51 protein-coding genes (2 of these 51 only partly in view) are annotated in these 57,256 nt (G+C 70.1%); 24 read left to right on the top strand and 27 right to left on the bottom strand.

From position 1 onward, the window contains the following. The 4 genes in view from OHA21_RS12100 to OHA21_RS12085 are tightly spaced (each overlapping or abutting the next) and all read left to right on the top strand, a layout consistent with a single transcriptional unit that may run on beyond the window. On the top strand, nt 1-243 hold the 3' end of the coding sequence (locus OHA21_RS12100; protein WP_328473289.1) for a hypothetical protein. Its footprint begins 1,128 nt before the window's first position; only the last 243 of its 1,371 coding nucleotides appear in the window; its start codon lies beyond the left edge, outside the window; the stop codon is at nt 241-243. Further along, a complete protein-coding gene (locus OHA21_RS12095) occupies nt 216-2,051 on the top strand; it encodes a hypothetical protein (protein WP_328473287.1) in 1,836 nt (611 codons plus the stop codon). The genes OHA21_RS12100 and OHA21_RS12095 overlap by 28 nt, the downstream gene beginning before the upstream one ends. After that, entirely contained in the window at nt 2,041-2,259 is a 219-nt protein-coding gene (locus tag OHA21_RS12090) for a hypothetical protein (protein ID WP_328473285.1), read from the top strand. The genes OHA21_RS12095 and OHA21_RS12090 overlap by 11 nt, the downstream gene beginning before the upstream one ends. Further along, a complete protein-coding gene (locus tag OHA21_RS12085) occupies nt 2,256-3,458 on the top strand; it encodes a tetratricopeptide repeat protein (protein ID WP_328473283.1) in 1,203 nt (400 codons plus the stop codon). Before OHA21_RS12090 ends, OHA21_RS12085 begins: the two co-directional genes overlap by 4 nt. 65 nt (nt 3,459-3,523) lie before the next feature. Here the strand turns inward: OHA21_RS12085 and OHA21_RS12080 are convergent, their stop codons facing one another. Then, nucleotides 3,524-5,101 carry a hypothetical protein gene (locus OHA21_RS12080; protein ID WP_328473281.1) on the bottom strand — a complete coding sequence of 526 codons (1,578 nt, stop codon included), beginning with the start codon at nt 5,099-5,101 and terminating at the stop codon, nt 3,524-3,526. Between the two features lie 180 nt (nt 5,102-5,281). Here OHA21_RS12080 and OHA21_RS12075 point away from each other — a divergent pair, with 180 nt between their 5' ends. The 3 genes from OHA21_RS12075 (at nt 5,282) to OHA21_RS12065 (ending at nt 9,700) form a co-directional block, all read left to right on the top strand. After that, a complete protein-coding gene (locus OHA21_RS12075) occupies nt 5,282-6,931 on the top strand; it encodes a carbohydrate-binding protein (RefSeq protein WP_328473279.1) in 1,650 nt (549 codons plus the stop codon). A gap of 21 nt (nt 6,932-6,952) precedes the next feature. Next, nucleotides 6,953-8,629, top strand: coding sequence for a carbohydrate-binding protein (locus OHA21_RS12070; RefSeq protein WP_328473277.1), 1,677 nt, complete (start codon nt 6,953-6,955; stop codon nt 8,627-8,629). A 504-nt stretch (nt 8,630-9,133) separates the two neighbouring features. Beyond that, the gene (locus tag OHA21_RS12065; protein ID WP_328473275.1) at nt 9,134-9,700 is read left to right on the top strand and encodes a suppressor of fused domain protein; all 567 of its coding nucleotides are present in this window, start codon (nt 9,134-9,136) and stop codon (nt 9,698-9,700) included. 24 nt (nt 9,701-9,724) lie between these two features. Here the strand turns inward: OHA21_RS12065 and OHA21_RS12060 are convergent, their stop codons facing one another. The 5 genes from OHA21_RS12060 to OHA21_RS12040 are packed head-to-tail and all read right to left on the bottom strand — an operon-like array spanning nt 9,725 to nt 15,141. Beyond that, nucleotides 9,725-10,504 carry a hypothetical protein gene (locus OHA21_RS12060; RefSeq protein WP_328473273.1) on the bottom strand — a complete coding sequence of 260 codons (780 nt, stop codon included), beginning with the start codon at nt 10,502-10,504 and terminating at the stop codon, nt 9,725-9,727. Between the two features lie 17 nt (nt 10,505-10,521). Next, nucleotides 10,522-12,081, bottom strand: a complete 1,560-nt coding sequence (locus OHA21_RS12055) for a glycoside hydrolase family 43 protein (protein WP_328473271.1) — start codon at nt 12,079-12,081, stop codon at nt 10,522-10,524. A gap of 8 nt (nt 12,082-12,089) precedes the next feature. Further along, nucleotides 12,090-12,974 carry a carbohydrate ABC transporter permease gene (locus OHA21_RS12050; protein ID WP_328473269.1) on the bottom strand — a complete coding sequence of 295 codons (885 nt, stop codon included), beginning with the start codon at nt 12,972-12,974 and terminating at the stop codon, nt 12,090-12,092. Next, nucleotides 12,974-13,846 carry a carbohydrate ABC transporter permease gene (locus tag OHA21_RS12045; protein WP_328473267.1) on the bottom strand — a complete coding sequence of 291 codons (873 nt, stop codon included), beginning with the start codon at nt 13,844-13,846 and terminating at the stop codon, nt 12,974-12,976. Before OHA21_RS12045 ends, OHA21_RS12050 begins: the two co-directional genes overlap by 1 nt. After that, complete coding sequence (locus tag OHA21_RS12040) at nt 13,843-15,141, bottom strand: extracellular solute-binding protein (RefSeq protein WP_328473265.1); 1,299 nt, start codon at nt 15,139-15,141, stop codon at nt 13,843-13,845. The genes OHA21_RS12045 and OHA21_RS12040 overlap by 4 nt, the downstream gene beginning before the upstream one ends. Nucleotides 15,142-15,252: 111 nt before the next feature. On the opposite strand from OHA21_RS12040, the gene OHA21_RS12035 reads away from it, so the two are divergent. Continuing rightward, complete coding sequence (locus OHA21_RS12035) at nt 15,253-16,269, top strand: LacI family DNA-binding transcriptional regulator (protein WP_328473263.1); 1,017 nt, start codon at nt 15,253-15,255, stop codon at nt 16,267-16,269. Nucleotides 16,270-16,335: 66 nt separating this feature from the next. On the opposite strand, the gene OHA21_RS12030 is transcribed toward OHA21_RS12035, so the two are convergent. The 5 genes from OHA21_RS12030 to OHA21_RS12010 all read right to left on the bottom strand — a co-directional run bounded on the left by OHA21_RS12030 (nt 16,336) and on the right by OHA21_RS12010 (nt 24,991). Beyond that, nucleotides 16,336-20,457 carry a LamG-like jellyroll fold domain-containing protein gene (locus OHA21_RS12030; RefSeq protein ID WP_328473261.1) on the bottom strand — a complete coding sequence of 1,374 codons (4,122 nt, stop codon included), beginning with the start codon at nt 20,455-20,457 and terminating at the stop codon, nt 16,336-16,338. A gap of 300 nt (nt 20,458-20,757) precedes the next feature. Further along, nucleotides 20,758-21,855 carry a sugar kinase gene (locus tag OHA21_RS12025; RefSeq protein WP_328473259.1) on the bottom strand — a complete coding sequence of 366 codons (1,098 nt, stop codon included), beginning with the start codon at nt 21,853-21,855 and terminating at the stop codon, nt 20,758-20,760. Further along, a complete protein-coding gene (gene eda / locus OHA21_RS12020; RefSeq protein ID WP_328473257.1) occupies nt 21,852-22,472 on the bottom strand; it encodes a bifunctional 4-hydroxy-2-oxoglutarate aldolase/2-dehydro-3-deoxy-phosphogluconate aldolase in 621 nt (206 codons plus the stop codon). Before eda ends, OHA21_RS12025 begins: the two co-directional genes overlap by 4 nt. After that, nucleotides 22,469-23,965 carry an aldehyde dehydrogenase family protein gene (locus tag OHA21_RS12015; protein ID WP_328473255.1) on the bottom strand — a complete coding sequence of 499 codons (1,497 nt, stop codon included), beginning with the start codon at nt 23,963-23,965 and terminating at the stop codon, nt 22,469-22,471. Before OHA21_RS12015 ends, eda begins: the two co-directional genes overlap by 4 nt. A 27-nt stretch (nt 23,966-23,992) precedes the next feature. Beyond that, nucleotides 23,993-24,991, bottom strand: a complete 999-nt coding sequence (locus OHA21_RS12010) for an ABC transporter permease (protein ID WP_328473252.1) — start codon at nt 24,989-24,991, stop codon at nt 23,993-23,995. Between the two features lie 109 nt (nt 24,992-25,100). Between OHA21_RS12010 and OHA21_RS12005 the strand changes: the two genes are divergently transcribed. Then, a complete protein-coding gene (locus OHA21_RS12005) occupies nt 25,101-26,258 on the top strand; it encodes an RNA-guided endonuclease InsQ/TnpB family protein (protein WP_328473250.1) in 1,158 nt (385 codons plus the stop codon). Between the two features lie 35 nt (nt 26,259-26,293). Here the strand turns inward: OHA21_RS12005 and OHA21_RS12000 are convergent, their stop codons facing one another. From OHA21_RS12000 to kduI, 5 genes are all read right to left on the bottom strand, one after another. Then, nucleotides 26,294-27,811 (bottom strand): sugar ABC transporter ATP-binding protein, encoded by a 1,518-nt coding sequence (locus OHA21_RS12000; protein ID WP_328473248.1) that lies wholly within the window; start codon nt 27,809-27,811, stop codon nt 26,294-26,296. Further along, complete coding sequence (locus OHA21_RS11995) at nt 27,808-28,803, bottom strand: ABC transporter permease (protein WP_328478381.1); 996 nt, start codon at nt 28,801-28,803, stop codon at nt 27,808-27,810. Before OHA21_RS11995 ends, OHA21_RS12000 begins: the two co-directional genes overlap by 4 nt. Nucleotides 28,804-28,805: 2 nt before the next feature. Beyond that, nucleotides 28,806-29,891, bottom strand: coding sequence for a sugar ABC transporter substrate-binding protein (locus OHA21_RS11990; RefSeq protein WP_328473246.1), 1,086 nt, complete (start codon nt 29,889-29,891; stop codon nt 28,806-28,808). 148 nt (nt 29,892-30,039) lie between these two features. Then, entirely contained in the window at nt 30,040-30,795 is a 756-nt protein-coding gene (gene kduD / locus OHA21_RS11985; protein ID WP_328473244.1) for a 2-dehydro-3-deoxy-D-gluconate 5-dehydrogenase KduD, read from the bottom strand. Beyond that, nucleotides 30,792-31,610, bottom strand: coding sequence for a 5-dehydro-4-deoxy-D-glucuronate isomerase (gene kduI / locus OHA21_RS11980; protein WP_328473242.1), 819 nt, complete (start codon nt 31,608-31,610; stop codon nt 30,792-30,794). The genes kduD and kduI overlap by 4 nt, the downstream gene beginning before the upstream one ends. Before the next feature lie 150 nt (nt 31,611-31,760). On the opposite strand from kduI, the gene OHA21_RS11975 reads away from it, so the two are divergent. Then, nucleotides 31,761-32,549 carry an IclR family transcriptional regulator gene (locus OHA21_RS11975; RefSeq protein ID WP_328473240.1) on the top strand — a complete coding sequence of 263 codons (789 nt, stop codon included), beginning with the start codon at nt 31,761-31,763 and terminating at the stop codon, nt 32,547-32,549. An 11-nt stretch (nt 32,550-32,560) separates the two neighbouring features. Here the strand turns inward: OHA21_RS11975 and OHA21_RS11970 are convergent, their stop codons facing one another. Next, nucleotides 32,561-33,346 carry an alpha/beta fold hydrolase gene (locus OHA21_RS11970; RefSeq protein WP_328473238.1) on the bottom strand — a complete coding sequence of 262 codons (786 nt, stop codon included), beginning with the start codon at nt 33,344-33,346 and terminating at the stop codon, nt 32,561-32,563. A 55-nt stretch (nt 33,347-33,401) separates the two neighbouring features. Here OHA21_RS11970 and OHA21_RS11965 point away from each other — a divergent pair, with 55 nt between their 5' ends. Further along, nucleotides 33,402-34,052: a TetR/AcrR family transcriptional regulator gene (locus OHA21_RS11965; RefSeq protein ID WP_328473236.1), complete on the top strand. Its 651-nt coding sequence runs from the start codon at nt 33,402-33,404 to the stop codon at nt 34,050-34,052. A gap of 187 nt (nt 34,053-34,239) precedes the next feature. Continuing rightward, nucleotides 34,240-34,605, top strand: a complete 366-nt coding sequence (locus OHA21_RS11960) for a hypothetical protein (protein WP_328473234.1) — start codon at nt 34,240-34,242, stop codon at nt 34,603-34,605. An 86-nt stretch (nt 34,606-34,691) separates the two neighbouring features. On the opposite strand, the gene OHA21_RS11955 is transcribed toward OHA21_RS11960, so the two are convergent. After that, a complete protein-coding gene (locus tag OHA21_RS11955; protein WP_328473232.1) occupies nt 34,692-34,916 on the bottom strand; it encodes a tautomerase family protein in 225 nt (74 codons plus the stop codon). 138 nt (nt 34,917-35,054) lie between these two features. Beyond that, complete coding sequence (locus tag OHA21_RS11950) at nt 35,055-38,237, bottom strand: galactose oxidase-like domain-containing protein (RefSeq protein WP_328473230.1); 3,183 nt, start codon at nt 38,235-38,237, stop codon at nt 35,055-35,057. Nucleotides 38,238-38,422: 185 nt separating this feature from the next. On the opposite strand from OHA21_RS11950, the gene OHA21_RS11945 reads away from it, so the two are divergent. Further along, a complete protein-coding gene (locus OHA21_RS11945) occupies nt 38,423-38,977 on the top strand; it encodes an STAS domain-containing protein (protein WP_328473228.1) in 555 nt (184 codons plus the stop codon). Here the strand turns inward: OHA21_RS11945 and OHA21_RS11940 are convergent. Beyond that, on the bottom strand, nt 38,964-39,500 hold the full coding sequence (locus OHA21_RS11940; protein WP_328473226.1) for a hypothetical protein: 537 nt from the start codon (nt 39,498-39,500) through the stop codon (nt 38,964-38,966). The genes OHA21_RS11945 and OHA21_RS11940 overlap by 14 nt on opposite strands. Nucleotides 39,501-39,624: 124 nt before the next feature. On the opposite strand from OHA21_RS11940, the gene OHA21_RS11935 reads away from it, so the two are divergent. The 5 genes from OHA21_RS11935 (at nt 39,625) to OHA21_RS11915 (ending at nt 43,147) form a co-directional block, all read left to right on the top strand. Beyond that, nucleotides 39,625-40,032: a nuclear transport factor 2 family protein gene (locus OHA21_RS11935; RefSeq protein ID WP_328473224.1), complete on the top strand. Its 408-nt coding sequence runs from the start codon at nt 39,625-39,627 to the stop codon at nt 40,030-40,032. 84 nt (nt 40,033-40,116) lie between these two features. Next, nucleotides 40,117-40,857: an SDR family oxidoreductase gene (locus tag OHA21_RS11930; protein WP_328473222.1), complete on the top strand. Its 741-nt coding sequence runs from the start codon at nt 40,117-40,119 to the stop codon at nt 40,855-40,857. Between the two features lie 12 nt (nt 40,858-40,869). Next, complete coding sequence (locus OHA21_RS11925) at nt 40,870-41,772, top strand: SDR family oxidoreductase (RefSeq protein WP_328473220.1); 903 nt, start codon at nt 40,870-40,872, stop codon at nt 41,770-41,772. Nucleotides 41,773-41,805: 33 nt separating this feature from the next. Next, on the top strand, nt 41,806-42,474 hold the full coding sequence (locus OHA21_RS11920) for a TetR-like C-terminal domain-containing protein (RefSeq protein WP_328473219.1): 669 nt from the start codon (nt 41,806-41,808) through the stop codon (nt 42,472-42,474). Between the two features lie 19 nt (nt 42,475-42,493). Further along, complete coding sequence (locus OHA21_RS11915; protein WP_328473217.1) at nt 42,494-43,147, top strand: fasciclin domain-containing protein; 654 nt, start codon at nt 42,494-42,496, stop codon at nt 43,145-43,147. Between the two features lie 66 nt (nt 43,148-43,213). Here the strand turns inward: OHA21_RS11915 and OHA21_RS11910 are convergent, their stop codons facing one another. The 3 genes from OHA21_RS11910 to OHA21_RS11900 all read right to left on the bottom strand — a co-directional run bounded on the left by OHA21_RS11910 (nt 43,214) and on the right by OHA21_RS11900 (nt 45,426). Next, on the bottom strand, nt 43,214-43,783 hold the full coding sequence (locus tag OHA21_RS11910; protein ID WP_328473215.1) for a hypothetical protein: 570 nt from the start codon (nt 43,781-43,783) through the stop codon (nt 43,214-43,216). 13 nt (nt 43,784-43,796) lie between these two features. Then, nucleotides 43,797-44,945 (bottom strand): zinc-dependent alcohol dehydrogenase, encoded by a 1,149-nt coding sequence (locus OHA21_RS11905; RefSeq protein WP_328473213.1) that lies wholly within the window; start codon nt 44,943-44,945, stop codon nt 43,797-43,799. A 91-nt stretch (nt 44,946-45,036) separates the two neighbouring features. Then, nucleotides 45,037-45,426 carry a Fur family transcriptional regulator gene (locus tag OHA21_RS11900; protein ID WP_328478379.1) on the bottom strand — a complete coding sequence of 130 codons (390 nt, stop codon included), beginning with the start codon at nt 45,424-45,426 and terminating at the stop codon, nt 45,037-45,039. A 191-nt stretch (nt 45,427-45,617) separates the two neighbouring features. On the opposite strand from OHA21_RS11900, the gene OHA21_RS11895 reads away from it, so the two are divergent. The 3 genes from OHA21_RS11895 (at nt 45,618) to OHA21_RS11885 (ending at nt 50,209) form a co-directional block, all read left to right on the top strand. Beyond that, nucleotides 45,618-45,953, top strand: coding sequence for a hypothetical protein (locus OHA21_RS11895; protein ID WP_328473211.1), 336 nt, complete (start codon nt 45,618-45,620; stop codon nt 45,951-45,953). 74 nt (nt 45,954-46,027) lie between these two features. Next, nucleotides 46,028-48,784 carry an ATP-binding protein gene (locus OHA21_RS11890; protein WP_328473209.1) on the top strand — a complete coding sequence of 919 codons (2,757 nt, stop codon included), beginning with the start codon at nt 46,028-46,030 and terminating at the stop codon, nt 48,782-48,784. Between the two features lie 240 nt (nt 48,785-49,024). Then, complete coding sequence (locus OHA21_RS11885; RefSeq protein ID WP_328473207.1) at nt 49,025-50,209, top strand: Cmx/CmrA family chloramphenicol efflux MFS transporter; 1,185 nt, start codon at nt 49,025-49,027, stop codon at nt 50,207-50,209. Nucleotides 50,210-50,261: 52 nt separating this feature from the next. Here the strand turns inward: OHA21_RS11885 and OHA21_RS11880 are convergent, their stop codons facing one another. Continuing rightward, complete coding sequence (locus OHA21_RS11880) at nt 50,262-51,050, bottom strand: isocitrate lyase/PEP mutase family protein (RefSeq protein WP_328473204.1); 789 nt, start codon at nt 51,048-51,050, stop codon at nt 50,262-50,264. A 183-nt stretch (nt 51,051-51,233) separates the two neighbouring features. Between OHA21_RS11880 and OHA21_RS11875 the strand changes: the two genes are divergently transcribed. Beyond that, entirely contained in the window at nt 51,234-51,908 is a 675-nt protein-coding gene (locus OHA21_RS11875) for a sigma-70 family RNA polymerase sigma factor (RefSeq protein WP_328473202.1), read from the top strand. A gap of 194 nt (nt 51,909-52,102) precedes the next feature. Continuing rightward, on the top strand, nt 52,103-54,118 hold the full coding sequence (locus OHA21_RS11870) for a SpoIIE family protein phosphatase (protein ID WP_328473200.1): 2,016 nt from the start codon (nt 52,103-52,105) through the stop codon (nt 54,116-54,118). Between the two features lie 96 nt (nt 54,119-54,214). Here OHA21_RS11870 and OHA21_RS11865 read toward each other — a convergent pair whose 3' ends face one another. Together OHA21_RS11865 and OHA21_RS11860 are read right to left on the bottom strand one after the other, a co-directional pair. Then, nucleotides 54,215-54,520, bottom strand: a complete 306-nt coding sequence (locus OHA21_RS11865) for a DUF4287 domain-containing protein (RefSeq protein ID WP_328473198.1) — start codon at nt 54,518-54,520, stop codon at nt 54,215-54,217. A gap of 135 nt (nt 54,521-54,655) precedes the next feature. Continuing rightward, nucleotides 54,656-55,018 carry a YciI family protein gene (locus OHA21_RS11860; RefSeq protein WP_328473196.1) on the bottom strand — a complete coding sequence of 121 codons (363 nt, stop codon included), beginning with the start codon at nt 55,016-55,018 and terminating at the stop codon, nt 54,656-54,658. An 84-nt stretch (nt 55,019-55,102) separates the two neighbouring features. Here OHA21_RS11860 and OHA21_RS11855 point away from each other — a divergent pair, with 84 nt between their 5' ends. Further along, nucleotides 55,103-56,089, top strand: coding sequence for an ArsR/SmtB family transcription factor (locus OHA21_RS11855; RefSeq protein WP_328473194.1), 987 nt, complete (start codon nt 55,103-55,105; stop codon nt 56,087-56,089). A 145-nt stretch (nt 56,090-56,234) separates the two neighbouring features. Here the strand turns inward: OHA21_RS11855 and OHA21_RS11850 are convergent, their stop codons facing one another. Beyond that, a protein-coding gene (locus tag OHA21_RS11850; RefSeq protein WP_328473192.1) for an enolase C-terminal domain-like protein crosses the window boundary here: on the bottom strand, nt 56,235-57,256 show its 3' portion. The gene runs 145 nt beyond the window's last position; the window shows 1,022 of its 1,167 coding nt (coding positions 146-1,167); its start codon lies beyond the right edge, outside the window — the gene reads right to left on this strand; it ends in the stop codon at nt 56,235-56,237.

Raw genomic sequence — 57,256 nt, 5'->3', positions numbered from 1 at the left:
CACAACAGAGAATTCGGCGCCGCTCTGCGCGCCCTGTACGAGGCCGGCGAACGCGACGCGAGCAATCCGGCGATCCTGCTGGAGTCGTGTCGCTGCTGGCGCGGCATCAGCCGGCCGGAGAGCGATGCCAACTGCGCAGCCATCAAGGCTCTGGCACATCGCCGAATTCCCACGCTGGTGGACGCCGGGAACCTCTCCGCGGAGGAGGCGAGAAGGTGGCTGCACGACATCGACGACTGCTGAGCTTGTTCCTCGCCGCCGCGACCGTGATGATGTCCGCTGTCCCCGCCGCGGCGGCACCGGGCCCGTCCGGCGCACCGGCCACGCCATTGACGATCCATCTCGATCCAGGTGTCTCCCTGCCGCCCGGGCGCTATGACGTCGTGCTGCGCGGTGCAGGCCGCGAGTTCACTGCGACGGCGTCGGTCGCCCCGGCGGCCCCGGCACCGGCGGCGCCGAACGAGAACGACTCGGCCGGCGTCTCTGGATTCATCGTCGGCGCATTGCTCCTGCTGCTGGCCGGAGTGGCGGTGCCCCTGGTGAACCTCGGTTTGCGACAGCCCCGGCAGCGGGTCAGCGAGTACGAGAACCTCGTCCGGGAACTGGCCGGCGGTTCGTACCGGTCCGCGGTCACTGGGCTGACCCGCATCGAGGGACAGCTGCCCGAACGGTCGCGCGGCCGCGCCCGGTTCTTCATCGCCTACGGCCTCTACCGCATGGCCGATCTGGACGAGGCCGAGCACCGGCTGGCCGCGCTGCACCGCGAACAGCCGGACGACGCGCAGACCGCGTACCTTCTGGCCTACCTGCGCGTGAAACGCCGGGACTTCGACGGCGCCGCCACGATTCTCGGCGCGCTCGCCAGGGCCGGCCGGCTCGACGTCGCGCAGGCGAGGAAACTGTACGGCGTCGTACTGTTCCAGCAGGCGACCCAGGCGGTGTCGGACGGCCGGATCGAGGATGCCGCCAAACTGTTCGACGAGGTGGAACGGCTCGGCGACTTCCGCGGCCGAGTGCCGGCGGACCTCCGCAGCCGGCACACCGTCATCGGCGCCCGCGCGCTGCTGAACCGGGATCTGCCGGCGGCACGCGAGCAGTTCACCGAGCTCGACAAGGCGGCCGACAGCACCGAGCTGCGCATCTCGGCGAAGCTCGGGCTCGCCCTGACGACGTGGCTGGAGGATCAGCCCGGCGCGGCGAGGCAGGTGGTCATGCTGCTGACCGAGTGCCTGCGCCTGCAGAACCCGAAGGATCCGCTGCAGCATTCCTGGCCGCAGGCTCCCGGCGACGAGGTCGCCGCCCAGTTGGCGCAGGCCGCCGCGAGACGTGCCCTGCCCGAAGCCGAACGCGACCGCCTGCAGACCCTGCGCGACCTCCACCTGCTGCGCGCCCTGGCTCTGATGCGCATGTGGTCGGAGGAGACCTCCGATCCCGCCCGGGCGCAGAAGTTCATCGACGCCTGCGCGAGCCGATTCGCCTGCGCGGCCCAGATCGAGCCGTCGTTCGCCGATCCGTACCTCGTCGTCGGGCTGCTGCGCCACCACCTGGCCGGCTCGGACCCGGCCCGGCAGCAGGCGGTCACGGAGCTACGAGCCGCACACATGCTCGGCGTCCGCGAGCCTCAGGTGCTGCGGATCCTGCGGGACGCGGACCGGCAGAAGCGGTCCGGCGACGAGTACGCGGACCTGCTGGACCAGATCGCCACCACGGGCACCGCGGTCCGGGCGACCGCAGGGCAGGCACCGGGAGACCGGTACGGGCGGGTGCGCAACCGCGACGCAGTGGCCGACGCGGCAGCCACACCGGAGACGTCCCCGACCGTGGCCGAACTGCATGATCGTGCCGGCCTGCTGGCGGCACGAGTGGAAGGCCTCGCCGGTGCTCTCGGCACGGACTACGCGGCCGCCGCCGAGCTGTCTGCCCGGCTCGCCGCCGCGAACGCAGAACTGGAACGGCAAGCTAGGCAGGTCGCCGAATGCGAGGCCACCCTGCTCGCCACGATAGGCGGGCAGCTACTTCCCACAGACCAGGAGGTACGCCATGACCCGTGAGCCGGTGCCGGCGCTGCCCGAACCGGACTCGCTGCTGCGGGAGCTTCCCGAGCCGGCCCTGGAGATCGATGAGGACATGAGCGCAGACCTGCGCCGCATCGAGCTCCGGCGCGCCGTCCTGGACATCGCGGAGATCGGCCACGACCGGGAGGTCGAGTTGGTCCGGGCCGCGGTGGAGCAGATACGGCGGTCTGGGGAACGGTCATGACCTCGGGCCGCGGCCCGGGCCTGGCCGATCCCGGCGATCGGGACGACGACGAAGCGGGCCGCCGGAAGCCGGACGAGCACGAACCCTCGATCCTGGAGTTCGACGTCAGCGGCAGGTCTCGCTCCCCGGACGGTACGGATCCGGCGGCCAAAGCCGGCCGGCTGGTCCAGCGGGCGATCAGGATGTGCGAAAGCGGTGACTACCAGGGTGCCATCGGCCTGCTCGACATCGCCATCGGGCTGGACCCCACGGTGGCCGGCCCCTGGCTGTGGAAGGGTTTCTGCCTGATGAGCGCCGGCAACGCGCCGGCCGCGGTTGCCGCACTCGAGCGTGCCCGAAGCCGGGTACGCGGCGCTGAGGCGCTGGCGAAGGTGGAACGCGACCTGGCCACTCTGCAACGTCGGCTCACCGATCAGCCCATCGGCCAGGCACGCCTGCGGCTGCGCGCCGGCGAGGCCGATGCGGCGCTGAAGCTGCTCGACGCCTGTGCCCCGACGTTGTCCGGTGACGAGTCCTTCGAGGCCCGGCGCGTCTACGCCCGCGAGCGCACCCATCACCCGGAGCCGGGCGGACCGACCGAGCTCACACACGCGACGCTGCAGACCGTGCTGGCCTGGCTGTCCAGGGAGGAGATGACCCACGGCCGGAAGGCTCTCGAGTCGGGTGACTACACCGCGGCGGCGGCGCATCTCGGCCGAGCCCGGCAGCGCGATCCGCGCCACACCGAGGCCATCATCGAGGAGGCGAACGCGCTCCTGCACATCGCAGAGTCGATCATGCTGACCGCCTTGCCGGAATGGGAGAAGTGGCTGGCACAGATCCGGCGGACGGCCCGGTTCCTGCGCCGCGCCGACGAACTCGCGGAGCAGGCGGCCACCAACACGGCACTGGCCGATCAGGTGACAGCCGTGCGCCGCAGAATCGCCGCGAGCACGCGGACCAACGACGAGTGGAACGCGCGCGTAACCAAGGTCGTAAAGGTGCACAAGTGCGTCAGCGAGTTCAACCGGCTGGTCAACCATCTGAATCGCAACCGTGGGAATCCGACGGCCATCATGGCTGTCATCACGTCCTTTCCTCCGGTCGAGGTGAAGGCCCACCGGCTGCTCAACGCCTACGGACCGGACGATCCCGACGTCGGGCCCGCCCTCGCCGACCTCGTCAAGAAGGTCAAGAGCCTGCGGCGCAGCATCCGCTGAGTGGCACCCGGAGGACTATGCCGAGCTGGGACCGGGCAGTGCGTGGCACTGCCCGGCGCTCGTTCTCAACGTCGCTGGCCGGGGGTGACGTAGTCGATCCACACCACGTCGCCGCTGTTCAGGCGCAGCGTCACCGTCGCGTCGCGGGGCACCGCCACCGGTAGGGTGACGTCGGCCCAGGCGGTGGCCGCGCCGCGGTTGGGCAGGGTGAGGCTGTGCCGCTCGGCGCCGTTGACCAGCACGGTCAGCCGGACGTTGTCCGTCACGGTGGCGTAGCGCAGGCCGAGCGAGGCGCCCGCGGCGACGTGGTCGAACTCCAGCGACGCGCCGTTGGCGTAGATCAGCGCGGTCCGGTCGTTGGAGGCGGTCGGGTCGGCGATGGCGATGCCGGTGGTGCCGCCCTGCGGCAGGTCGGCGTACTCGCCCTCGGAGCGGCCCGGGCCGGAGAAGTCCGGCGCCTCGAACGGGCGGGCCCGGCGCGGGCCGTGCTCGTACATCGGCTTGGCGATCTCGGCCCGGAAGCGGGCCAGGATCAGCGGGTCGGCCTGGATGCGGCTGTCACCCCAGTAGCCGTTGGCGCAGGCGCCAGGCTGGCAGTTCCACATCGACTGCGCGTTCCAGTTGGTGTTGATGTAGGCGATGCCGCGGATGATGTCGCGGTTGCGGTCGACGAAGCGGAAGTACGGCGCGTACCAGGTGTCCCAGATCTGCTGCGCGGTGACCGGCACCGTGGGGCGCGGACCGCCGGTGACCGGGTCGACGAAGATGCACGCCGCCGTCTTGTTGCCGATGTCGAAGCCCTGCGGGGCGGACTCGGAGACGAAGACCGGCTTGCGGTGCTTGCGGGCGAAGTCGAGCAGCGACTGCTGGACCGCGAGCGGGGTGGCCACGGCGCTGTCGCATGACCACTGGTAGCGGTCGTACTGCTCGCCGTAGAAATGCGAGATGCCGGCCCAGTCGACGTACTCGTCACCGGGGTACCAGCGGTCCCAGTGTCCGGGCGCGGTTGCCGCGTACGGCTCCTTCTCGGCACGTGGCCAGGCCGCGCTCTGCCAGACGGTCGCGATCTTGCGGGCCCGGAGCTGGTCGATGCGGCGGGCGATGTAGCGGTACGCCTGCTTGTACAGCTGCGGGTCGTAGGCGTTCCAGGCGCCGTCGAACTCGTAGCCGATGCGCAGGAACACCTCCCGGCCGGTCCGGTCGAGGTAGGTGATGAATTCGTCGAGCCATTCGCGGTAGCGGGCCACAGTCGCGGCGTCCGCGGTCCCGGCGTACGCCTTCAGCGGGGTCTGCGCCGGGTCGGAGAGGTACAGGCCGACCGCCAGGCCGCCGCCGAACTCGTTGATGGTGGCGGGGAAGTCGTTCTCCCCGGAGCCGTAGTCGGTGGGCTGGAACATGCCGCTCATCGGGGAGCCGACCAGGTTCGTGTAGAGCGTGACACCGGCCGGGACCAGCGACGGTACGGCTTCCTTGAACTCGGCGAGGGTGCTGCTGTCCTGGCCCATGTAGAACAGGACTCGCCCGCCGGACGGCAGGTTGGGCGCGTGCAGGGTTCGGCCGGCCTCGGCCGGGGTGGGTACGGCGGCTGCCGCGACGATGGCAAGGACAACAGCCGCGGCGCGACTGAACGATCTTTTCAGCAAGAGGGGCTCCTCGGTGCCGGGAATGCGGCGACGGTAGGCCCGTAACACGACGGCAATCCAGATGTTTCGAAACTCCGCGCGGCCCGGAACGCCGTAACAGACCGGTGAGCGGGACCGCCGTGTGAACGGCGTGTTTCGAAAACACTTCGAAGTTCATCAACGGCTTCGTACCGTACCGGCATGTTTCCCAGATTCCTCGCCGGCCTGGCCGCCGCCGGTGTCCTGGCCGCGGCGCTGGTGGGCGGGCAACCGCCCGCCGGCGCCGCCACGTTCGCCCCCACGGACGGCCGGTTGATGTTCATGGGCCAGTCCACGGAAGCCGCCTGGGACGACTACACGTCGTTCGCCGCCGCGCCCAGCGGCGGATCCGTCTACTACGAGGTGAAGTCCGGCACCTGGGTCAACGCCGGCCACCGCGACTACGCCACCTTCCTGGCTCAGCAGGGCAAGGCGATCCAGATCGGGGTCTCCTGGAAGGACAATCCGCCCGGCTACACCGGCGGCAGCGAACAGACCAAGGCGGCCCGCTCCCGCGCGGTGACCGCCGAGATCGCCGCCGGGCAGCACGCCGCACAGTTCGACAACCTGATCGCGTTCGTCAACGCCCACCCCGGCGCCAAGTTCTTCCTGCGTCTGGACTACGAGGTGTCCAGCTTCTACCACTGCACGAGCGCGACCTGCGACTCGTACAAGCAGGCGTTCGCCAAGCTGCGGGCCCTGATCGACGGCCGTAAGCAGCAGAACAACGTCACCTATGTCTTCCACCCGGTCCGCGGCGAGTACGAGCAGATGTACCCGGGCGACGCGGTCACCGACTGGATCGGGGTGTCGATCTTCGCGCACGAGCTGTGCATGCCGATCTACGACAACGGCTACCTCTACAACGGCACGCCGCCGCAAAACTACGACACGTCGGCGCTGCAGTGCCGCAACGCGTACCTGGGCACCGACAGCTCGGGAAACGCCGCGGCCGTCTGGAAGAACTGGGACTATGACGGCAACGTCCTGAAGATGATGAAGTTCGCCCGGGACCACGGCAAACCGATGATCGTGTCGGAGTCCGGGATGATGAACTTCACCGACGACACCGACACCCGCGGCCTGGAGGCCGCACGCGGCGACACCTGGGTGCGGCGGCTGTTCGGGCTGATGAACTACACCGGGCCCATCCCCAACATGGCCGGAACCCACGACCTGAGCCAGGTGATCAAGGCCGCGGTCTACATCAACCTCGATTTCCGGTACGGCTGGGACGGCATCCCGGACGGCAGTTTCGACTTCCCGGTGGATTCCACCTGGTTCGCCGACGGACGGCTGTCGCAGTACGCCGCGGCCCGCGACTCGTTCTGCCAGGGCCTGGTCGATCGCCGGTTCGTCACCACCTGTGCCGGTGGCGGTCCCGGCCCGACCACAGCGCCGACCACGCCGCCGCCGGGCAGCCGGAACGCCTTCGCCACCATCGAGGCCGAGTCGCGTGACAGCCACAGCGGCACGACCGTCACCGCAGGCCGGCTCAGCTCCCTCAACAACGGCGACTGGGCCCGCTACGACGGGGTGAACTTCGCCGGGCGTACCCCGAACCAGGTTCTGTTCCGTTATTCCTCGGCCCGGCCCACCAACCAGGCCGTCACCCTCGAATTCCGCGCCGGCTCCGCGACCGGACCGGTGATCGCCGCGCCCGGCCTGCTCGGCACCGGCTCGGTGAACTCTTTCCGGGAAGCCGCCTTCAACGTCGGCGCCCTGCCGGCCGGCACGACCAGCATCACCGTCGTGACCCGCGCCAACGACAGCGCCGACGTCCTCGACCTCGACTGGTTCCGCTTCAACTGATCCCCACCCCTGGAGAAACCCGTGCTACGAAAAGTCCTCGCCGGCCTGGCCGCGCTGGCTGTCCCGCTGATCGCGGTGGCCGCCTCCCCCGCCGAAGCCGCCATCCCACCCGGGAAGATCACCTTCTTCGCCGGCCAGACCACGCCCGACCTGACCGCGTTCAAGCAGCAGGTCCTCGACCGGGACGCGTCGTTCCCGCGCCCCGGCGGCGTCACCCTCTACACCAACATCTCGCCGTACGCCTGCAACGGCCTGACCGTCACCTGCAACCTCAACGGCAACGTCTTCAACTACAACCAGACCCTCGCCGAGTACCCGGGCGCGGCCGTCGCCGTCGGCCTGTACCTGGCCGACAACCCGGGCTGCGCCAACCAGCCGCTGCGCGCGATCATCGGCCGCAACGACGCCGACATCGCCGGCACGGTCGGCCAGCAGTACCGGCAGAACCTGGACAACCTGCTCACCTACTTCAAGAACACCGGCCGGCCGGTCTACCTGCGGGTGGGCTACGAGTTCGACGGCCCGTGGAACTGCTACAACACCGATTTCTACAAGCAGGCGTTCCGGGTGGTGAAGCAGCGCATCACGAGCCTGGGCGCCACGAACATCAAGACGGTGTGGCAGTCCGCCAGCTACGCGAAGGACGGCCCGGCCGAGTACAAGTTCGACTTCTCGAACCCGTCACACCTCAACGACTGGTACCCCGGTGACGACGTGGTCGACTACGTCGGGCTGAGCACCTTCTACTGGGACGCCACCTACCGGCAGTACCAGTGGGCCTGCGACACGCCGACCAGTACGCCGACGGTGCTCTACGACCGGGTGCTGAACTTCGCCCGGGGGCACAACAAGCCGGCGATGATCTCCGAGTCGACGCCGCAGGCGTACCGGACGGCTCAGCTGGACGCCTCCTGCGTCAACCGCAACAACCGGGTCTCGCTGAACGGGGACTGGACGAAGGTCGGCAGCTGGTACGACCAGTTCTTCGCCTACATCAACCGCAACACCGACGTGCTGCGCGGCGTCTCCTACATCAACAGCGACTGGGAGGCGATCAGCCAGTTCAGCTGCCCGCCGGGCGCGTCGGCCGGGGCCCCGAACTGCACCGACGGCTACTGGGGCAACAGCCGGATCCAGGACAACGCCACCATTCTGGCGAACTTCAAGCGCGAGCTGCAGAACTCGATCTTCGTGAACGGTACGTTGTCCGGCCGCGGCGCCAACTGGGGCGGCGGAACCCCGACCAACCCGCCGACCACTCCCCCGACTACTACTCCGCCAACTACTACTCCGCCTCCTTCCGGGAACCGCAACGCCTACGCCACGATCGAGGCCGAGTCGCGTGACAGCCACAGCGGCACGACTGTCACCGCCGGGCGGCTCAGCTCGCTCAACAACGGTGACTGGGCCCGCTACGACGGGGTGAACTTCGCCGGGCGTACCCCGAACCAGGTTTTGTTCCGGTATTCCTCGGCCCGGCCCACCAACCAGGCCGTCACCCTCGAATTCCGTGCCGGCTCCGCCACCGGACCGGTGATCGCCGCCCCCGGCCTGCTCGGCACCGGCTCGGCGACCAATTACAAGGAGATCGCCTTCAACGTGAGCAACCTGCCGGCCGGCACGACCAGCATCACCGTCGTGGCCCGCGCCAACGACGCCGCCGACGTCCTCGACCTCGACTGGTTCCGCTTCCTCTGAGCCGCTCCTCCCGGGCCCGCCACCGCACTCGGTGGCGGGCCCGATCGTGTGTGCCGTTGAACCGGACCGGCGTAGCCGAAAGAGAGCCCGCCTCCGAACGGGTCAGGTTTCCGCCGCGAGCCGGCAGGCGGTGCGCGCCAGCAGCTCAGCAGTCAGAACCCGGCGGACGGATCGCCGGGATCGTCCGGGCATTGCACGAGACCCTGGAGGGCATAGCCAACGATCTCGCCCGGGCCCAGAGCCGGTTCCCGGGACGCTGACATGCCGGATCTCGACTTCGACCCGGAACCACGTACGGCAGTGCGGCACCAAGATCGGCGACCGGGACGTGAATTTGGGGGGCGCCCAACGGCAGCCGGGGAACAACGTCGGCCACCAGTCCGAATCACAGGCTCCCGGATACGGTCACGATGGTTCGATGTTGAACAACGGACCCCGGCCACCGCCGTAGCGAACGCACCGAGAGACAAACGCACCGAGAGACAACGGAAGGGGCCGACCGGCGTGAGCGCCACCGACAAGTACTCCGGCTTTCTCGATCACATCCAGTCCTACCTGGGTCCGGTGCGCGAGACCGAGGCGCCCACCGTCACCGGCGCCAACCGCGGGTACGCGCTGTTCTTCTGCCAGACCCCGGACGACGATCTGGTCTCCGTGGTCACGAACGGGCTGCGCTTCCAGTCGATAACCGCGGTGCTGCCGCAGGAGCTCGTCTGCACCGTGCATTCCGTGCAGCGCAAGGCGGCCCATCTGATCACCGCGCTCACCGCGGAGCTGGTGATGAAGGGCCGCCGCGGTCTGACGCTGGAGCAGGTGATTCCGTCGCCGGGCCCGCTGGTGCCGGACAGCGACATCGGCGGTGTCATCGCCGCCACCCATCCGTACGCCGACGGAGACTTCGGCACGCTGCGCGCCGCCGACGGCACCACCGAACTGCAGCTGATCACCCTGATCCCGGCGACCGTGGCGGAACTCGCCTTCGTCGAGCGGCACGGCACCGGCGCGCTGTTCGAGCGGTGGGAGACGCAGGAAACCGACCTGCTGGACGCCTTCCGCCGATCCGCGGTCTGACCGGTCGCGAAAGCGGCGACGCGGTCAGGTGGGCAGCGTCCGGCCCCGGTAGATCCGGTCGAGCAGGGTGAACAGCGGCCGGTCGTACGCCTGCAACGCCACCCGGTTGCTGATGTCGTTGTGCACGCCGTCGCCACCGGCCGGACCGCGGTGGTTGACCCCGAAGTACGACTGGATGCCCTCGGCGAAGTACTCGTCGATGTTGCTGCCCGCGTACGTGTTGGCCCAGCGGCCGGCCCGGCGGGCAGCGTTCCACGCGCTGGTCAGCTCCGGTGTGAAGCCCGGGTCGACATACCGCAGTGACATCAGGTGCAGGGTGTGCCCGAACTCGTGGACGAACACGTTCTCCCCGCCCTGGCCGTCCAGCACGTTGCTCTCGGTCGACACCGACAGCGGGAAGGAGTCGGTGGCGCCGAAGCCGCCCCAGTACCGGTCGTCCAGGCTTGTCCCGAACCGCTGCCGCACGTCCGGAACGGCGCTCATCCGCTCGCCGCGCGCGACGACCACCAGCCGCACGTTGCGCCGGTCCAGTTCCGGCACCGGCCAGTGCGGGTACGTCCAGAGCAGAGTGCCGAGCTGGTCGCGCATGCGCTGCAGGGTGGCGTCCTGGATGTGGTGCGGGCCGAACACCGGCAGTCCCCAGGCGTCGACGTACCGGCCGTACCAGCGGGTGTCCAGCCGGTACCGGCTGATCAGGTGGGCCGGGATGGGCCCGGCTGCCGCCGCGGAGGATGCGCCGGTGGCCGCCGCGACCACTCCCGCGGCCGCCGCGATGAGCAGCCCTCGCCGATTCAGAGTCATCATGGTCATCGCCTCTCGGATCAGGGATGGGGTTTGTACGTGGCGGCGGAGAACGACGCGGTGATCCCGCCGCCGGTCATGTCCTGCGCCCACAGGCCGAAGAACGCCCCGGTGAAGCCCCACGTCCGCGGCACCCCGCCGTCGCTCTCCTGGGCGTACTCGTCGGACAGGATGCTCGCGTCGAACGGACCCCATTCGACGTCGCCGTAGGAGGCGCGCAGCGCGCCGCCCTCGAGTTCGAGCCGCAGCCGCGCCGGGCCGTCCAGCGGGACCGCGGGCCCGTACAGCGTCACCCGGCCGCGGTCGCTGGCCAGCACGTCCACCATCGGGCCGTCCTGCTCGTCCCAGCCGATCCGCAGGAAGTACCAGTTGCGGCTGTTGTAGTAGGCGGTGATTCCGGCCATCTGCTGGTACTGCGAGGGCTCGAACTCCACGGTGGCCTCGAACGTGACCCGCTGGTGCTGCACCCGCCGTGCCACCAGGCTCTCGCCGGACAGCGCCGCGGCGGACCGGCCGCCGGTCAGCCGCAGCCGCCCGGAGCCGGTGCTGAGCCAGTCCGGCGACGGCGGCCGGCGCAGCGTGCTCCAGTGCGGGCCCAGGGCCGGGCTGGTGAAGTCGTCGGTCTCCGGCTCGTCGGGCCACGGGTGCGCCGGCAGGCCGGGGCCGGGCACCTGTTCGTGCGGCACTCCGCCGTCGATGCGGGGCCAGCCCTCGCCGGTCCAGGTGACGCGCTGGATGGCGGTCTCCCGGCCGAGGATGCAGCGGCCGCGCAGGCCGAGCGGCCGGCCGGTCAGGTGGGCGAGGAACCACTCGCCGTCCGGGGTGTCGACCAGGCTGCCGTGCCCGGCCTTCTGCAACGTCAGGTCGGGCCGGTGCACCGAGGTGAGCAGCGGGGTGTCCGGGTCGGTCCGGTACGGGCCGAGCAGTTCCCGGGAGCGGGCGACGGTGACCTGGTGGAACCATTCGGTGCCGCCCTCGGCGGTGACCAGGTAGTACCAGCCGTCCTTGCGGTACAGGTGCGGGCCCTCGGTCATGCCGGCCGCGGTGCCCGCGTACAGGTCGACCGGTTCGCCGACCAGCCGGCGCCGGGCCCGGTCGTACTCCTGGATGATGATGCCGTTGGCCCACGGCCGGCCGGGCCGCCAGTCGGTGCGGTTGGACAGCAGCCAGCTGCGGCCGTCGTCGTCGTGGAACATCGACGGGTCGAAGCCGCGGGCGTGCAGCGGCACCGGCTCGGACCACGGCCCCTCGATCGCCGGGGCGGTCACCAGATGGTTGGGCGTGTCCCAGAAGCCGCCGGCGTAGGACTTCACGTCGGTGTAGACCAGATAGAAGGTGCCGTCGGCGTACGACAGGCACGGCGCCCAGACCCCGCCCGAGTCGGGGTTGCCGGTCATGTCGAGCTGGTCGGTCAGCACGCCGCCGAGCGCTCGCCAATGCACCAGGTCCTTCGAGTGGTGCAGGCGCACGCCCGGGTACCACTCGAAGGTCGAGGTGGCGATGTAGTAGTCGTCGCCGACCCGCAGGATCGACGGATCCGGGTGGAATCCCGGCAGCACCGGGTTCTGGATGATCCCCACGGTCTTCCTTACTTGCCGAAGCCGGCGGCCAGGCCGCTGAGCAGATGGCGGCGGCCGAACAGGTAGAGGGCGAGCACCGGCAGCGCGGACAGCACGACCGCGGCCATCAGGCCGGGCACGTTGGTGCCGTACTGGCTCTGGAAGTTCCACAGTCCCAGCGGCAGGACGCGCTGATGCTCGCTCTGGGTGAGCACGAGCGGGAACAGGAAGCCGTTCCACGCGCTCAGGCCGACGAAGATGCCGACGCTGACCAGGCCGGGCCGGGCCAGCGGCAGCACCAGCTGCCGGAAGATCCGCCCGGTGGCGGCGCCGTCCATGGTCATCGCCTCGTACAGCTCGGCCGGGATGTCGCGCAGCGTGCTGGTGAGCACGACGATCGCGATCGGCAGTGAGAAGGCGGCGCTGGGCAGCACGATCGCGGCGAGGCTGTCGTACATCTGCAGCCGGGTGATGATCAGATAGATCGGCACGATCACGGCCTGGGCCGGTACGGCCAGGCCGAGCAGGAAGACATTGAAGGTCACCCTGAGCGTCCGGCTGGGGTTGCGCACGATCGCGTACGCCGCGGGCAGCGCGATCGCCAGCACCAGCGCGATCGTTCCGGCCGTCACGAGCAGGCTGTTGGTGAGGTACGTGGTGAACCCGAGTTCGAACAGCGAGGTGTAGTTCTCGATCGTCGGGTCGGCCGGCAGGTCGAGCGGCCCCTGCTCGATGTAGGCGTCCTGGGTGCGGAATCCGGTGATCACCACGAAGTAGATCGGCACGGCGACGACTGCCAGCCAGATCGCCGCGGCGATCCCGGCCGGGACGTTCCAGGTTCGCCGGCGCCGCCGGGCCGGTGGCGGTGCGGTCCGGCTGCGGGTGACCGGCCGGGTCGCGAGGTCGACGCTCATCAGGCTCCTTCCCGGTCGCTGGCCATCCGGTGGTAGCCGGTGGAGCGCACGACCACGATCGACAGGGCGGCGCCGGCGAGCACGAGCAGGACGGCCAGGGCGCTGGCGTAGCCCATGTCGAAGCCGACGAAGCCCTTGGCGTACATGTGCAATGGCAGCACCCGGGTGGCGGTGCCGGGACCGCCGTTGGTCATCAGCAGGATCATCTCGAAGTAGGTGAGCGATCCGACCAGCATCAGCACCGACGAGGCGATGATCGTGTTGCGCAGCTGCGGCAGCGTGATCGCGAAGAACTGCCGCACCCCCGTGGCGCCGTCGATCTGGGCCGCCTCGTAGAGCGACGCCGGGATCTGCCGGGTCGCGGATTGGTAGAGCAGGGTGTGGAACGGGACGAACTGCCAGGCGATGACGAGCGCGATGAGGTACAGGGCGCGTTCCGGATCGCCGAGGAAGTTGCCGTCGCCGATGCTCGCGGCGAGCCCGAAGTTCGGGTCGAGCAGCGACACGAAGGTCACCGCGATCGCGGCCGTGGACAGCAGCAGCGGCAGGAAGAACAGGGTGGACAGCACCGCCCGGTTGCGCTGCGGGCCGGCCGCCCAGACTCCGATGAGCAGGGCGAGCGGGGTCTGCACCAGCCATGACACCACGGTCAGGGTCAGCGTCGTGGTGATGCCGTTGACCAGTTCCGAGTCGGCGCTGAGCGCGGACCAGTTGGCCGTGCCGATCCAGCGGGGATCGCCGAGGCCGTTCCATTCGGTGAAGCTGAGGTAGACGACGGCGACGACCGGCAGGATCGCGAAGGCGAGGAAGAAGAGCACCGCGGGAGCGGCCCAGGTGATCCCGGGCCGCTCCCTGTGTGCTGCGGCGATCACTTCGCCGCGGCCATGTCGGCCGCGAAGTCGTTCGGGGTGATCTTGTTGAGGAACAGTTTCTGCAGGTTGGTGAGCATCTTCTCGCTGACCGACGGGCTCAGCGCCTGGTCCCAGGACTGGGTGAAGCTGGGCGCGTCGGCGACCAGGCCGTAGGTGAAGGTGGTGAATTCGGCGTTCGGCTTGGCCTTCAGGGTCTCTTCCACACCCTTGACCGCCGGGACCTGGCCGGCGTCGATCAGGCCATTGATGTACGCCTCCGAAGTCAGCGACTTGGCCAGGAAGTCCGCGGCCACCGCCTTGTTCTTCGAGGCGGCGTTGATCGAGTAGTAGTTGCTCGGGTTACCGACGACCGACTTCGGGTCACCGGCCCCACCCTCGTACGCCGGGAACGCGACGTAGCCGAGCTTGCCCTCGGAGATGAACTTCGGGTTGGCGTCCTTCTGCACCGAGTAGTCCCAGGTGCCCATCAGGTGCATGGCGGCCTTGCCGGTGGCGAACAGCTTCGACGCGCCCTGGTTGTCGTAGTTGACCGAGGCGAAGTTGGACCCGAAGGCGCCCCGCTTCACCAGGTTCTGGATCTCCTCGAGGCTCTTGATGACGGCCGGGTCCTGCCAGGCGCCGTCCTTGCCGGCGACGATGGCCTGGAACTTGTCCGCGCCGCCGATGCGGTCGAGCAGGTACTCCAGCCACATCAGCTCGGTCCAGCCCTGCGAGCCGGCCAGCGCGATTGGGGTGACGCCCTTGGCCTTGAACGTGTCGACGAGGCTGAGCAGCTCGGCGTACGTCTTCGGCGGCTGGACGCCGGCCTTGGCGAAGACGTCCTTGTTGATGAACAGCACGACCGGGAGCACGCCGATCATCGGCAGGCCGTACTGCTTGCCGTCGACCTTGCCGACGTCCATGACGCTGGGCAGGAACTTGGCGCCCAGGTCGGGGTTCTTGGCGATCAGGTCGTCGAGCGGCTCGACCTGGCCGGCCTCGACGAACTGGGACAGGTTGCCGCCGCCCCAGTTGAAGAAGACGTCGGGCGCCTGCGGCGAGCCCATCGACACCTGCAGCTTCTGCTTGTAGGCGTCGTTGACGTAGGTGGTCAGCTCGACGTTGTTGCCGGATGCGGTGTTGAAGTCCTTGATGCTCGCGGTGGCGATCGGGTTGACCGCCGCGTCCTCCAGGGCCCACACCTGGACCTTGGTGGGACCACCCGACTCGGTGCCGGGTCCGGAGCTGCCACACGCTGCCGTGGTGGCGGTCAGCGCCATGGCGGTGGCCACGGCGAGAAGGTTCCTGCGCTTCATCTACGAAAACTTTCGGTGAGTTTCGGGAGGGTGGGGTGGGGGTGTAACGTGCCGATCACATTGCACGGGAAGCGCAGGAGCAATACTTTTCGAAACACAGGAGAAACGTGGATGTCCGGCGGTAGACCCACTCTCACCGCGATCGCCCGCGAGGCGAACGTGGCCGTCTCCACGGTGTCCAAGGTGCTCAACGGGCACACCGACATCTCTCCGGCGACGCGGCGCACGATCGAGCGCCTGCTCACCGAACGCGGCTATCAACGTCCTCGCAGCGCCCGCCGCGCCGGCCGCCGTACCGATCTGATCGACCTGGTCATCAACGAGCTGGACAGCGTGTGGGGCCTGTCGATCCTCACCGGCGTCGAGGAGGTCGTCGAGGAGGCCGGGCTGAGCCTGGTCGTCTCCTCGGTGCACAACCGGCAGTCGCTCACCCGCCGCTGGCTGGAGTCGCTGCTGGCCCGCGGGTCGGAAGGCGCGATCCTGGTGCTGTCCGAGCTGACCGACCAGCAGCGCGCCGACCTCACCCGGCGCGACCTGCCGTTCGTGGTGGTGGACGGGGTCAGCCAGCCACCGCCGGAGATCGCCTCGATCGGCGCGACGAATTTCTCCGGCGGGTACGCGGCCACCGAGCATCTGATCCAGCTCGGGCACCGGCGCATCGGCGTGATCGGCGGTCCCGAGCAGCTGCAGTGCACCCGGGCCCGGATCGCCGGCTACCGCGCCGCGCTGGAGACCGCCGCGCTCCCCGGCGACCGCCAGTTGGTGCGCTACAGCAACTTCCAGCACGACGGCGGCCTGCACGCCGCCCAGGCGTTGCTCGCCCTGCCGGACCGGCCGACCGCCATCTTCGCCGGCAGCGACTCACAGGCCACCGGCGTCTACGAGGCGGTACGCCAGGCCGGCCTGACCATCCCCGGTGACGTCAGCGTCGTCGGCTTCGACGACCTCAACTTCGCCCAGTGGACCGCTCCCCCGCTCACCACTGTGCGCCAGCCGCTGCACGAGATGGGCGTGGCGGCGGCGCGCACCCTGCTGCGCCTGGTCAACGGCGAACGCCTGGAGTCGACCCGCATCGAGCTGGCCACCGAACTGATCGTCCGGGACAGCACGGCCCCGCCCGCCGGCTGATCGTGGACGGTGCGGGCCCCGGGAGCGGATCCCGGGGCCCATGTCGTCGCTATCGGAACATTGCGGTCATCGGCGACCCGCGTGCAGTTGGGCTACGTGCTCGGCGCTGAGTTCGTAGCCGTACAGGCGGAAGTCGTCGATCAGACCGTCGAACCGCGGGTCGCCCCAGCTCGTACCGCCGAGGAAGTTGGCCGTGGTGTTGCCGCCCACGCCCACATCGCCGATGTCGATCGGGAAATCGGTACGGATGGCCTGCTGGACCCCGTTGAAGTAGATCCTCCCGGTCGAGCCGTTCATCGTGAACACCACATGCGTCCACTGGTTGAGCGGCAGATCCCGGCCCGAGCCGAGCAGCAGCCGCTCCTGCGCGGCCACCCCGGGCGCCTTGAAGGTGGCCCCGAACCCGGTGGTCCCACCGTTCGTGGCCGACTGGAGCAGGAAGAACGTGTCCGTGCTGCTGCCGATCTGCAGCAGCGGCACCCAGTTCGGCAGCGTGTCCGGCCGTGCCCAGAAGGACACGGTGAACTGCTGGTCCAGGCCGGCCTCGAGGTTGTCCGGCAGCCGGACCTGGTTGCCCGAAGTCGCGGCACCGCCCGGCAGTGACACCGCGCTGCCGGATCGGCCGGCGGCCCAGGACGTCGTGCCCTGCAGCGCGGCCGCACCGATCGACGCCTTCGTACCCGAGTTGGCGGCGGCGGTGCCGGTGTTCTCGTCGAAGGTGTAGCGGACCGCGGCGCCTTCGTTGTACATCGCCGCCACCTCGGCCGCGTTCAGCGTGGACGTGTACAGCCGCACGTCGTCCATCAGGCCGTCGAAGGCGGCGTCCGGGTATCCGTTGCGTCCCAGCCAGTTGTTGGCTGTCGGGCCGATCGCGGTCATGTCGATCGTCAGATCGGCACGGCTCGCGATCGCCACGCCGTTGAGGTACAACGTGCCGACCGGGCCCTGGCGGGTGAAGGCCACGTGGTTCCACTGGCCGGCGGCCACGTCCTGGGCCGGGCTGGCGTACACCCGCTCCTCGGGGCCGGTCTTGGCCTTGAAGGTTGCGGCCAGTCCGGTGCTGCCGGATGCCTGTGTCTGCATCTGGATCTGGAAGTAGCTGCCGGCGGAGCCGGTGCCGTCACCGATGTGGAACAGGCCGGTCCAGTTGGCCTTGGTGTCCGGGCGGACCCAGAACCCGGTGGTGAAGTTCGTCGCGCCCTGCAGCAGGTTGTCCGGCAGATCCACCGCGTTGGCGGTGCTGCCACCGGGCAGGTTGACCGCCTTGCCGATGAGGCCGTTGCCGGTCCAGCCGGTGGTCCCGGTCAGGATGGCCGGGCCGGCCCCGCCGGTGGTGCCGGTGTTGGCGGCCGCGGTGCCCGTGCCCTCCTCGAACTCGTACCGGGTGAGGGTGCCGGCGGGCGGCGGTGGGGCGTCGTCGCCGACGACCACCAGGTCGTCGATCATCAGACCGGCGGCGGTTCCTCGCAGGCTGAGCGTCGCGGTGCTCGACGCGGCGGTGAAGGTGCCGGCGTATGTGGCGTAGTTGGCCGTCGAGGGCTGGCTCGTCGTGGCGGACAGGGTGGCGTTCAGGTTCGCGACCGACAGGGTGCCGGTCGCCGCGGCGGTCCCGCTGATCCGGCTGTCGCGTGCGTAGCGCAGGGACACCCGGTACGTGGTGCCGGGGGTCAGCGAGCTGAGGGTGCGCTGGATGCTGCCCGTGGCGCCCAGGCTGAGCTGGTAGCCGGTGAGCCCGAGACCGCCCTGGCCGGCGACGGTGCCGCGCGCGAGCTGGATCTGGCTGCCGACCGTCCACGGCGACATCCGGGTGTTGCCCGGGGCGACGTCGACAGTGGCCGGCGGGTTGGCGGTGCGCCACTCGGTGGGTACGCGCGGGTACTCGAACTGGTCGACGACCCGCGGGTTCAGCTGGGTCAGCTTCACCGCCGGGTCGATCTTCACGATCTTGGCGACCGACGGGGTCCCGGCGGCGTCCCAGACGAACAGCATGTACGAGCCGGGCGGCGCGTACGTGCCGTTGGCCGGCGCGGTGACGGTGACCGTGCCACCGGACTGGCTGAACGCCAGGTCCTGGAAGTTCTGGTCGTTGTTGAAGCCGTGCGTCACCGAGCCGTTGCGCACCAGCGTGACCCGGGAGACCGTGCCGGACGCGGTGATCGCGAAGTTGCCGTGGTAGCCGATCGCGGCCGGCGCGGTGTTGATCACCGGGCGCGGGGCGAGCTGGTCGCCGTTGAACAGGTAGGACGGGGAGTAGTACTCGACGTCGGTGTAGTTGCGCGGGCCGGGGGTGCCGCCACCGCCCATCATCACGCGACCGTCGGGCAGCAGCAGCGCCGCGGAGTGGTAGAGCCGGGCGTGCTCGTACGGCACGGCGACCTCGCTCCAATTCCCGGTGTCCGGGTCCCAGATCTCGGCGTTCGTGACGTACCCGCCGTTGCCGTTGTTCTCGCGGCCGCCACCGGTCACGAACACGTCGCCGTCGGGCAGGACCGTCGAGGTCGCCCAGTGACGCTGGTACTTCATCGGCTTGGTCGCCGCGATGACCGGGCTGGCCGTGCCGCCGGTGATGTCGACGGTGAAGCCGGCGCGGGCGCCGTCCGGGCCGCCACCGTTGGCCCACCAGCCGCCGCCGACCTGCAGGATCTTGCCGGGGCGGTACATGGTAGCGGTGGAGGTGGCACCGACCGGGTTGCCGTTGGCGCCCTGGTTGGCGATGCCGGCGGGCAGGGTGCCGCGCAGTGTGAGCTGTCCGGTGCCGTTGTTGCCGGCCGGGTTGAGCTCGTACATCTGGGTGCCGGTGAGGTTGAACAGGGTGCCGCTGCCCGGTGCGACGAAGGCGCGGGGATACCACCAGCGGTTCTCGTCGGCGCCGGCGTGGTCGGATCCGCCGTCGCCGTACGCGGCGGGGCTGCGGGCGCCGGTGAGCACCTTCCAGCCCGAACCCGACTGCGGGGTGTAGATCTCCGGGCTGAGGACGCCGGGTCCGCCCGGCCCGCCGCGCAGGCTGCCGCCCTGCACGACGATGTCGCCGTTGGGCATGGTGGTGCCGGTCGGATACCAGCGGGGGTAGTTCATGGGCGCCTTGTTCTGCAGCCCGTTGTTGGTGCTGTAGCTGGTGACGCCGATGGCGGCGTCGTTCGGGCTGTTGCCGCCGAGGCCGTCGTCACCGCCGACCGTCATCGTCGAGTGGTCGTGCGGATTCTGCACCTGCATGGCGCAGAACAGGTCGGTGTAGGTGGTGTTCGGCAGGATGCCCGCTCGCAGGTTCGACAGGTTGCGCGGCTGAGCCGGATCCCAGATGTCGACCTCCATCTGGCCGCCCTGGGTGACCGAGCCGTTGCCGGTCCAGTCGTACGGCGTGGCGTCGGTGTTCCAGCCGCCGACGCTGCCGAACGACTGCACCTTGCCGTCGGAGGTCAGCGCCATGTTGATCGGCACCAGTGGCCACGGCGTGACCCCGCTCCAGGCGCCGGCCCGGTCCTTCACCGGCGGGGAGCAGTCGGCGGCGAGGAGCCCGGCGGCGTACGCGAGGCCGTTCTTCATCTGGGCGCGCATCCAGGCCTCGGAGTAGGCCGTGCCTTCGTGCCCCATCGAGGTGTACCAGGACCGGCCGGAGTCGATCTTCTGGCACCAGGTGACCGGGTGCGAGGTGCCCTGGCGGCCGCCGCCGTAGGACGCCTCGTCGGCCTCGATCAGGGTCCGGACGTTGGGGGCCGGGTTGACGACCCAGTCGTACCATTCGTCGCTGCGGGTGATCGAGGCGGTCACGCCCTGGGTGAGCGGGTGACCGGTGTCCCGGACGAATGCCCGGCCCGGCCGCACGCCGGGGTCCTCCGGGTGGCCCTCGGAGACGGCGCCGACCAGGCGGGCGTAGAACGGGTTGACGTCGTGCTCGCTCTCACCGACCGACCAGCCGGTGTAGTGCAGGCCCATGAAGCCGCCGCCGCCACGGATGTACGCCTCGAGCGCGCTGCGCTGCGCCGCGTTGAACAGCACCCCGCCGGTCTGGGCGAAGACGACGGTGTCGCGGACGGCGAGGTTGGCCGTGGTGAAGACCGCGGGATCGTCGGTCTCCTGGATCTCGACCGGCTGGTTGTACTGCGTGCCGAGCTGAGTGGCCAGATCACGCACGGCCTGCCGGGCCTGCACGTGGGAGGCGTGGAAGTTGGGCTTGTAGAACAGCAGCACGTTGAGCCGGCCGTCATCGACGGCAGCTACCCGGGCGACGGCGCTGGCCGAGGACCCGGCAACGAGCGTCAGCGCGACGAATAGGGCGATTAACGGGAAGCGGGGCACTTTCATAAGGGCTCCCTCGATATTCGGCGAGGACGGTCGCCGCATGGTGGGGCTGAACTTATGACGCCCATGAATGCATAGTCAAGAACTGTATCTATATATATGAACCTCAGACTATAGAGTTCTCATATGCGAATCAGATGCGGACATGGAGATGGGCCCCGGCGGAATCCGCGGGGGCCCAACCCGGATCTATCGACGTACCCGCGCGCTGCCGCCACCGGCGAGCGCCCGTACCTCCTCACGGGTCGCCATCGAGGTGTCCCCCGGCGTGGTCATCGCCAGCGCGCCGTGCGCGGCGCCGAGCTCCAGACAGGCCTGCAGCTCCTCCCCCTCGAGCAGGCCGTAGATCAGCCCGGAGGCGAACCCGTCGCCGCCGCCGACCCGGTCGAAGATGCCGAGGTGATCGCGTGCCGCCGAGGACAGCACGCCGGTCTCCGGTGACCACGCGATCGCCTGCCAGTCGTTGTCGCTGGCGGTGTGAACCGTCCGCAGAGTCGTCGCCACCACCTTCAGCCACGGCATCTTGCCCGCCACCGTGGCGACCATCGCCGCGAAACTGTCGATCGGCAGCGCCCGCAGGTGCTCGTCGACATGCTCGACGTCGAACCCGAGCGCGGCGGTGAAGTCCTCCTCGTTGCCGATCATCACGTCGACGTGGCGGGCCAGCCTGGTGTTGACTCCCCGCGCCGTCTCCGTGCCGCCGATACCGGCCCACAGGCTGGGCCGGTAGTTGAGGTCGAAGGAGACGACCGTGCCGTACTGCTGCGCAGCGGCCATCGCCTCCTCGGCCACCGCGGCCGCGTTCTCGGACAGGGCGGCGAAGATGCCGCCGGTGTGCAGCCAGCGGACTCCACGCCGGCCGAACAGGTCGTCCCAGTCGATCGTGCCCGGCCGCAGGTTGGCGATCGCCGTGTTGGCCCGGTCGGACACGCCGACCGCACCGCGTACCCCGAAGCCGCGCTCGGTGAAGTTGAGCCCGTTGCGCACCGTGCGGCCGATGCCGTCGTACTTGTCCCAGCGGACCAGCGACGTGTCGACGCCGCCCTGCATCATGAGGTTCTCGACCAGGCGGCCGATCTCGTTGTCGGCGAACGCGGTCACCACCGCGGCCCGCAGCCCGAACACCTTGCGCATGCCGCGGGCGACGTTGTACTCGCCGCCGCCCTCCCACACGTCGAACCGGCGGGCGGTGCGGACCCGGCTCTCCCCCGGGTCGAGTCGCAGCATCACCTCGCCGAGCGCCACGATGTCGAACTCGCAGTCGGCGGCCGGACGCATCTCGATCATGGTGTTGCTCCTTGCAGGTCTGCGCACCGGGCGGTGACCTCGTCCCATTTGCCGGCGGTCAGCAGGTCGGGCGCCACCATCCAGCTCCCGCCGACGGCGGCGACCGCCGGGTGGGCGAGGTAGGCCGGTGCGCTCTGCGCGGTGACGCCCCCGGTCGGGACGAAGCGGACCTGCGGGAACGCCGCGGACAGCGCCTTGACGGTGGGCAGCCCGCCGCTGGCCTCGGCCGGGAAGAACTTGACGGTGTCCAGGCCGAGGTCGAGCGCCGCCATGATCTCGGTGGCGGTGCTGACGCCGGGGATCACCGGCAGGTCCAGCGCCTGGCAGCGGCGTACCACCTCGGCGCTGAGGCCGGGCGAGACCACGAATCGGGCGCCCGCCTCGTGCGCGAGGTCGACCTGCCGGGCGGTGATGACCGTGCCGGCCCCCACCACCAGGTCGGCGCGCCGGGCCAGGCGGCGCAGCACCTGCGCCGCCTCCGGGGTGCGGAAGGTGGCCTCGGCGATCGGCAGGCCGCCGGCGACCAGGGCGGCGCCCAGGTCGCCGGCGGATCCGGGATCGTTCAGGACGACGACCGGTACGACCCGGTGCCCGCCCAGGATGTCGGTGACGCTCACCGCAGCTCGGCGATGACGGTCTTGAGCTCGGTGTAGTCGTCCAGGCCGAACGAGCCGAGCTCGCGGCCCCAGCCGGACTGCTTGAAGCCACCGCGCGGCAGGGTGACGTCGTCGGCGTGCCAGGTGTTGAGCCACACCGTGCCGGCCCGCAGGCGGGCGCCGACGCGGTGCGCCGTACCGATGTTGTTCGACCAGACGCCCGCGGCGAGCCCGTACACCGTGTTGTTCGCGGCCGCGACGACCTCGTCCTCGGTGTCGAACGGGATCGCGGTCACGACCGGGCCGAAGATCTCGTCGGTCTGCACCGCCATCTGCTCGTTGACGCCGGTGATCAGCGTCGGCTGCACGAAGTAGCCGCGGTCACCGACCCGGTCGGCGCTGCCCGCGTTGATGACCGCGCCCTCGCTGACCGCGCCGCGGATGTAGCCCAGCACCTTCTCGTGCTGCTCCTGCGAGACCAGCGGGCCCATCTGCGAGGCCGGGTCGAAGCCGTCGCCCACCTTGATCGCCCGGGCGGCCGCGGCCACCCCCTCGACGACCTGGTCGAAGACACCGCGCTGCACGTAGAGGCGCGAGCCGTTGACGCAGCACTGCCCCTCGTTGAAGTAGCCGCCCAGCACCGCACCGGCGATCGCGGCGTCGATGTCCGCGTCGTTGAAGATGATGTTGGGGGCCTTGCCGCCGAGCTCCAGCGAGACCTTCTTCAGGTTGCCCGACGCCGCGGCGGCGATCTTCTTGCCGACCTCGGTGCTGCCGGTGAAGGCGACCTTGTCGACACCGCGGTGGTCGACCAGCGCGGCGCCGGTGTCGCCGAAGCCGGGCAGGACGTTGACGACGCCGGCGGGCAGGCCGGCCTCGAGCAGCAGCTCGCCCAGGCGCAGGGCGGTCAGCGGGGTCTGCTCGGCCGGCTTGAGGATGACGGTGTTGCCCGCGGTGATCGCCGGGACGATCTTGAAGCAGGCCATCAGCAGGGGGAAGTTCCACGGCACGATGCCCGCGACCACACCGACCGGCTCGCGCCGGGTGTAGGCGTGGAACTCGCGACCCGGCACGGACATCGTGATGGAGGTGCCCTCCATCTTGGTCGCCCAGCCGGCGAAGTAGCGGAACAGCTCGGCGGCGACGGCGATGTCACCGTCGCGGGCCGCCTCGACGCGCTTGCCGTTGTCGAGGGCCTCCAGCTGGGCGAACTCGTCGGCGTGCGCCTCGATCAGGTCGCCGATGCGCCACAGCAGGTGGGAGCGGTCACGCGGGGTCATCCTCGACCACGGAGAGCCGGACTCGAACGCCGTGCGGGCCGCCACGACCGCGCGGTCCACGTCGACACTCGACGCGTACGCGACCTGGACGATGTCCTCCTCGGTCGACGGGTTGACGGTGGCGAAGGTCCGGCCGTCCTTCGCGTCCACCCAGTTGCCGTCGATCAGCAGCTGCTTGGGTGCGGACAGGAACGAGCGGACGGCGGGCAGCAGTGCGGAGTTCTCGTGGGGCATGGTTGCCTTCCGTTGGTGTTGGCGGAGCTATTTGATGATCGAGATTCGGGACCGGTCGAGGGTCAGCGCGACGGCGGTGACGATGATCGCGCCGTACAGGATCTGCTCGTAGGCCGACGGCACGCCGACGATCGGCAGGCCGACCCGCAGCAGCGTCACGACCAGCGCGCCGGCGAGGCTGCGCCACACGCTGCCGTGACCGCCGGTGATCGCGGTGCCGCCGACGACGATCGCCGCGACCGCCGGCAGGAGAAGGTTGTCGGCCATCGTGGGACCGCCGCTGAACTGGCGGGAGACCAGCATGACAGCGGCCAGCCCGGCACAGGCGCCGGAGACGCAGAACGCGCCGATCTTGACCAGGTCGACGGGCGTGCCGGCGAGCCGCGCGGCCGACTCGGAGTAGCCGGTCGCGGAGACCCAGCTGTGCAGCGGGGTCACCTTGAGGACCACGGCGATCAGGGCCACGACGATGACCGCCACCGCGAACGACATCGGCACGTAGCCGGCGACATAGAGGTCGAGCCACTTGACCGACGAGTCGTCCACGACGCGCACCGTGCCGGCGCCGGAGACGACCAGGGCGACCGCGGACAGGATGCTCATCCCGCCCAGCGTCACGATGAACGACGGGATCCGCAGCACCACGTGCGCCACACCCTGCACCACGCCGATCGTCGCGGCGACGAGAATGACCGCCGGCGTGGCCAGACCACCGAGGTCCGGCAGCCACAGCGCCAGGAAGACCGTCGACAGCGAGGCCAACGCCGCGATCGAAAGATCAATACCACCGCAGAGTACGACCAGCGTCGCCCCCGCAGCGAGCACGATCAGCGGCGCGGCGGTCCGGGACACCGCAGTCAGGCTACGCTGGGTCAGGAAGTCCGGGTCGGCGATGGTCAGGGCGATGACCAGCGCCACCAGGGCGATGAGCGGCATGAACCCGGTCAGCCGCCCGGCCAGACTGGTGGCCTCTTTGACGGTGTGCACAGGTTCGTGGGCCTGTTCAACGGCGGCGGGTGCACTCATCGAGATCCTTATAGAGAAGCCCTCGGCTTTGACCGTGGGAGGGAGACGGAACCCTTGCGGAACAGGTCTGGGGTAGCCCGTTCGCCGTCAGGGCCGCATAGTGGTCGTCGTGTTCGAAACGGTGCGCTACACCTACCGCCTGCGGCCTGGCCGTATGGCGCAGGCGGCGCTGCTGTCCGAGTGGGGCCGCTGTCGATGGTTGTGGAACGAAGCCGTTCACCAACAGAGCACCGGCCGTAAACCGACGCTCGGCAAGCTGTGCAAGTTGCTGACCGCAGCCCGTGGCCGCAATGCCTGGCTGCGGGCGGGTTCGCAGGTCGCCCAACAACAGTCGCTGCGCACTTACGCGGCCGCCCTGGACGCTTCGTTCAAGGTCAAGGCCCGGCGCCGGCCGAAGGTTAAGCGCAGGAAGGACGCTCTGCCGAGCCTGGGGTACACCACCCGCGGCTTCTCCATTAAGAACGGTCGGTTGTGCCTGCCTCGGGGCGTTACCGTCCCCGTCGTCTGGTCGCGGGAGCTTCCCACGGCACCGACCAGTGTGCAGGTCTTTCAAGACAACCTCGGTCACTGGTACGCCTCCTTCGTGGTGACTCGTGAGAGGGCCGCAATCCCCGGGGCCGATCTGCCCGGCATTGGCGTGGACTGGGGTGTCAAGTCCACGGCGACCACCACTGATCCCGGCTTCGACCTGCCGCACCTGGGGCACCGCAGACGCTGTGCCGCCGAATTGGCCAAAGCCCAGCGCAAGATGGCCCGCCGCAGACGACCCAAGGGTCACGCCCCGTCGAAGGGCTACCTGGTAGCCAAGCGGCAGGCCGCCCGGATCGCCAAGAAGGCCGCACGGCAGAACACCCATGACGCCCGCGTCTGGGCCAAGAAGGTCACCGACCACCACGCATTGATCGCTGTCGAGGACTTCAAGCCGAAGTTTCTCGCCAAGACCCGGATGGCCCGCAAGGCTGCCGACGCGGCGATCGGTGCCTGCAAGCGTCATTTGATCGAGCGAGGCAAGCGGGCAGGCCGGAAGGTGGTGCCGGTACCGCCCGCCTACACGACCATGACCTGCTCGCAGTGCGCAACGAGAGCCAAGGAGCGCCTCGGGCTGGGCATCCGCTCTTTCGAGTGCGCGACCTGCGGCTACACCGCAGACCGAGACCTCAACGCCGCGAGGACCATACTCGCCACGGCCGAACGAGACCGTGCCAGTGCCGACGATGTGAGACATCAATTCACCTCCTTCCGGGATGGTGGGTCAGGTGCAGTCTGAGCTGGGAATCTCCCGGATTCATCCGCGGAGAGTCGTTAAACCATCTCCTTCACGAGGTCCAGTGGGGTCGGCTTGCCGCCGTTGGGGCAGGCGACCTCTTTCACGACCCGGCCGTCGCTCATCACCAGGATGCGGTCGGCCATGCCGATGGCCTCCTCGAGACTGTCAGCCAGCAGCACGGTGGCGACACCGCTGGCGGCGAGTTCACGCATCAGCCGGTACACCTCGGAGCGGGCGCCGATGTCCAGGCCGCGGGTCGGGTGGTCCAGCAGCAGCAGCCGGATGTCGCCGCCGATCAGCCAGCGGGCGAGGACCACCTTCTGCTGGTTGCCGCCGGAGAGCCGGCCGATGGCGGTGCCACGGTTCGGCGTGCGGATGGTGAGCCGACGGATCCAGGTGTCCACCAGGCTGGCCTGCTTCTTGGGGGCCACGAACGGTCCGGTGCAGCGGGCCTTCTGCTTGCTCAGGGTCATGTTCTCGGCCACCGACATGGCGCCGACCATGCCTTCGATCTTGCGTTCGGCGGGCACGTAGCCGATGCCGGCGGCGCACGCGGCGCGCGTACTGGGCAGCTCGATCTTCTTGCCGTCCATCCGGATCTCGCCGGCAGTCGTCGGTTCGGCGCCGAACAGGGCGCGGCAGACGTCCTCGCGACCGGATCCGTGGACGCCGACGATCGCCACGATCTCACCGGCGGCAACGTCAAGGTCAACATCTTGGAAGGACCCACCCGACAGGCCGCGTACGGACAACCGGGGCTGTTCGGCCGCGATCGGCGCGGCGGCGTTCTCGTGGTAGTGGTCGTCGGACCCGGTCGAGCCGATCATCATCCGGTGCAGCTCACGCGGGACCGCACCGGCCGTGGCGACCTCGCCGACCGACTGGCCGCCGCGCAGCACCGTCACCCGGTCGCACACGTCGAGGACCTCGTCGAGGCGGTGCGAGACGAACACGACCGAGGCGAACTCGCGCAGCCGGCGGATCTGCGCGAACAGCGTCTCGATCTCCTTGGACTCCAGAACCGAGGTCGGCTCGTCCAGGATGATCACCGGCGGGTGCTGGCTGCGCTGCTCGATGCGCAACACCTTCGCGATCTCGACCATCTGCCGGTCGGCGAACGACAGCGAGTCGGTACGCGCGAGCGGGTCGATGTCCGAGCCGATCTTGTCGAGTTGCTCCTGGGCGAGGTGGCGCATCGCGTCCCAGCGGTAGACGCCCCGGCGCACGGCGGCCCCTTCGCTGCCGAGCACGATGTTCTCCGCGGCGGTCAGGTTGGGCACCAGCGACTGCTCCTGGAAGACCATCCCGATGCCGTGGTCGGCGGCGTCGACGACGCTGCGCAGCTTGACCGGCTCACCGCGGACGTAGATCTCACCGGCGTCCGGGGTGACCAGGCCGACCAGCGCTTTGAGCAGCGTCGACTTGCCGGCGCCGTTCTCGCCGGCCAGGCCGAGGACCTCGTTCTGACGGACGATCAGGTCGACGCCGTCGAGCGCCTTCACGCCCGGGTAGTGCTTGACGAGGCCGCGGACCTCCAGCGCGGGCACGCTCATTTGACCACCTGGTTCCTTCGACGCTGCGGGATGACCGCGGCAGCGACCGCGGCCACGACGATCAGGCCCTCGACCCCGCCCTGCCAGTAGGGGCTGACGCCGACCTGGACGAGTCCGTTGGTGAGCACCATGACGAGCAGGACACCGACGGCGGAGTGCAGGATGCCGCCGCGACCGCCGGTGAGCAGGGTGCCGCCGACGACGGCGGCGGTGATGGCGGAGAAGTCGTAGCCGTCGCCGGCCTGGACCAGGCCGGCGCCGAGCTGGCTGGTCACCATCACCCCGCCGAGGCCGTAGAAGGCGCCGGCGAGGGCGAAGACCGCGACCTTGTACGGCTTGACCCGCACCCCGGAGAGCAGGAGCACCTCTTCGGCGCCGCCGATCGCGTAGGCGTAGCGGCCGAGCCGGGTGTAGCGCTGGACCAGCCAGCCGGCCAGGATGCACGCGGCGGCGATCCAGGTGAGATAGGAGAAGCCGAGGAAGCGCTCGATCGCCCAGCTCTCCAGCATGGCGTCGGTGATGTTGGGCTGCACGCCGGCGAACATGAGGGTCGCCACGCCGAGCCCGACGGCCGACACCCCGAGGGTGGCCATGAACGACGGCACTTTCAGCAGGACCAGGGCGAGCCCGCTCAGGCAGCCCAGGGCACCGCCCAACAGTACGGCGATCAGGATCCCGGCCAGTCCGAAGTCGTTGTCGTTGCGGTTGTTGGCGACCAGCAGTGACACGGTCAGGGCGGAGGCGCCCATCACGCCGGCGGCCGACAGGTCGATGGACCCCATCATCAGCACGAACGTGATGCCGCAGGTGACGACGGCGAGCACGGCGGCTGCGTCCACGATGTTCACGACGTTGTCGATGCTGCGGAACTGCGGGCTCAGGGCCGCGAAGATGCCGAAGATGACGATCAGCGCGACCGGCGGTCCGGCGTCCCGGAGCGCTGCTCCCCGCCGGATCTGGCGGCGAGGAGCAGTGGCGACCTCGGCTGTCATGGTCACGTCAGCGGACCGGCCACGCGGTTGAAGACGTTGGCGCATTCGAAGTCGGCCGGGTTCGTCTTCGGCTCGACGAAGTCGGTGACGTTCTCCTTGGTGATGAGGAACTGCTTGGCGAAGAACGCCCGGTTGTCGGCGGCGATGTCCTCGACCTTCAGCTTGCCGGTGGCGACGCAGTAGCCGATCGCCAGGCCGATGCCGCCCTGCCACGCGCCGTCGCTGGAGACGGTGGCGGTCATGGTTCCGCCCTGGACGGCCTTGACGGCGTCCGGGACGGCGTCGATGCCGACAACCGCGACCTTGCCGGCCTTGCCCGCCTGCTGGAGTGCTTCCAGTGCGCCGAGCGCCATGTCGTCGTTGGCGGCCCAGATCCCCTTGACGTGGTCGCCGTGCTTGGTCAGCAGGGTCTTGGTGACCGTCAGCGCCTCGGCGCGGGAGAAGTTGGCGGCCTGCTGGTCGAGCAGTTCGACGCCGGAGTTCTTCTTCAGCGATTCCTCCAGGCCGGCGAACCGGTCCTTGGCGGCCGCGGTGTCGAGGATGCCCTGCAGCGCGATGATGCCGCCCGAGCCGCCGATGGCCGTGGCGAGCGCGTCACCGATCTGCTGTCCCGACTCGACGCCGTTGTAGGTGATGTGGCTGAGCCAGGTCTTGTGGTCGGCCGGCTTCAGATCGGCCGGCTTGTTCCACTGGGTGACGAGGTAGGCGCCGGCCTGGTCGGCGCCCTTGACGATCGGCGCGGTGTCCGAGTCGCCGTTGGGCAGCACGTTCATGACCAGGCACTTGGTGTCGCCGGCGAGCAGCTGGCTGATCTGCTCCTGCTGCTTGGTGGAGTCACCGTCGTAGGTGAGGCGTTCCTGGGTGAGCCCGACCGACTTGGCGTAGGCGTCGCCGCCGGCGAGCCAGGAGGCTTCGTAGGGGTTGGACTCGTTGCGGACCTGGCCGACCAGCCGGACCTTGGCCGGGTCGCAGGCGCTGCCGGCGCTGGCGGTGTCGTCGCCTCCGGCGGCCTGCTCGCTGCATCCGGCAAGGACGGCGGCGGCCAGGGACAGGCTCATTATGGCGGCGGCGGGACGAGTGAATCTCATGGTCGATCCCCAATTCTTCGGTGCCGGGGCTCCGGCGGGACGGCGAAAAACAGAAAAGAGAGCTGCGGCCCGCGTACGGCTGCCGTCAGTTGATCTGATGGCGCCGGAGGCGCTGTTTCGTGCTTGTTCGGTGCGCTGGTGGCCCGGGTCAGCGGGCCATCCAGCCTCCGTCGACGACCAGGACGTGGCCGTTGACGTAGTCGGCGGCGGCCGAGCTCAGGAAGACGGCCGCTCCAGCGATGTCGGAGGCGTCTCCCCAGCGGCCGGCGGGGATGCGTTCGAGGATGGAGCGGGAACGGTCGGGGTCCTCGCGCAGCGCGGTGGTGTTGTCGGTGGCGATGTAGCCGGGCGCGATGGCGTTGACCTGCACGCCGTGCGGGGCCCACTCGTTGGCCAGGGCCTTGGTGATGCCGGCGACGCCGTGCTTGCCGGCGGCGTAGGACGCGACGCGGATGCCGCCCTGGAAGGAGAGCAGACTGGCAACGTTGACGATCTTGCCGTGGCCGCGCTCGGTCATCGGGCGCCCGAAGCCCTGGCAGAGGAAGAACAGGCCGTTGAGGTTGACGTCGAGCACGCGGTTCCAGGACTGCCGGGTGACGTCCACCGAGTCCTCGCGGTCGATGATGCCGGCGTTGTTGATCAGGATGTCCACCTGACGGTTGCGGCTCACCTCGGCGGCGACGCGTTCGACGGCGTCGAGGTCGCTGACGTCGAGGTCGACGACTTGCACGTCTCGGCCGAGCTCGGCCACCTGGTCGCGGGCGGACGACTGGCTGCCCGGCCGGCCCAGCAGGATCAGGTCGGCCCCGGCGCGGGCGAGCCCGAGCGCGATGGCCTGTCCCAGGCCGCGGCCGGCGCCGGTCACCACGGCGCAGCGCCCGTGCAGGTCGAACGGCGAGGTCACAGGTCCTCCACTGCCACCGGGGTCAGGTCGGTGTACTCGTTGTTCTCGCCGCCCATGGCCCAGATGAAGGCGTACGGGCCGGTGCCGACGCCGGAGTGGATCGACCACGGCGGGGAGATGACGGCCTCGCGGTTGCGCACGACCAGGTGGCGGGCGGCGCCGGGCCGGCCCATCAGGTGGAAGACCCGGTCCTTCTCGTCGAGGTCGACGTAGAGGTAGACCTCGGTGCGCCGGTCGTGCAGGTGCGGCGGGAAGGTGTTCCACACCGAGCCGTCGGCGATCACGGTCACGCCGAACTGGAGAACCGACGTCTGCAGCTCCTCACCCCAGGCGTAGCGGTAGAGGCTGCGTTCGTTGGCGCCCTGCGGCGTGCCCAGCTTGACCGGCTCGACCGCGGCGTGGCTCAGCAGGGTGGTGGGGTAATCCGCGTGGGCCGGCGCGGAGACGAAGTAGAAGGCGGCGTCGGGGCCGGCGAAGACGACCTCGCTGCCGCGGCCGACGAACAGCCCGTCGAGGTGGCCGAGCTCGAACTTCTCGTTGTTGACCAGCACGTGGCCGGGCTCGCCCACGTTGACGACGCCGAGCTCGCGGCGGGCCAGGTGCGAGGTGGTGCCGAGCACGTCCCAGGCCGGCAGCTCCAGCTGACCGGCGCCGGGAACGGCGCCGCCGACCACCAGCCGGTCGTCGTGGGTGTACACCCCGTGCACCTCGCCGGTGCGGAACAGGTCCTCCACGAGGAAGTTCTTTCGCAGGTCCGCATTGGTCGCCGTCTCGACGCTCGAGGGCGATGCGGAGTACCTAACCTCGATCAACATTCTCTCCTCGTTTGTGAACCGCGTTCAGCTACGTGAACTGAGTGCGACAGTACCTATGGCTCCGATCACAGGTCAAGGGGCCGAAACCTGTTCCTCTATGTGAACTGGTGTAGTGTTGTGCGACACGCCCTGGGTGAAGAGGAGGTCTCGGTGGACTCGGAGAACACGGTCGGCAACTCCGCAACCTCGCAGGTCAAGTCGGCTGCACGGGTCCTCGACGTCCTCGACGACATCGCCGCCAACGGCCCGGGAACCCAGCTCCAGCTGGCCAAGCGCCTCGGCATCCCGAAGAGCAGCCTGCACGCGCTGCTGCGCACCATGTGCGCCCGCGGATGGCTGGACACCGACCAGACCGGCAGCGTCTACCGGCTCGGCGTGCACACCCTGACGGTCAGCTCCGCCTATCTCGACGGCGACCCGGTGCTGTCACGGGCCGGCTCGGTGATGGACGAGATCGCGGCGGCCACCGAGGAGACGGTGCACCTGGGCCGCCTCGAGGGCGCGGAGATCATCTACACCGCGAAGCGCGAGTCCAAGCACCCGCTGCGGATGTACTCAGCCGTCGGCCGGCGCCTTCCCGCGTACACCACGGCTCTGGGCCGGGCGATGCTCGCCGAGCTTCCCGAGGACGTTCGCGACCCGCTGGTCCCCCACGAGATCAAGGCCCTCACCACCCAGACGATCACCGACCGCGACGCCCTGCTGGCGATCATCGAGAAGGCCGGCCAGCTGGGCTACGCGGAGGAGAGCGAGGAGTCCTGCCTGGGCGTACGCTGCTTCGGCGTCGCCCTGCCCTTCTCGCACCGCTCGGTCGACGCGCTGAGCGTCGCCGTCCCGATCAGCCGGCTGGGCGACGGCCGGGAGGACTTCATCATCGAGACGCTGCTGAGCGTGAAGGCCCGGCTCACCGCGATGCGCGACAACCGGCTGGTGCGCTGACCCGCGAGCCTTCACTCCCGGCCGGACGGCCGGAGCTCCTGCCTGGCCCGCAGGAAGTCGGCGATGACCTCGGGACTCTCCAGATAGACCTCGTGCGTGCCGGCGCCGTCCACGGTCACCGGGGCTTTTCCGGTCAGCTGGGCGAGACGGTCAGCGATGGCCTGGTGCAGCGGGTCGGGCGTCTCGCTCAACGCGATGACGACCCGGTCGGCCGGTAGCTCGCCGGGGGCGAACACGCGAGCGGTGATGAGCGGGCCGTCGTCCCGCAGGATCGCCTCGGCGTTCGCCTCGGCCTGCTTGACGATCGGCGAGTCCAGATCGGCTCGGCCCTGCGACAGGGTGTGCAGCAGCACCTGGTACGCCCCGCGCCAGTCATCGGGGTGGTCGCGCAGGTGCCGCTCGTAAGGCTCGTGCAATGCCGTGCGCAGCTGCTCCGCGCCCGGCAGCATGGCGACGACCGGCGGCTCCCAGGCGATGACCTCGGTGACCACGCCGGGGTGGCGGGCGGCCACAGCCAGGGCGACGACGCCGCCGGAGCTGAAGCCCAGAACGGTGGCCGGCACCGCGTCGAGCTCGCGCAGCAGTGCGGCGGCGTCGTCGGCGTGCTGGTCGGCGCCCGAGCCGGGCCAGTCCGCGCGGGTGCTGTCGCCGGTGCCCCGGCGGTCGTACCAGATCACCCGGCGGCCATGCGCCGCGATGGCGTGGGCCTGGCCGGTGAGCATCGTGGCGTCCTCGGCGCCGCCGTGGATGAGCAGGACGGGCGGCCCGTTGCCGACGCTGTGGTGGGCGAGGTGCATCGCGATCTCCTTTGGCTTCACTCTAACTGAATCGAATACGGGCTAGAGTAAGCTAATGACCGCACCCGGGCCAGGCCGCCGCCGCTATGACGCCAGAAGCCGACAGTTGCAGGCCCAGCAGACCCGGGACCGGATCCTGGAGATCGCGCGGCGGCTCTTCGTCGAGCAGGGATACGCCGCCACGTCGATCCAGCAGATCGCCGCAGAAGCCGGCGTGTCCGGCCGGACCGTCTTCATCGGCTTCACTTCGAAGATCAACCTGTTGAGGCAGGCGGTGGACACCGCGATCGTCGGTGACAGCGACGACATCCCGCTCGCCCTGCGCTCGTCGATGCAACGCGTCCACCAGTCGACCACCGCGGCCGAGGCCTTCGAGCGGCTCGCCGACGCCTACGCCGAAATCGTGCAGCGCGCCTACGGCATCTACACGGTCGTGCATCGCGCCGCGGACGCCGATCCGGAAATCGCCGAACTCGAACGACTGCTCGAGGCGCAACGCCTCACCGGTGCCGGGCAACTGGCCGCCACGCTGGCCGACCGCCTCGGCGTCACCGACCCGGACGCGATCGCGTCCATGCGGGACGTCCTGTGGACGCTCGGGTCCCCGCTGCAGTACGGGCTGCTCGTCCACGGTCGCGGCTGGACCGTGGAACGCTACCGGGACTGGGCCGCCCGCGCCCTTACCGCCCTCGTCCCACCCACCTGAGACACGGGGCCGACCCCAACTCAAGGGGGCGCGTGGTTCACCTGGCCGGCTGGTCGATTCTTGTTCGCTCACCTCCGGCGCGTACAGCGCGCGAAGAGCGCCGGCAGCGCGTACCGGACGCCGGGTGCAGGGCCGACGAGTTCACACCCGCGGTATCCGCGGCGGCGGCGGGCGCTGCTGACCGAGCGTGGGTATCGGCCGTGACCTGCGGCTACCGGTCGCGAAGGGGCGGCCGCCGTTGGTGCTGCGGCTGACCCGGGTGCCGCCGTATCCGCCGGAGACGATCCGGTCGGTGACCCTGCTGTTCGACGCCGGCCGGCTGTGGATCGACGTCACTGCCGAACTGCCGGTCGCGGTTTATGCGCCCGGGCACGAGCCGGACCGGGCCCGGGTCGCCGGGGTCGATCGGAGTGCGGCTCGCGGCGCCGGCGTAAGACCCGGCGCCGGGCCCGGCTGGTCGAAACCCGGCATCGCCGCCGGGTCCGGCAGGCGTTGCACGAAGCCGCGAAGACCGTGGTGGGCTGGGCGGTCGAGCACCGGATCGGCCAGTTGACCGTCGGTGACCCCCGCAGCCGGCCGGCACCTACCCGGCGCCGGCCAGTCCCGGCGTGATCCACGCCGCCGCAAAGCGGCACCGCACTAGTTCTGGTCGAGCGCCGCCAGCACACCGGCGCGGCTGGGGTCCTCGCTGGCCAGCACGCCCCCGTTGGCCACCACGTCCGGGGTGATCTCGTTGAACACCATCCGGACGTCCTGCGGACGGGCGCCGAGGATCTCGACGGCATGCTCGGTCACTGCGCGGGCGAAGGCCTTGCGCTGCTCCACGGACCGGCCCGCCAGCAACTCAACGGTGATGTTAGGCATGACGCCCCTCTCGGATCGGCTGTCCATGTTCTGGACCCCAGTTCACTAACGTGAACGCACGCTACCGCGCGGCCGAGACAGCCCGCAATGCACGAGGTGCTTAGTTCACATATCTGATGTGAGTTCGACGGCAGAACCTCAGCTGGGCTGGCCGGGGATGTCGAAGTCGGGCCGGTGCGTGTGACTGCCACCGTGGTGATGGTCCAGCGGCGGCGCCGCGGGCGGCGGAACGGGTGGGCGGTCGAGGCGAATCCACAGCGCGCTGGACGGGATGCCGCAGTCGTCGACGACGGAGAGCATGTACCAGCCGGGCGGCGCCAGGTCGGGGTTGCCGGTGACCTCGACGGTGATGCTGCACGCGTCGCGGCACACGATGGGCAGGTCGACCAGCCGCTGGTCGGAGTCATACGCGTGGGTGGTGGCCATCGGCCGGATCAGCTGCGCCCAGCGCAGCGTCATCGCCGACGGCGTGCTGACCTCGACCGTGGTGCCGTAGTGCCACTCGCCCGGCGCCGCGTCCAGCAGCGGCCGGGGGCCCTGGAACAGGTAGGGCGGGTGGTACAGCTCGAGGCGCAACTCGTCGTCACCGCGATCCGGATTCGAGCCGGCCGTGACGACCCGGCCGTCGGGCAGCAGCAGAGCGACGGAGTGGTACAGCCGGGAGACGCCCGCCTCGGCGACCGGCCGGACGGTGTTGGTGGCCGGATCGTAGATCTCCGCGAGGCGTACGGCGTCGGCCCTGGTCTCGCCGTGCAGGCCGCCACCGGTGATCAGGACCGTTCGGTCCGGCAGGATGACGGAGTTGCACAGGCCGCGCGCCTTGGCCAGGTCGGGGCCGGGCTGGAACTTCGCGCCGGCCGGCCCGCCGGACAGGTCGATGATGTCGGTGTGGTTGGTGGCCTGGGCCGGCCCGCTGCCGCCGATGACCATGACGCGCTGCGCCTGCGCCGGCGGCAGCAGGATGCTGTTGCCCTGGTCCCGGTTGGCCTTGTCGCGCAGCCCGGGCACGGTCTGCTCGGCGCCGGTCCACGGGTCGATGACCCGCGCGTCGACGGTGGCGTTGCCCAGCTGCTCCCCGGTGTAGAACAGCCGGCCGTCCTTGAGCAGCAGCAGGTGCGGGTAGAGCGGCAGCGCGGTCGTGGCGGGCAGCTTGCTCCAGCCGTGGCCGGGGTGGAAGACCTCGTTGGGCGCGGTGATCCCGGAGCTGGCGACCGCCCGGCCGTCGCCCATGGTGACCAGCGTCGGGTACCAGCGGTGCGCGTCCATGTCGTCGACGCGGATCCACTGCCGCAGGTCCGGGTCGAACAGGTACGTCATCCGTGAGCCGACGAAGTTGTCGTACTTGTCGGTGCCGCCGGCGACGAGGACCTTGCCGTCGGCCAGCACGGTCTGCCCGGCGCAGAACACGTCGAACGGGCAGCCGGGATCGTGGAACGTGCCGTCCTCGTAGTCCCAGACGACGCTCCTGACCAGGCGGGCGTTGAAGTTCGGGACGCTGTTGCCGGACCCGGCGAAGAACAGGACCTGGCCGGTGTGCATGAGGACCGCGTGCACCGCCAGCACGTGCGAGTCGACCGGCAGCAGTTCCCAGTGGCCGAGGTCGGGAAGCCGGCACACGTCTACCTCGCGATGATGCGGCATGACGGCAGCCGTCACCGCCGGGCTGTGGCCGTGATGGCCCGGCTGGTGGCAGAGCTCGCACTCGGCTTCCGGGTCGTGGCCGCAGCACCGGGTCCGCCCGTGATCATGGCCGCAGCAGCGTCCGGGCGGTGCGCCGGCGGGATGCGCGTGGTCGTGGTCGCACTGCTTCGGGTCGCAGCCGCTGTGCGCGTGTTCGTGATGATTGGCCGGGTCGGGCAGGCCGCAGCACGGGTTGTGCGGTTTGGCGTACCGATGCTGGTCATGATCGTGGTGTTCGCAATGACCGCCGCGCGCAAGATCGACCCAGGGGAAGTCGTCGTCCAGCAGCGGGCGCAGCTCCGGCGACCAGGCGGTCTGCGGATCGACCCACAGCCAGTCGCGGGCGCGGACCAGGCCGCCGAGCCCGGCCATCATGTGCTCCTCGAGGTGGCAGTGAAAGAGAAAATCACCCTTGATCCGTACGCGGCACGCGTTCGCCGGCGGATCGGTCTGCAGTTCCTCGACAGCGCGCGGCAGCCGGGCTGGTGCGGGCACGACCGTGTCCGCGGTGAAGCCTTCCGCGGGGCTCAAGGCGTGCACGTCGGCGGCGCCGCCGGGCGGCGCCGGCAGCTGCCAGCGCGCCGAGTGCGGGTGGAAGTTGTGCCACATCGAGCCGAGATCGAGATTGAGCACGTGCCAGCGCAGCCGCTGCCCGGCGTCGGCCTCGATGGTCGGCGTGTTGCCGACGAAAGCCCGGCCGTTGAGGCAGTAGGTCAGTTCCCCGCCGCCCGGCGCGAAGACGATGTGGTCGAAATTCTGGGCGAGCGTCCACACCACCTTGCTGCCGGGCCGCACCGACACGCTCGGCGGCTCGAAGCTGTTGTCGCGGATCTCGACGGTGCGGTCACCAGCGGGCGCACCAGTGTCGACGACGACGGTGCCGGACATCGTCGGCCCGTGGATCTTGCAGTGGTAGGCGACGGTGCCGGGTGTGGTGAAGGTGCGTTGGAAGGTCTGTTTCGGGGTGGCCTTGCGCAGGAGCGGGCTCTCGAATGCGTCAGCAGTCGACGGCGCCTGCATCGCGTGGACGAACATCGGCACGTCCAGCGCCCGCGGCGCGGCCGGGTCGCGGACGATCAGGGGGCCGAACAGGCCGCGGTTGACGTTGGCCTGGACCATCTGGACGTGGTCGTGGAAGGCCCAGACCCCGATGGTGTCCGCGGTGATGTCGAACGTGTAGGTCCAGCTCTGCCCCGGACGGATCTCGTCGCTGCGGCGGCCCAGCCGGTCGCTGACGCCGAGCGGCCAGGCGCCGTCGGAGTCGATGCCGTACTGCACGCCGTGGACGTGCAGGCTGTGGCACTCGTGCGGATCGGCGTTGAGCACGTGGATGCGCAGCCGCTCCCCCGGCTCGGCATACAGCACCGCGCCCGGGACCCGGCGATGCCAGGGCGGCTCGTTGACGTCAGCCGCCACGAGCTTGGCGGTGTTGGGCATCAGGTAGTGGTCGTCGAGATATTCGCGGTAGACCAGCGCGTCCACCGTCGCGGCCGCGATCTCCTCCGGCCGGACCCGGCCGATCTCATGCCCGTGCCCGCGCATGGCGTCACGCCCGTACCGCCGGCTGCCGGCGATCGGCGCCAGCGGGCTGTAGGCGGCCAGCGGCTCGATCCGCAGAAACACATCCCGGCGACGCAACATCCGCGTGCTCCTCACTGAGGGCGACTACCGCAGTTCACAGCAGATTCGTACGAGCCTTCCATGTCGTGCAAGCGCCTAGCCACGGCCGCGCCCGCCTACTAATTTCAGAGAACGACACGGAATCCGGCTCTGACGGTGCAGAGCGCAGCAGGGCGGGTCAGGCGTGAACCCCCAGAGGTGAGCTGATGGTCGAACCTCACGAATACGACGTGACATCAGGTCCGGTTCCGCTACGGATCTCGGTGAGCTCCCACCCCACCGGCACCATCACTCTGCGGCTGGCCGGCGATCTCGACTACGGCACAGCGTCCCAACTGGCCGGGTCGGTGGAGCAACAGCTGTCGTCCCACCCGGCGCGCCTGTGCATCGACCTGGACGGGGTCGCGTTCCTGGACGCCGCCGGCGTCCGGGTCCTGTTGCAGTGCCGCGCGCGTGCCGACGATGCCCGTTGCCGGCTGCAGGCCAGCAGCCCGCAGCCGCTGGTCCATCAGGTTCTGCACATCATCGGCCTGACCGAGGGATTCGGCCTTCCCGCCCCGCAGGGACACGCGTGGCAGCGATCAAGGACCCGCCCGCCTCGCCGTCCCCTGCCACCGACGTCGGCGGCCGACACGATCGAGGTGGCCCGAGCGCTGATCGCCGAGGCTCGCGCTCTACGGCGTCAGTCACAGGCAGTCTGCGCCGCTGTGGCGGTGCTGGCTGCAAGGCAGGGCGGCGGCGTGGCCGTCAGAGCCATTTGAAGTCTTCGTAGTTGTTGAACGCGGCCGGGCTGGTGCAGCCGGCCATCATCGGGATGTGCCGGTAGCCGACGGTGTCGGATCGGTAGAGGCACCCGCCGGCCTCGACGTTCCTGAGCCGGTTCCAGCCGTTGATCGACGGCGAGTTCACCACCGGCCGCCAGCGCTGTTTGGCGGGCGTGCCGGGGACGCACAGTTCGGCGTACACGTTCCTCAGCCCGTTCGGGGCGGACAGGCACCACAGGCCGCGGGCGTCCCAGCGGTTGTTGACCACCCGGTACTCGTTGTTGCCTCCGACGTACTGGAAACGCCACTGCGCGTTGCCGCCGGAGACCGCGCACGGGCTCTCCGCGAAGTACACGGTGATGGTCGCGCCGCTGGAGTTGAACGACTGGTAGAGGCAGGCATAGCTGTGCGCGTGCATGATCGTCACCGCCGGCGCCGCGGCCGACGCCGGCGACGTCACCACGGCGCTGCCGGCCACGATCAGCGCGATCACCGCGACGAACTTGAGGAATCGGCCCATCACAACCTCCCCGTCAGATCGATGGCCATGCATGATTGCTGCGCCACTCATGAGAGCGGACCCGCCGGGGCGCAGCCAGGCATCTGACGCCAACCCGACCCGGCGTCAACGGGAAGGAGCCGACGTGGAGTCAGCGCGAGCACAGCTACAGGAACTCGCCGCCCGTTATGCCGCCGGGGTGGACCGGCGGGACCGGGAACTGCTGTTGTCCACGATGCATCCGCAGGCGCGCGTCCACATCCCGGCGAGGCGGATCGAGCTCGTCGGCCACGAGCAGATCCCGCGGCTGCTCGAGCTGCTGGCCCGCTTCGAGAAGACGTTTCACCTGGTCGGCAACGCCTGCTACGAGGTCGACGGCGACACCGCCTCCGGAGAGGTGTACTGCCAGGCGCACCACCTGAGGAGCGGCCTGGACTTCACCACGATCAACCGCTACCAGGACGTCTACGCCCGCACCGACGACGGCTGGCGCTTCACCGAGCGGATCATCCTGATCGACTGGACGTACACGGTTGCGGCCCGATCTCTCTGACCGCCACCCGGCCTCATATGGACGCGCCGTTCATTTCGTGGTTATATGAACTCGTAGTTCATTTCCCACGTACCGGAGGCCGTCATGACCACCAGCAACCAACCGCGCGTCGCCCTCGTCACCGGCGGGTCCGGCGGCATCGGCCGCGCCGTCGTGCAGCGCCTGCTGGAGGACGGGTTCGCCGTCGCCGTGCACTATGCGGGCAACGCCACCCGCGCCACCGAGATCGTCGAAGCAGCCGTCAAGTCCGGCCAGCAGGCGATCGCCGTCGGCGGTGATGTCGCCGACGAGCAGGCCATGACCGCGGCGTTCGACGCGGTCGAGACCGCGTTCGGCGGGATCGACGTCGTGGTGAACACCGCGGGCATCATGCTGCTGGCGCCGATCGCCACGCTCGACCTGGACGACCTGGACCGCATGCACCGCACCAACATCCGCGGCACCTTCGTCGTGTCCCAGCTGGCGGCCAACCGGCTGCGCGCCGGCGGGGCCATCATCAACTTCTCCACCAGCGTCACCCGGACCCAGTTCCCCGCCTACGGCGCCTACGTCGCGAGCAAGGCCGCGGTCGAGGCGATGACCCTGGTCCTGGCCCGCGAGCTGCGCGGGAAGGACATCACGGTCAACGCCGTCGCTCCCGGTCCCACGGCCACTCCGCTGTTCCTGGACGGCAAGGACGAGACCGCCATCGCGAACCTGGCCAAGGCCGCGCCCCTGGAGCGCCTCGGTCAGCCCGAGGACATCGCCGAGTCCGTCGCGTTCCTGGCCGGTCCCGCGCGCTGGGTGAACGGGCAGGTGCTGTTCACCAACGGCGGCCTGGCCTGAGGAGGGATGATCATGAGCGAGCGGAAGACCATCCTGATCACCGGCGCGTCCAGCGGCTTCGGCGCCTTGACGGCGCGGACCCTGGCCGATTCCGGCCACACCGTCTACGCCGGCATGCGCGAGGTGTCCGGGCGCAACGCCGCCAAGGTCCAGGACAACGCGCGGTACGCCCGGGAGCACCGCGTCGACCTGCGAACTGTCGAGCTCGACGTGGTCTCGGACGCGTCCGTGGCGGCCGCCGCGGCGCAGGTGCTCGGCGAGGCGGGCCGGATCGACGTACTGATCCACAACGCCGGGCACATGATGAGCGGCCCCGCCGAAGCCTTCACCCCGCAGCAGCTGGCGCAGCTGTATGACGTCAACGTGCTCTCCACCCAGCGGGTCAACCGCGCCGTCCTGCCGTCGATGCGCGAGCGCGGCGAAGGCCTGGTCATCTGGGTGTCGAGCTCCAGTGTCAAGGGCGGCACCCCGCCGTACCTCGCGCCCTATTTCGCTGCCAAGGCCGGCATGGACTCGCTCGCGGTCAGCTATGCCGCCGAGCTCGCCCGCTGGGGCCTGGAGACCTCGATCGTGGTGCCGGGCTCCTTCACCAGAGGAACCAACCACTTCGCGAACAGCGGCAAGCCGGCCGACACCGCGACCGCCGACGCCTACGAGCGGCACTACGCCGGCCTGGTCGACCAGGTGGCGCAGAAGCTGGCCGCGTTGTCGCCCGCCGATGCCGACGCCTCGATGGTCTCCGACGAGATCGCCCGGATCGTCGCCCTGCCCGCCGGGCAGCGGCCGTTCCGGGTGCACATCGATCCGGCCGGCGACGGCTCCGAGCAGGTCAGCGACGTCGCCGACCGGGTCCGGCGCGAATTCCTCGCCCGCGTGGGCCTGGCGGATCTGCTGTCGGCCCGCGCCGGTTCCTAGACTGATGCGTCGAGCTCGATGAGAGGACCAGGGGTGACGTCGCAGCCGGAGCACGCCGGGCCGCGTTCGCGGGGACGCGGCCGGCGGCCCATCGAGCACGTGCGGGCCGATGCGCTGCGCGCCACCGGGGAGATCGTTCTCGCCGAGGGCATCGCGCACCTGACCTTCGAGCGGGTCGCGAAGGCCGCAGCGGTCAGCAAGACGACGCTCTACAAGCTGTGGCCCTCCCCCGCCGCGCTGGCCCTGGACGCCTACTTCCATGCGGTCGCCGACACGCTGGCCTTCGACGACACCGCCGACATCCGGGCGGACCTGCTGCACCAGCTGCACAGTTTCGCCCGGGTGATGCGTACCCCCGGCGGGCGGGCCCTGCTCGAGCTGATCGGCGCCGCGCAGACCGACCCCGCCCTGGCCACGTCCTACCGCACCCTGTACTCGACGGCCCGCCGCAAGCTCGCCTACGAGCGTCTCACCCGGGCGCAGGAACAGGGGCAGATCCGCCCCGGCGTGGACGTCCGCGTGCTCGTCGATCAGCTCTGGGGAGCGGTCTACCACCGGCTTCTGATCCCGGACGAGCCGGTCACCGACGACTTCGTCGAAGCGCTCGTCGCGAATCTGTTCGACGGCGTCGAATTGACTGCATCTGATGCGCCCGGTCCGAGCGAAGTACGGGGTGGTGGCACCGCAGCCACCATCCCGTAGCCGGAAAGGACGTCCGAAGATGAGGTTCACCCGACTGGGCCAGCGGGCCGCCGCCGTGGCGACCGCAGCGATCGTCGCCTCCGCCCTCGGTGCCGCCCCCGCGCAGGCAGCCGGAAAGAAGCCGCTCAAGACCAAGTCGCTCGCGGCGGTGCTGACCGCGGACAAGAGCGGCTTCGACCACAACGGCCACGACTTCGACATCCTGGCCGCCGCGGTCGGCGCCGTGCTCAAGGCCAAGCCGTCCAGCCCGGTCGGCGTGCTCGCCGACGGCAAGACCGCCCTCACCGCGTTCATCCCGAACGACCGGGCCTTCCAGCGGCTGGTCGCCGACATCAAGAACAGCAAGCGGCTGCCCAGCGAGAAGAAGACGTTCAATGCGGTCGCCGGGCTCGGCATCGACACCGTCGAGGCGGTGCTGCTCTACCACGTCGTGCCGGGCGCCACGATCACCAAGAAGGCGGCGCTCAAGTCCGACAACGCCCGCCTGACCACCGCCGCCGGTTCCAAGATCAAGGTCAATGTTTACGGGCCGCGCTGGCACAAGCGCATTGCTCTGATCGACGCGGACCGCAGCGACCGTAACCCGCGCATCAGCAAGTACGACATCAACAAGGGCAACCGGCAGATCGCCCACAGCATCGACCGGGTCCTGCGCCCGATCAACCTGCCCTGACCTGTGCCGGCGGGCGTGCGGCGATTCCGCACGTCCGCCGGCCCACGGCGCAGGGCGAGTAGAAGATCAGCGGTTGCGGGCCATCCGGCGCATGATCGCGTACCCGAGGCCGGCCCCGATGAGATACGGCGCCGCCGCGATGGCCGGGTCGAGCGGGTGGTGGGTCACGTCCGTGCGGTTGCGGCCCAGCCGGGACCGCAGACCGTGATGGGACAGCTCGCTGCGCACCCCGGTCTCGTGGATCAGACGGTCTGGGCGGCCGGTCACCAGCGACCGCAGCCGGCTCTCCGCCACGTCGACTCGGTCGGCCGCGAGCAGCAGCAGCCAGTGCGCGGCCCGGCCCTCGCTGTACTTGGCGTACGAGTAGCGGCGGATCGCCCCGGACAGCCCGCGCGGCGGGGTGGACGTGCCGAAGACCGGGGTGAGGAACTTGTGCTCGATCGAGCGTTCCCGCGGCCACCGCTCCGGCTGGCGTTCCGGGAACTCCCAGTGCGCGCCGCTGAGATCCGGGTCGAAGACCTCCTGCGGCACCGACGGGCGGTCCTTCGGGTCCAGGTCGGCGCCCCAGCCCGGGATCCGGGCGCGCAGGTCGTCGCTGGATTCGGCCAGCTTGGGCTTGTCCGGCGTGTAGGCCATGACGTCCTCTCCCCTACGCGGCGTTCGGAACGATGAGCGGCTTGATGCAGTTGTCCAGCTTCGCCGAGAAGATGTGGTAGCCCTCGGCGATGTGCTCCAGCGGGATCCGGTGCGTGACCAGGTCGCTGGGCTTGAAGTAGCCGTTGCGGACGTGCTCGAACAGGCGCGGCCACTGGCGTTTCACCGGGCACTGGTTCATCCGCAGGGTGAGGCCCTTGTTCATGGCGTCACCGAACTTGACCGCGCTGAACATCGGACCGTACGCGCCCATCACCGAGACGGTGCCGCCCTTGCGTACCGCATCGATGGCCCAGTTGAGCGCCACCGGCGAGCCGCCCTGCAGCTTCAGCTTCGCGGCCGTGACGTGCTGCAGCAGGTTGCCGTCGGCCTCGGCGCCGACGGCGTCGATGGCCACGTCGGCGCCGAGATGATCGGTGATCTTCTTCATGTGCACGACGATGTCGTCGTGCTCGGCGAAGTTGTACGTCTCGGCGTGCGCGAACGTGCGGGCCTTCTCCAGCCGGAAGTCCAGGTGGTCGATGACGATCACCCGGCCGGCGCCCATCAGCCAGGCCGACTTCGCCGCGTAGAGCCCCACCGGGCCGGCGCCGAAGACCACCACCACGTCGCCCTCCACGATGCCGCCGAGCTGGGCGCCGAAGTATCCGGTCGCCACGGCGTCGGTGAGCAGCACCGCGTCGTCCTCGTCCATCCACTCCGGGATGAGGCTGGGCCCGACGTCGGCGAACGGCACCCGGACGAACTCGGCCTGGCCGCCGTCGTAGCCGCCGCAGGTGTGCGAGTAGCCGTAGATGCCGCCGACCGCGGTGGCGTTCGGGTTCACGTTGTGACAGTTCGCGTACATGCCGCGGGCGCAGAAGAAGCAGGTGCCGCAGAAGACGTTGAACGGCACCATCACCCGGTCACCGGGTCTCAGGTTCTGCACCGACGGGCCGACGTCGTCGACCACCCCGACGAACTCGTGGCCGAAGGTCATCCCGACCCGGGTGTCCGGCATCATGCCGTGGTAGAGGTGCAGGTCGGAGCCGCAGATGGCGGCGCGGGTCACCCGTACGATCGCATCGTTCGGGTGTTCGATCTTCGGCCGGTCCTTCTCCTCGACGCGCACGCGGTACGGACCGCGGTAAACCATGGCTTGCATCAACGCCTCCTGTAACCGGCCGGCATGGCGCCTGCCGCAGGAGTGGCTTCCCGCTACCGGCGCGGGCAAACGGGCGGAAGGCGGCCGGCGGTCACGCGGCGCAGTCGCGGCACCTGCCGAAGATCTCGATGGTGTGGCTGACGTCGGTGAAGCCGTTGTCGGCGGCCACCTCGTCGGCCCAGCGTTCGACGGCGGGGCCGTCCACCTCGATCGTCTTGCCGCAGGTGCGGCAGACGAGGTGGTGGTGATGGGTCGGGCTGCACAGCCGGAACACCTGCTCACCACCGGGCAGGCGGGTGCCGTCCGCCTCGCCGGCGTCGACCAGCAGCTGCAGTGTGCGGTAGACCGTGGTCAGGCCCACCTTGGCGCCGCGCTCGCGCAACATCATGTGCAGCTGCTGGGCGCTGCGGGCGCCGTCCACCTGCTGCAGCAGGGCCATCACCTCGCCACGCTGGCGGGTGCTGCGGGTGGTGTTCGGCATGGGCTTCACTCAGTGCTCCGTCGCGGGCGTGGCCGCGCGGGCGCCGCGGCGGTCCCGCAATTATGCAATGGTGAGCATGCGTGCAGCCTCGCCCGCCCGAGTGGCGCGCCCGGATTTCAGCGATTGCCGCGCCCGCTCGCGGGTATCCCCTCTGGCCACAGGTGTGCAATGGCCCGTTGAAGGAGACTGCGTTGACCGCCCAGAAGATCAGCCCGCGCTTCGTGTTCCTCGATCAGGCCCTGGAGTCGATCCAGGTCGGGCCGGACAGCTTCATCGACGCCTACCCGACCGCGGACAAGCCGCAGTTCGAGGTGTCGAAGGCCGGCGACACGGTCCGGATCCAGCTGTCGGCGCAGGACGCCGGATATCAGTCGGCGCTCGACTGGCCGTCCCCGGAGTCCGAGCCGGTCGAGATCGGCCCCGCCCTGCTGGAGATCCTCGAGGGCCCCGCTCAGGAGGGCAACAGCAAGAAGACGCGCGACCTGGCGGAGCAGATCCGCGAGTTCCTGAGCCGGGCGGACCGCTGACCCCGGAGATCGCCGCGCACCTTGCCGATCTAGCCGATTGACGCTGTTCCTGGCCGGAGATAGCGTCCGAAACGATGTCGACGAGCCCACCATTTCGCGATCGGCACAGCGAGCGCGGCGCCCTGGACCAACTGTTGACGAGCGTGCGGGCGAGTCAGAGCCGGGTGCTGGTCGTGCGCGGCGAGGCCGGGGTCGGCAAGTCGGTGTTGCTGGACTATCTGGTGCGCAGCGCGTCCGGTTTTCGCGTCGCCCGGGCGTCCGGCCATGAGTACGAGATGGAGCTCACCTACGCCGGCCTGCATCAACTGTGCGGCCCGCTGCTCGACCTGCGCGAGCGGCTGCCCGGACCGCAGCGCGACGCCCTGGCGGCGACCTTCGGTCTGAGTTCGGCGCCGGCCCCGGACCGTTTCGTCGTCGGTCTCGGCGTGCTCGGCCTGCTCTCGGCGGTCACCGCGGAGCAACCCCTGCTCTGGGTGATCGACGACGCGCAGTGGCTGGACAAGACGTCGGCGCAGACGCTCGCGTTCGTCGCGCGCCGGCTGCTCGCCGAGCCGGTCGCCCTGGTGTTCGCGGTCCGTGAGCCGAGCACCGTCCCGGAGCTGACCGGGCTGCCCGAGCTGCTGGTCGAGGGGCTCGGTCACAGCGACTCCCGGGCGCTGCTGGATGCGGCCCTGCCCGGCCGCCTGGACGAGCTCGTCCGGGACCGGATCGTCGCGGAGTCGCGGGGCAACCCGCTGGCCCTGCTCGAACTGCCGCAGAGTCTCACGCCGACCGAATTGGCGGGCGGGTTCGGCGTACTCGATGCGTCGCCGTTGGCCAATCGGATCGAGCAGAGCTTCCTGCGCAGGCTCGACTCGCTGCCCGCCGAGACCCGGCAGCTGCTGCTGACCGCGGCGGCCGATCCGGTGGGTGACGTCGCCCTGCTCTGGCGCGCCGCCGACCGGCTCGGACTGGGCGCGGATGCGCTGGCGCCGGCGCAGTCGGCGGGACTGATCGACGTGCGCGGCCGGGTGCGGTTCCGCCATCCGCTGGTGCGGTCCGCGGTCTACGGCACCGCGACGCTGCCGGAACGGGAGCGGGCGCATCGAGCGCTTGCGGAGGCCACTGATCCGGAGGTCGATCCGGACCGCCGGGCGTGGCACCGCGCCCACGCGACCACCACACCGGACGAGGACATCGCCGCGGAGCTGGAGCGTTCGGCGGAACGGGCGGCGCAGCGCGGCGGCATCGCGGCGACGGCCGCGTTCCTCGAGCGGGCGGCCGAGCTGACTCCCGACCCGGTGCGCCGTGGCCAGCGCGCGCTGACCGCCGCGAAGGCCACGTTCGAGTCGGGAGCGCCGGACGCCGCGGACAAGCTGCTGGCGGTCGCCGGGTTGAGTCCCCTCGACGAGCTGCAACGTGCCAGGCTGGCACGGCTGCGCGCCCAGATCGTCTTCGCCCTGCGGCGTGGCAGCGACGCACCGCCGCTGCTGCTCGACGCCGCCGACCGGCTCGCGCCGCTGAACAACGGGTCGGCGCGCGAGGCGTACCTGGAAGCGCTCGGAGCGGCGATCTTCGCCGGCCGCCTCAACGAGAGCGTCGGCCCGCGCGAGGTGGCCGCGGCCGCCCGCCGCGCGCCCGCCGCGCAACAGCCGCCCCGGCCGATCGACCTGCTGCTGGACGGTCTGGCAACCCGGTTCACGGACGGATATGTCGCCGGTGTGGAGCCGCTGCGGCGTGCGCTGCACGCGTTCGGGCAGGGCGCCGGCGGCGACCCGGGCGAGACGATGCGGTGGTTCTGGCTGCCGTGGCTGGTCGCCGGTGATCTGTGGGACCACGCGTTGTGGCACGACGTGGCCACCGAGGCGATCCGGCTCTGCCGCGACGCCGGCGCGCTGATCATGCTGCCGCTGGCGCTGGGCAACCGGGCCGCCGTGCACCTGTTCGCCGGAGAGTTCGCGGCGGCTGAGTCGCTGGCCGAGGAGGCGATCGCGATCACCGACGCCACCGGCAACGCCCCGGTGCGGTTCTCCTCGCTGCTGCTCGCCGCCTGGCGCGGCTCCGAGACCGAGGCCCTGGAGTACGCGAACTGGGGCTTGGAACACATCCTCGGGCGCGGTGAGGGACGAGGGGTCGGTGGGCACGGCTACGCGACCGCAGTGCTGTTCAACGGGCTCGGCCGCTATGAGGATGCGCTGGTCAGCGCCCGCACCGCATGCGCGTACGACGACCTGGGCATCTACGGTTTCGCCCTGGTCGAGCTGATCGAGGCGGGGGTCCGCAGCGGCGCTCTGGATGAGGCCGCCGCGGCCCTGCAGCGGCTCGAGGAGCGCACGAGCGCGGCCGGTACGCCGTGGGCGCTCGGCGTGCAGGCCTGGTGCACCGCCCTGCTGAGCGAGGGCGCGGCCGCCGAGGCCGGCTACCGGGAGGCGATCGAGCGGCTCGCCCGCAGTCAGGTCGCCATCCACCTCGCCCGCGCCCACCTGGTGTACGGCGAATGGCTGCGCCGCGAGAACCGCCGCACGGACGCGCGCGAGCACCTTCGGACCGCGCACGACATGTTCAGCCGTACCGGTGCCGGGGCCTTCGCCGAGCGCGCCCACCGCGAGCTGCTGGCCACCGGTGGGGCCGCGCGCCGGCGCACAGTCGACACCCGTGAACTGCTCACTCCCCAGGAGGGCCAGATCGCGCGACTCGCCCGCGAGGGCCTGTCCAATCCGGAGATCGGCGCCCAGCTGTTCATCAGCCCGCGGACGGTGCAGTACCACCTGGGCAAGGTCTTCACCAAGCTGGAGATCACGTCACGCAGCCAGCTCGGCCGGCTCCCGGAGAGCCGGCTCCGCGCGGTCTGAATACGGCGGGTCGTCAAATGAGCGTGCGGCGCTGGGCCGCCGTCAGTAGGGTGAGGATCATGTCGAGCCCTGAATCGGACACTCAGGGGGCTTTCGGTCACGCCGTCAGCCCCCAGAACCTCTGAGCTCCTAGCCCACTCGCCTGCAGGCATGCAGGCATGCAGGCGATGCTTCGGGCGCCCTGGGCGCTGGCCGTGGTGACGAGACGTTTCCCTTTCGTTCTCTCGCCTCGGAGTCCCGATGCCTCTTGCTCTCTATCTGCTTGCTCTGGCTGTGTTCGCCATGGGCACCTCGGAATTCATGCTCGCCGGCCTCGTGCCGGACATCGCGGCCAGTCTTGACGTCGCTGTCGGGACCGCCGGTCTGCTCACTTCTGCTTTCGCGGTAGGGATGATCCTCGGCGCGCCCTGCATGGCCGCGTTCACTCGCCGGTTGCCCACCCGGGCCACGCTCCTCGGATGTGTGGCCGTCTTCGCGGTCTGCCACGTGGTTGCCGCGACCACCGCGTCGTTCGCCGTGCTGTTCGCCAGCCGTATCGTGGCTGCCGTTGCCAACGCCGGTTTCCTGGCCGTCGCGCTCAGTACCGCGACCCTGCTCGTGGCGCCGAACCAGAAGGGCCGGGCGCTGGCGGTCCTGCTGTCCGGTACGACGATCGCCACGGTCGCCGGCGTGCCCGCCGGAGCGCTTCTCGGGACAGCATGGGGCTGGCGGGCCACTTTCTGGGCGGTCGCGCTGCTGTGCGTGCCCGCGGCTGTCGGTATCCTCACCGGCGTCCGCCGCCGCACGCAGGATGCGCCGGAGCGATCGCGCAACGCTCCTTCTCTCGCGTACGAGGTAGCGCAGCTCCGCGCGCCCCGCCTGCTCGTGGCGATGCTGTTGGCTGCGCTGCTCAACGGTGGCACCTTCACCGCTTTCACCTTCCTCGCACCGCTCATCACCGGGACCGCGGGCCTGGACCCGTGGTGGGTGCCGGTGGCGCTGGTGTTGTTCGGCGCCGGTTCCTTCCTCGGAGTCACCGCCGCCGGACGGCTGGCCGACCAGCACCCTCGCACGACCCTTGTCACAGCCGCCCCCGTCCTGGTTCTCGGCTGGCTGCTGCTCGCGCTGCTCGCCGAGCACCCTGTCGCGGTGCTCGTCCTGATGTTCGCCCAGGGCATGCTTGCTTTCGCGGCGGGAAGCACCCTGATCGCCCGGGTGCTCTACGCGGCATCGGACGCTCCGACCATGGGTGGTTCCTACGCGACCGCCGCTCTCAACATCGGGGCGGCCGCCGGACCGGCCTTGGGGGCCGTAGCACTAACCGGCTCCAGCAACCTGGGGCCCGTTCGGGCGGCGTTCGCTCTGTCTACGGTCGCCCTCCTCTTGATGCTGCCGACGCTACGTCTGATCGCGCCGAAGGACCGGAGCATGGAGGCCGTCGGATGACACACGCCAATGCTGCGCTGAGCATCGCGGGGCGCGCGCTGAAGCCCCGCGATCACTGCCGCAGGGCGGCCAGCTGCTCGCTGAAGTGGGCCAGCGCGCCGTTGTGCAGCAGGAATCCCCAGCTCACCCGGGCCACGCCGAGCGCGGCCAACTCGGCCGGTGACGGCGCTTTCGGCAGCCGCAGGACGTTGACCGGGCCGCGGACCTCGGCGATGAAGCGGCGCAGCGCGTCGGTCTCCCACAGCACGATCGGGAAGACGCAGTCGGCGCCCGCCTCCAGGTAGGCGTTCGCCCGGCGGACCGCTTCGCCGACGAGCTCCTGCTGGGCCCCGGGGCCGGCACCGGCCAGGAACGGGCCGATGAAGACGTCGATCCGGGCATTGATGACAAGCCGGTAGCCGTCCTGCGACGCGGCCTGACGCACCGCGGCCAGCCACTGTGCGTGCTGGTCGGCATCGCGCAGGCCACCACCGGCGCGGTGGTCGGTGTCCTCCAGGTTGCAGCCGGCGGCGCCCGCCGTGCGCAACGCCGCCACCAGCTCGGCCGGCTCCAGCCCGTAGCCGCCTTCGGCGTCGACCGTCACGGGCACGTCGACGCCCCGCGCGATCCGCTCGGCCGCGGCCAACATCTCCGCGGCTGGCGCGGCCTCGTGATCCTCATAGCCCAGCGCTGCGGCCACGCCGGCACTGGTGGTCGCGACCACCGGGAAGCCGGCTGCGACCACGGCTTTCGCGGTGGCGACGTCCCAGGCGTTCGGCAGCAGGAGTGGGTTTCCCGGGCGGTGCAGCGCCCGTAGTTGATCGCAGCGGGTCTCGAGATCAGTGGCCTGCGAGGCGGTCATACGCACCCCTGTGCTCCGGTCGATCACGCCATCGGCTTCCCAGGGTAGTGGCCCGCCGGCTAGTTGCGCTGCCCGTGACTGGCCAGTCCGGCTAGCGAGTCAGCGGACTCGAAGGTGACCCGCCGAGCGCGACGCTGCCTGCATCGACAAAGCAGCCAGGTTTCGCCAGCGGAGGAGATGGTCATGCGTACGTCCAGCGTCGAGCCCGAGGCCGTCACGGACTTCGAAAGCGTCCGCCCTCGACTGTTCGGGATCGCCTACCGGATGTTGGGCCGGGCCGCCGACGCCGAGGACGTCGTCCAGAACGTCTGGGTCCGCTGGCAGGGCGCGGACCGGGCGCAGGTCCGCAACCGGGTCGGGTTCCTCATGACCATCACGTCGCGGGTCGCCCTCAATGTGGCGACCTCCGCCTACGCCCGTCACGAGGCCGATACCGGCGGCTGGCTTCCGGAGCCCCCGGCCGAGTCAGCGGATCCCGCGCTGGAGGCGGAACGCGGCGAGGCGCTCGAGGCCGCGGTCCAGCTGCTGATGGAACGACTGTCCCCGGCAGAACGTGCCGTCTACGTGCTGCGCGAGGCCTTCGGCTATCCGTTCCGGGAGATCGCCGAGTTGCTCGAGCTCACCGAGAGCGCGGCACGGCAACTGGCGTCGCGAGCCCGCCGGCACCTGACGGAGTCACGCCTGCATGCCGTTGATTCTGGGGAGCGTGACGCGCTGCTCGGGGCGGTCCGCGCCGCGACCCGTGCCGGTGGCATGGCCCGCCTGATCGATCTGCTGGCCGGCTCCGGCTCGTCGGGCCGGGCGCCTCGCCCGCGCCACCGGACGGTACAGGGCTGCCGGCAGCCGGCGTACCGGTGATACCTGGTCCTCCCCGCCGGTGCTGACGCGGACGGCCGGGTCCACGGCGTTCGGATGCCCGTGTCAACGGAAAGCACAAAGCCCCCGTTGTGGCGTTCGGGGTTCTGCGGTGAGTGAATATGCTGCGCAGCGATGCGCGGTGGATGATGGGAGCCACACCGCGACCGGCGTGCGGGCGAGGGAGGGCGGGCGAGGTGGTCGATCTGCCGCTGCACGCGCAGATCCTGGCCATGCTCGACAGCGACCCGCAGGGCTGGGTGCTGGCCGAACCGGTGCGCGTCGACGGCGAGTTCGTCGATCTGGAGCTGGCGTACATCAACGACGCCGGGTGCCGGCTGGTCGGCCGTCCGCGCGAGCAGCTCCTGGGCCGCTGTTACCGGCAGCTGTGGCCGGAGACGGTGAACGACGGGACCCTGCCGTTCTACCGGTCCGTGGTGGAGACCGGGGTTCCGGCCACCCGCACGGTGTACTACGACCGGCGGACCATCACCGGACACTTCGAGTTCCGGGCCGGCCCGTACGGCGACGGCCTCCTGATCCGCTTCGTCGACCTGCGGCAGGTGACCGTGTCACCGCAGTCGGATGGTGGCGCCCGGCTGTACGACATGCTCGACACCGCGTTCGACGGTTTCACCGTGCTGCGCGCCGTCCGCGGGCCCGGCGGGGAGATCACGGATTTCGTCTGCGAGTACGTCAACCAGCTCGGCGCCAAGCTGACCGGCCACGCCGTCGCGGACGTGATCGGCCACCGGCTCAGCGAGATCTCCCCGGAGAGCTGGGACGACGGCCTGTTCGAGCGGTACCGGACGGTGGCGGCCACCGGGGAGCCGTGGCGGCAGGAGCTGCGGTATCCCGGGATCGGCCAGGTGTGGGAGGTCAAGATCGGCCAGGTCGGCGAGGGCGCGGTCGCGGTGTCCTTCCGGGAGATCACCGAACAGGTGGAACGGCAGCGAGAGATCGCTGACAGTGCGGCCCGCGCCGAGCACGCCGCCGGCCGGGTCCGCGCTCTGGAGAGCGTCACGGCGGCGCTGGTCGCGGCCAGCACCACGGCACAGGTGTACGCCGCCATGGGCTCGGTACTACGTCCCTCCGCCGGCGGTCAGGGGCTGGCCGTGCTGCTGCGCCAGGACGACTCCTTGCAGCTGACCTATCACGCCGGGTACGAACCCGAGGTCGTCGCCCGTCTGCAACAGCTGCCCCTGCACCATCGGTATCCGGCGACCGCGGTCGCCCGGACCGGGCGGGCGCGGTACCTGACGTCGCTGGCACAGTTCCACGCCGCCCAAACCGACCCGGCGACCGCGGTGTCTCCCGGCAGCCGGCAGGCCTGGGCGTTCCTGCCGCTGACCGCGGCCGGCGAGGTCCTGGGCGTGCTGGTGATCGGCTACCGCGAACCGCGGGACTTCGACGACGACACCAAGTCGACGTTGACCGCACTCGCCGGCCTGGTCGCCCAGGCAATGCAGCGGGCCCTGCTGTTCGAGACCAGTATGTCGATCGCGGCCGAACTGCAGCATGCGCTGCTGCCCGCCGCGCTGCCGACGGCACCCGGTCTGCGGCACGCGGCCCGCTACCTGCCGTGGACGCGCGGGGCCGAGGTCGGCGGCGACTGGTACGACGTCATCGCCGTCGACGACGACGTCGTCAGCGTCGTGATCGGCGACGTGGCCGGGCACAACCTCGCCGCGGCCGCCGCGATGGGGCAGGTCCGCGACGCGCTGCGCGCCTACGCCGTCGCCGGTCACGAGCCGGCTGCTGTCATGCGGCACACCAACCGGCTCATCCGCGCCGTCGGCCTGGACACCATCGTGACCTGCTGTTATCTGCAACTGCACCTGGCCGAGGGCACCGCCACCGGCGTCCTGGCCGGGCATCCCCCGCCCATCCTGCGCGACGCCACAGGCACCCGGCTGCTCGAGCTGCCGACCGCCGCTCCGCTGGGCGCTTCCCGGACTGCCGGCTACCGCGAGACCAGAATCGACTTTCCGCCCGGCGCGACCCTGCTGCTCTACACCGACGGGCTGGTGGAGGACCACAGCCACCCGCTCGACCGCGGTCTCAGCGAACTGTGCGCCGCCGTGGGCAGCGCCCCGGCCGGCGACGCCGACGCCGTCATCGAGCACGTCCTGACCAGCGACGTCGGCCCCCGCCCGCGGCGCGACGACATCGCCCTGCTCTGCCTGACCCGAGATCACACGACCGGCATATAGGCGGCAGCCTCCAGTGGCCACGACAACGGCCCGAACCGCGTTTCCGCCAATCGTGCCTGTGTTCGGCGCGCTTGACGGAATGACTCAATTCCCGCGTCAGGCCGGCGTTGATGGAAGGGAGTCTTTGCCGTCGAGCCAGAGTCTGCCGATGCTGCCGGGCGGAGGTGCGGTCGTGTCGGCGTTCTTCAGGTCGACGGATTCGCGGTGACGGGAGACCTGGGCCATGGTCATCGCGTGGCCGTGGCCGAGGCCGTATTCGGTCTTGAGCCAGGAGACGATCTCGGCGGCCTTGGTGTCGGGCCCGCCGAGGCCGCCGTCGTCGATGCGGGCGAGGAGTTGTCGCGGTGTCAGACCGGTTCGGGTCTCGATCGTCGTCAGATAGCTCTGTGCGGATGCGGGCATGGTACGGCTCCGTTCGTGCGAAAGGTTTCGGTGCGAGGGCCTGCGGCGCGGGGACGTTGCCCGACAGCGCCGGCCGACCGGTGGATCGTCGGGCCGCTGTGGACAGGCGGATTGCCGGGCGCGCTGCTCAGGACTTCACTGCAGGGCGCGGACCTCGATGCGGGAATGGAGAGCGGCCGAGGCTTGCTCGGCCCAGGTCACGGCAGCCTCCTCGTCGGCCGCGTTGATGATCCAGAAGCCGCCGACGTACTCCGTCGCCTCCACGAAGGGCCCGGGGACGCGCTTGGTCTCACGGCCTGTCGCGTCGACGGTGATCGCGGTCGACGGTGGGTGCAGTCCACCGGCGTGCACGAAGGCGCCGGAGTCCTGCATCGCCGAGTTGAAGCGGTCCACGGCGGCCATCACGGCTTCCAGCTCGGCGGGGTCCGTCTCCCGCATCGATTCCATCGTCGGCTCCTCGGCCGTGTTGTGCGGGACGGTGAGGAAGTACTGCGGCATCGCAATGTCTCCTGGTCTGTGGCTTGCGGTGTTTGACGATCTCCACCCTGCGTGGATCACCACCGCGCCGACTACCCTTTCGATGTGGATCGAAAGGTGGTGCAGTTCCGGCTCGGCTCGTCCGACATCTCGGCGGTACGGTTCGGGATCTCACCGGGGCACGAGCTGATCCACGCGATCCGCGTCATGTTGCGACCCCAGGTCGCCCCGCTGCACTGGGGCTGGTTCCGTAACCAGCGCGGCGTACCGACGGGTGAGGCGTTCCGCTTGATGGCGGTGATCAGCGGCGTCGAGGGGTACCTGCCCGACTTCCTCACCACTACCCCGTCCGGCGACATGACCCCCGAGGAGGAACTGGAGCGTCTGCGTGAGGTGCCGGACGAACGGCTGCAGTTCGACCTGCGCAAAATGGAGATCCGATCGACCGGCGCGCGACAACGGGAGATCCAAGAGTTGATCGCCGATCCGGCACGTGCGCGGTCGGCGATCGTCACGGCCTGGGAGCAGGTGTGGGGCATGCTGCTGGCGCCGGTCTGGCCGCAGATGCTGCGGTTGTTGCGCGCCGACATCGCGGTGCGGGCACGGCGCAGCAGCGACGCCGGGCTCGCCGCGATGGCCGCCACCCTGCACTCGAGCGTGACGTGGCGCGACGATGTCGTCGAGGTCCAGCTGCGGCACCACGGGGAGACGATCGACTGCGGCGGCACCGGGCTGGTGCTCGTCCCCTCCGTCATGGCCCTCCGCGGCTGCGCCGTGCTGACCGAACCTCCCGCCCAGCCGACGATCTTCTACCCTGCACACGGCATCTCAGAGTCGTGGCACCGGCCCGCGTCCGACGTCCTCGATGCGCTCACCGCACTGCTGGGTTCCGCCCGCGCCCGCCTCCTGCTCGAGCTCCAGCAACCTCTCTCCACGTCCGAGTGCGCCCAGCTGACCGGGTCGGCGGCCTCGACCGCGTCGCACCATCTCACCGTGTTGCGGGCGGCCGGCCTGGTGGACAGCCGCCGCGCCGGTCCGCGGGTCCTGCACACCCGTACCCCGCTCGGCGAGGCCCTCGCCGGGGGTCACTGAATACGTAGCCGGTGGGCGGTCGTCGGCCTGTGGCGGCAGGCTCCGGCGGACGCGCGCGGCGGAGCATTTCGCCCGCTTCCGGACGGCACGAGAGCACGCACGCGGCACGCCCACACTCGTGGACGGGTTCATACACGCACGTGGCTCAGGCATGCAGCTGCCGCAGCACCTCGTAGAACGCCTGCTTGCCCTCCAGGCCGATGCCCGGCTCGTCGCTGAGCCGGACCGCGCTGTCGCGGACCACGGCGTCGTCGGCGAAGCCGCCGGTCGGCTGGAACTCGCCCGGGTACGACTCGTTGCCGCCCAGCTTGAGGGCCGCGGCGATGTGCAGCGAGAACTGGTGGCCGCCGTGCGGGATGCACCGGCGCGAGGACCAGCCGTGCTCGCGCAGCATGTCCTGGATGCGCAGGTACTCGACCAGGCCGTAACTGAGGGCGGGGTCGACCTGGATGACGTCGCGGTCGGGGCGCAGGCCGCCGTAGCGGATCAGGTTGCGGGTGTCCGGCAGGGAGAACAGGTTCTCACCGGTGGCCAGCGGCCCGCGGTAGTGCTCGGCGAGGGTGGCGTTGAGCCGGTAGTCGAGCGGGTCGCCGACCTCCTCGTACCAGAACAGGCCGTACGGTTCGATCGCCCGGCCGTACTCCAGCGCCGTGGGCAGATCGAAGCGGCCGTTGACGTCGACGGCCAGCCGTGACCCGTCCCCGCCGAGCACCTGCAGCACCGCCTCGATGCGCTGCAGGTCCTCGGCGAGCGGGGCCCCGCCGATCTTCATCTTGACGACGCGGTAGCCCTGGTCGAGAAAGCCCCGCATCTCGTCCTGCAGGTCGCGCAGGCCCTTGCCGGGCGCGTAGTAGCCGCCGGCGGCGTAGACGAACACCGACTCGTCGGGGTCTCCGTCGCCGTAGCGGTCGGACAGGTACCGGTACAGCGGCTGCCCGGCGATCTTCGCGGCCAGGTCGAACAGCGCCATGTCGACGACGCCGACGGCGACCGAGCGCTCTCCGTGCCCGCCGGGCTTCTCGTTGCGCATCATCAACTGCCACGCCCGGGCGGGGTCCAGACTTCCGGACTCGTCCAGCAGCGAGCCAGGCGAAGCGTCCAGCAGGCGCGGCAGGATGCGGCGGCGCAGGATCTCGCCGGCCGAGTAGCGGCCGTTGGAGTTGAAGC

Source organism: Actinoplanes sp. NBC_00393 (genome assembly GCF_036053395.1).
Taxonomy (GTDB): Bacteria; Actinomycetota; Actinomycetes; order Mycobacteriales; family Micromonosporaceae; genus Actinoplanes.
Note: the sequence above shows the minus strand (reverse complement) of the source record. Positions and strands in the feature narration are given on the sequence as shown.

Bases quoted from the DNA above. Each gene is read 5' to 3' on its own strand.
- OHA21_RS12090 (WP_328473285.1), top strand. From the start codon at position 2,041: ATGACCCGTGAGCCGGTGCCGGCGCTGCCCGAACCGGACTCGCTGCTG.
- OHA21_RS12085 (WP_328473283.1), top strand. From the start codon at position 2,256: ATGACCTCGGGCCGCGGCCCGGGCCTGGCCGATCCCGGCGATCGGGAC.
- OHA21_RS12075 (WP_328473279.1), top strand. From the start codon at position 5,282: ATGTTTCCCAGATTCCTCGCCGGCCTGGCCGCCGCCGGTGTCCTGGCC.
- OHA21_RS12060 (WP_328473273.1), bottom strand. From the start codon at position 10,504: ATGATGACTCTGAATCGGCGAGGGCTGCTCATCGCGGCGGCCGCGGGA.
- OHA21_RS12050 (WP_328473269.1), bottom strand. From the start codon at position 12,974: ATGAGCGTCGACCTCGCGACCCGGCCGGTCACCCGCAGCCGGACCGCA.
- OHA21_RS12040 (WP_328473265.1), bottom strand. From the start codon at position 15,141: ATGAAGCGCAGGAACCTTCTCGCCGTGGCCACCGCCATGGCGCTGACC.
- OHA21_RS12035 (WP_328473263.1), top strand. From the start codon at position 15,253: ATGTCCGGCGGTAGACCCACTCTCACCGCGATCGCCCGCGAGGCGAAC.
- OHA21_RS12025 (WP_328473259.1), bottom strand. From the start codon at position 21,855: ATGATCGAGATGCGTCCGGCCGCCGACTGCGAGTTCGACATCGTGGCG.
- OHA21_RS12015 (WP_328473255.1), bottom strand. From the start codon at position 23,965: ATGCCCCACGAGAACTCCGCACTGCTGCCCGCCGTCCGCTCGTTCCTG.
- OHA21_RS12010 (WP_328473252.1), bottom strand. From the start codon at position 24,991: ATGAGTGCACCCGCCGCCGTTGAACAGGCCCACGAACCTGTGCACACC.
- OHA21_RS12000 (WP_328473248.1), bottom strand. From the start codon at position 27,811: ATGAGCGTGCCCGCGCTGGAGGTCCGCGGCCTCGTCAAGCACTACCCG.
- OHA21_RS11995 (WP_328478381.1), bottom strand. From the start codon at position 28,803: ATGACAGCCGAGGTCGCCACTGCTCCTCGCCGCCAGATCCGGCGGGGA.
- OHA21_RS11990 (WP_328473246.1), bottom strand. From the start codon at position 29,891: ATGAGATTCACTCGTCCCGCCGCCGCCATAATGAGCCTGTCCCTGGCC.
- kduI (WP_328473242.1), bottom strand. From the start codon at position 31,610: ATGTTGATCGAGGTTAGGTACTCCGCATCGCCCTCGAGCGTCGAGACG.
- OHA21_RS11970 (WP_328473238.1), bottom strand. From the start codon at position 33,346: ATGCACCTCGCCCACCACAGCGTCGGCAACGGGCCGCCCGTCCTGCTC.
- OHA21_RS11965 (WP_328473236.1), top strand. From the start codon at position 33,402: ATGACCGCACCCGGGCCAGGCCGCCGCCGCTATGACGCCAGAAGCCGA.
- OHA21_RS11955 (WP_328473232.1), bottom strand. From the start codon at position 34,916: ATGCCTAACATCACCGTTGAGTTGCTGGCGGGCCGGTCCGTGGAGCAG.
- OHA21_RS11950 (WP_328473230.1), bottom strand. From the start codon at position 38,237: ATGTTGCGTCGCCGGGATGTGTTTCTGCGGATCGAGCCGCTGGCCGCC.
- OHA21_RS11945 (WP_328473228.1), top strand. From the start codon at position 38,423: ATGGTCGAACCTCACGAATACGACGTGACATCAGGTCCGGTTCCGCTA.
- OHA21_RS11940 (WP_328473226.1), bottom strand. From the start codon at position 39,500: ATGGGCCGATTCCTCAAGTTCGTCGCGGTGATCGCGCTGATCGTGGCC.
- OHA21_RS11930 (WP_328473222.1), top strand. From the start codon at position 40,117: ATGACCACCAGCAACCAACCGCGCGTCGCCCTCGTCACCGGCGGGTCC.
- OHA21_RS11925 (WP_328473220.1), top strand. From the start codon at position 40,870: ATGAGCGAGCGGAAGACCATCCTGATCACCGGCGCGTCCAGCGGCTTC.
- OHA21_RS11915 (WP_328473217.1), top strand. From the start codon at position 42,494: ATGAGGTTCACCCGACTGGGCCAGCGGGCCGCCGCCGTGGCGACCGCA.
- OHA21_RS11910 (WP_328473215.1), bottom strand. From the start codon at position 43,783: ATGGCCTACACGCCGGACAAGCCCAAGCTGGCCGAATCCAGCGACGAC.
- OHA21_RS11905 (WP_328473213.1), bottom strand. From the start codon at position 44,945: ATGCAAGCCATGGTTTACCGCGGTCCGTACCGCGTGCGCGTCGAGGAG.
- OHA21_RS11900 (WP_328478379.1), bottom strand. From the start codon at position 45,426: ATGCCGAACACCACCCGCAGCACCCGCCAGCGTGGCGAGGTGATGGCC.
- OHA21_RS11890 (WP_328473209.1), top strand. From the start codon at position 46,028: ATGTCGACGAGCCCACCATTTCGCGATCGGCACAGCGAGCGCGGCGCC.
- OHA21_RS11885 (WP_328473207.1), top strand. From the start codon at position 49,025: ATGCCTCTTGCTCTCTATCTGCTTGCTCTGGCTGTGTTCGCCATGGGC.
- OHA21_RS11880 (WP_328473204.1), bottom strand. From the start codon at position 51,050: ATGACCGCCTCGCAGGCCACTGATCTCGAGACCCGCTGCGATCAACTA.
- OHA21_RS11875 (WP_328473202.1), top strand. From the start codon at position 51,234: ATGCGTACGTCCAGCGTCGAGCCCGAGGCCGTCACGGACTTCGAAAGC.
- OHA21_RS11865 (WP_328473198.1), bottom strand. From the start codon at position 54,520: ATGCCCGCATCCGCACAGAGCTATCTGACGACGATCGAGACCCGAACC.
- OHA21_RS11860 (WP_328473196.1), bottom strand. From the start codon at position 55,018: ATGCCGCAGTACTTCCTCACCGTCCCGCACAACACGGCCGAGGAGCCG.